At 70.2% G+C, this 55,425-nt stretch carries 54 protein-coding genes and 1 riboswitch (2 of these 55 cut by a window edge); of the genes, 35 read left to right on the top strand and 19 right to left on the bottom strand.

Translation table 11 applies throughout. From position 1 onward, the window contains the following. From fliF to TSO352_RS10210, 7 genes are all read left to right on the top strand, one after another. Positions 1-1,543: the 3' portion of a flagellar basal-body MS-ring/collar protein FliF gene (fliF, locus tag TSO352_RS10240; protein WP_109107219.1), read on the top strand. It extends 176 nt beyond the left edge of the window; the window shows 1,543 of its 1,719 coding nt (coding positions 177-1,719); the start codon falls outside the window, past its left edge; it ends in the stop codon at positions 1,541-1,543. Then, on the top strand, positions 1,543-2,223 hold the full coding sequence (locus TSO352_RS10235) for a flagellar assembly protein FliH (RefSeq protein ID WP_109107218.1): 681 nt from the start codon (positions 1,543-1,545) through the stop codon (positions 2,221-2,223). Before fliF ends, TSO352_RS10235 begins: the two co-directional genes overlap by 1 nt. Positions 2,224-2,284: 61 nt before the next feature. Then, the gene (fliN, locus tag TSO352_RS10230) at positions 2,285-2,611 is read left to right on the top strand and encodes a flagellar motor switch protein FliN (RefSeq protein WP_109107217.1); all 327 of its coding nucleotides are present in this window, start codon (positions 2,285-2,287) and stop codon (positions 2,609-2,611) included. Positions 2,612-2,751: 140 nt separating this feature from the next. Next, positions 2,752-3,507, top strand: coding sequence for a flagellar type III secretion system pore protein FliP (fliP, locus tag TSO352_RS10225; protein WP_109107394.1), 756 nt, complete (start codon positions 2,752-2,754; stop codon positions 3,505-3,507). A gap of 3 nt (positions 3,508-3,510) precedes the next feature. Continuing rightward, a complete protein-coding gene (locus TSO352_RS10220; RefSeq protein WP_109107216.1) occupies positions 3,511-3,780 on the top strand; it encodes a hypothetical protein in 270 nt (89 codons plus the stop codon). 8 nt (positions 3,781-3,788) lie between these two features. Next, the gene (locus TSO352_RS10215; RefSeq protein ID WP_109107215.1) at positions 3,789-4,817 is read left to right on the top strand and encodes a flagellar motor switch protein FliG; all 1,029 of its coding nucleotides are present in this window, start codon (positions 3,789-3,791) and stop codon (positions 4,815-4,817) included. Then, positions 4,817-5,548, top strand: a complete 732-nt coding sequence (locus TSO352_RS10210; RefSeq protein WP_109107214.1) for a hypothetical protein — start codon at positions 4,817-4,819, stop codon at positions 5,546-5,548. Before TSO352_RS10215 ends, TSO352_RS10210 begins: the two co-directional genes overlap by 1 nt. Before the next feature lie 58 nt (positions 5,549-5,606). On the opposite strand, the gene TSO352_RS10205 is transcribed toward TSO352_RS10210, so the two are convergent. Further along, the gene (locus tag TSO352_RS10205) at positions 5,607-6,107 is read right to left on the bottom strand and encodes a hypothetical protein (RefSeq protein ID WP_146210735.1); all 501 of its coding nucleotides are present in this window, start codon (positions 6,105-6,107) and stop codon (positions 5,607-5,609) included. A gap of 386 nt (positions 6,108-6,493) precedes the next feature. Between TSO352_RS10205 and TSO352_RS10200 the strand changes: the two genes are divergently transcribed. The 7 genes from TSO352_RS10200 (at position 6,494) to TSO352_RS10170 (ending at position 12,137) form a co-directional block, all read left to right on the top strand. Then, positions 6,494-7,306, top strand: a complete 813-nt coding sequence (locus TSO352_RS10200; protein WP_109107212.1) for a response regulator transcription factor — start codon at positions 6,494-6,496, stop codon at positions 7,304-7,306. 203 nt (positions 7,307-7,509) lie between these two features. Next, on the top strand, positions 7,510-8,754 hold the full coding sequence (locus tag TSO352_RS34240) for a flagellin (protein ID WP_109107211.1): 1,245 nt from the start codon (positions 7,510-7,512) through the stop codon (positions 8,752-8,754). Positions 8,755-8,955: 201 nt separating this feature from the next. Then, on the top strand, positions 8,956-9,348 hold the full coding sequence (gene flaF / locus TSO352_RS10190) for a flagellar biosynthesis regulator FlaF (protein ID WP_109107210.1): 393 nt from the start codon (positions 8,956-8,958) through the stop codon (positions 9,346-9,348). Then, complete coding sequence (locus tag TSO352_RS10185; RefSeq protein ID WP_109107209.1) at positions 9,338-9,793, top strand: flagellar biosynthesis repressor FlbT; 456 nt, start codon at positions 9,338-9,340, stop codon at positions 9,791-9,793. Before flaF ends, TSO352_RS10185 begins: the two co-directional genes overlap by 11 nt. A gap of 4 nt (positions 9,794-9,797) precedes the next feature. After that, positions 9,798-10,211, top strand: a complete 414-nt coding sequence (locus TSO352_RS10180) for a flagellar protein FlaG (RefSeq protein ID WP_247872013.1) — start codon at positions 9,798-9,800, stop codon at positions 10,209-10,211. Then, positions 10,208-10,999: a DUF1217 domain-containing protein gene (locus TSO352_RS10175; RefSeq protein ID WP_109107208.1), complete on the top strand. Its 792-nt coding sequence runs from the start codon at positions 10,208-10,210 to the stop codon at positions 10,997-10,999. Before TSO352_RS10180 ends, TSO352_RS10175 begins: the two co-directional genes overlap by 4 nt. Before the next feature lie 37 nt (positions 11,000-11,036). After that, the gene (locus TSO352_RS10170; RefSeq protein WP_109107207.1) at positions 11,037-12,137 is read left to right on the top strand and encodes a hypothetical protein; all 1,101 of its coding nucleotides are present in this window, start codon (positions 11,037-11,039) and stop codon (positions 12,135-12,137) included. Positions 12,138-12,141: 4 nt separating this feature from the next. On the opposite strand, the gene TSO352_RS10165 is transcribed toward TSO352_RS10170, so the two are convergent. Continuing rightward, positions 12,142-12,795 (bottom strand): hypothetical protein, encoded by a 654-nt coding sequence (locus tag TSO352_RS10165; RefSeq protein ID WP_109107206.1) that lies wholly within the window; start codon positions 12,793-12,795, stop codon positions 12,142-12,144. Beyond that, positions 12,792-14,147, bottom strand: coding sequence for a flagellar protein export ATPase FliI (gene fliI, locus TSO352_RS10160; protein WP_109107205.1), 1,356 nt, complete (start codon positions 14,145-14,147; stop codon positions 12,792-12,794). The genes TSO352_RS10165 and fliI overlap by 4 nt, the downstream gene beginning before the upstream one ends. A gap of 136 nt (positions 14,148-14,283) precedes the next feature. Between fliI and TSO352_RS10155 the strand changes: the two genes are divergently transcribed. From TSO352_RS10155 to TSO352_RS10055, 21 genes are all read left to right on the top strand, one after another. Next, complete coding sequence (locus tag TSO352_RS10155; RefSeq protein WP_109107204.1) at positions 14,284-14,676, top strand: flagellar biosynthesis protein FlgG; 393 nt, start codon at positions 14,284-14,286, stop codon at positions 14,674-14,676. 39 nt (positions 14,677-14,715) lie between these two features. Then, positions 14,716-15,135, top strand: a complete 420-nt coding sequence (flgC, locus tag TSO352_RS10150; protein WP_109107203.1) for a flagellar basal body rod protein FlgC — start codon at positions 14,716-14,718, stop codon at positions 15,133-15,135. Between the two features lie 11 nt (positions 15,136-15,146). Beyond that, entirely contained in the window at positions 15,147-15,536 is a 390-nt protein-coding gene (locus tag TSO352_RS10145; protein ID WP_109107202.1) for a flagellar hook-basal body complex protein FliE, read from the top strand. Between the two features lie 21 nt (positions 15,537-15,557). Then, entirely contained in the window at positions 15,558-15,824 is a 267-nt protein-coding gene (fliQ, locus tag TSO352_RS10140) for a flagellar biosynthesis protein FliQ (RefSeq protein ID WP_109107201.1), read from the top strand. 4 nt (positions 15,825-15,828) lie between these two features. After that, positions 15,829-16,605, top strand: coding sequence for a lytic transglycosylase domain-containing protein (locus TSO352_RS10135; protein ID WP_247872012.1), 777 nt, complete (start codon positions 15,829-15,831; stop codon positions 16,603-16,605). Positions 16,606-16,686: 81 nt separating this feature from the next. Continuing rightward, a complete protein-coding gene (flhA, locus tag TSO352_RS10130) occupies positions 16,687-18,780 on the top strand; it encodes a flagellar biosynthesis protein FlhA (protein WP_109107200.1) in 2,094 nt (697 codons plus the stop codon). 13 nt (positions 18,781-18,793) lie between these two features. Further along, positions 18,794-19,552 (top strand): flagellar biosynthetic protein FliR, encoded by a 759-nt coding sequence (locus tag TSO352_RS10125; RefSeq protein ID WP_109107199.1) that lies wholly within the window; start codon positions 18,794-18,796, stop codon positions 19,550-19,552. Between the two features lie 4 nt (positions 19,553-19,556). Further along, on the top strand, positions 19,557-20,639 hold the full coding sequence (flhB, locus tag TSO352_RS10120; RefSeq protein ID WP_109107198.1) for a flagellar biosynthesis protein FlhB: 1,083 nt from the start codon (positions 19,557-19,559) through the stop codon (positions 20,637-20,639). Between the two features lie 149 nt (positions 20,640-20,788). Continuing rightward, a riboswitch (guanidine-I (ykkC/yxkD leader) is annotated at positions 20,789-20,909 on the top strand. A gap of 158 nt (positions 20,910-21,067) precedes the next feature. Continuing rightward, positions 21,068-21,790, top strand: coding sequence for an urea amidolyase associated protein UAAP1 (locus tag TSO352_RS10115; protein WP_109107197.1), 723 nt, complete (start codon positions 21,068-21,070; stop codon positions 21,788-21,790). 13 nt (positions 21,791-21,803) lie between these two features. Further along, positions 21,804-22,448: an urea amidolyase associated protein UAAP2 gene (locus TSO352_RS10110; protein ID WP_109107196.1), complete on the top strand. Its 645-nt coding sequence runs from the start codon at positions 21,804-21,806 to the stop codon at positions 22,446-22,448. A gap of 11 nt (positions 22,449-22,459) precedes the next feature. Continuing rightward, a complete protein-coding gene (locus tag TSO352_RS10105; RefSeq protein WP_109107195.1) occupies positions 22,460-26,173 on the top strand; it encodes a 5-oxoprolinase/urea amidolyase family protein in 3,714 nt (1,237 codons plus the stop codon). An 11-nt stretch (positions 26,174-26,184) separates the two neighbouring features. After that, on the top strand, positions 26,185-28,014 hold the full coding sequence (gene atzF / locus TSO352_RS10100) for an allophanate hydrolase (RefSeq protein WP_109107194.1): 1,830 nt from the start codon (positions 26,185-26,187) through the stop codon (positions 28,012-28,014). Between the two features lie 29 nt (positions 28,015-28,043). Continuing rightward, positions 28,044-29,135 (top strand): putative urea ABC transporter substrate-binding protein, encoded by a 1,092-nt coding sequence (locus TSO352_RS10095; RefSeq protein WP_109107193.1) that lies wholly within the window; start codon positions 28,044-28,046, stop codon positions 29,133-29,135. A 3-nt stretch (positions 29,136-29,138) separates the two neighbouring features. After that, complete coding sequence (locus tag TSO352_RS10090; RefSeq protein WP_109107192.1) at positions 29,139-29,963, top strand: ABC transporter permease subunit; 825 nt, start codon at positions 29,139-29,141, stop codon at positions 29,961-29,963. After that, positions 29,960-30,715, top strand: a complete 756-nt coding sequence (locus tag TSO352_RS10085) for an ATP-binding cassette domain-containing protein (protein WP_109107191.1) — start codon at positions 29,960-29,962, stop codon at positions 30,713-30,715. Before TSO352_RS10090 ends, TSO352_RS10085 begins: the two co-directional genes overlap by 4 nt. 172 nt (positions 30,716-30,887) lie before the next feature. After that, the gene (locus TSO352_RS10080) at positions 30,888-31,355 is read left to right on the top strand and encodes a hypothetical protein (RefSeq protein ID WP_109107190.1); all 468 of its coding nucleotides are present in this window, start codon (positions 30,888-30,890) and stop codon (positions 31,353-31,355) included. Between the two features lie 142 nt (positions 31,356-31,497). Continuing rightward, a complete protein-coding gene (locus TSO352_RS10075) occupies positions 31,498-31,962 on the top strand; it encodes a hypothetical protein (RefSeq protein ID WP_109107189.1) in 465 nt (154 codons plus the stop codon). A gap of 96 nt (positions 31,963-32,058) precedes the next feature. Next, positions 32,059-32,409 carry a hypothetical protein gene (locus tag TSO352_RS10070; RefSeq protein ID WP_109107188.1) on the top strand — a complete coding sequence of 117 codons (351 nt, stop codon included), beginning with the start codon at positions 32,059-32,061 and terminating at the stop codon, positions 32,407-32,409. Positions 32,410-32,560: 151 nt separating this feature from the next. Then, the gene (locus TSO352_RS10065; RefSeq protein WP_109107187.1) at positions 32,561-33,274 is read left to right on the top strand and encodes a Crp/Fnr family transcriptional regulator; all 714 of its coding nucleotides are present in this window, start codon (positions 32,561-32,563) and stop codon (positions 33,272-33,274) included. 123 nt (positions 33,275-33,397) lie between these two features. Beyond that, positions 33,398-33,622 (top strand): hypothetical protein, encoded by a 225-nt coding sequence (locus tag TSO352_RS10060; RefSeq protein WP_109107186.1) that lies wholly within the window; start codon positions 33,398-33,400, stop codon positions 33,620-33,622. 37 nt (positions 33,623-33,659) lie between these two features. Beyond that, positions 33,660-34,487, top strand: a complete 828-nt coding sequence (locus tag TSO352_RS10055) for a hypothetical protein (RefSeq protein ID WP_109107185.1) — start codon at positions 33,660-33,662, stop codon at positions 34,485-34,487. A gap of 58 nt (positions 34,488-34,545) precedes the next feature. Here the strand turns inward: TSO352_RS10055 and TSO352_RS10050 are convergent, their stop codons facing one another. The 16 genes from TSO352_RS10050 to TSO352_RS09975 form a co-directional block, all read right to left on the bottom strand. Then, positions 34,546-37,035 carry an SUMF1/EgtB/PvdO family nonheme iron enzyme gene (locus TSO352_RS10050; protein ID WP_158284563.1) on the bottom strand — a complete coding sequence of 830 codons (2,490 nt, stop codon included), beginning with the start codon at positions 37,033-37,035 and terminating at the stop codon, positions 34,546-34,548. Between the two features lie 212 nt (positions 37,036-37,247). Further along, positions 37,248-39,128 carry an adenylate/guanylate cyclase domain-containing protein gene (locus TSO352_RS10045; protein ID WP_109107183.1) on the bottom strand — a complete coding sequence of 627 codons (1,881 nt, stop codon included), beginning with the start codon at positions 39,126-39,128 and terminating at the stop codon, positions 37,248-37,250. A gap of 1 nt (position 39,129) precedes the next feature. After that, positions 39,130-40,302 (bottom strand): DUF4384 domain-containing protein, encoded by a 1,173-nt coding sequence (locus TSO352_RS10040; RefSeq protein WP_109107182.1) that lies wholly within the window; start codon positions 40,300-40,302, stop codon positions 39,130-39,132. Positions 40,303-40,331: 29 nt separating this feature from the next. After that, on the bottom strand, positions 40,332-40,655 hold the full coding sequence (locus tag TSO352_RS10035) for a hypothetical protein (RefSeq protein ID WP_146210734.1): 324 nt from the start codon (positions 40,653-40,655) through the stop codon (positions 40,332-40,334). Positions 40,656-40,687: 32 nt separating this feature from the next. After that, positions 40,688-41,452, bottom strand: coding sequence for an OmpA family protein (locus TSO352_RS33475; protein ID WP_109107180.1), 765 nt, complete (start codon positions 41,450-41,452; stop codon positions 40,688-40,690). A 118-nt stretch (positions 41,453-41,570) separates the two neighbouring features. Further along, positions 41,571-43,142: a DUF4384 domain-containing protein gene (locus tag TSO352_RS10025; protein WP_247872011.1), complete on the bottom strand. Its 1,572-nt coding sequence runs from the start codon at positions 43,140-43,142 to the stop codon at positions 41,571-41,573. 68 nt (positions 43,143-43,210) lie between these two features. Continuing rightward, on the bottom strand, positions 43,211-43,726 hold the full coding sequence (locus TSO352_RS10020) for a DUF4399 domain-containing protein (protein ID WP_247872010.1): 516 nt from the start codon (positions 43,724-43,726) through the stop codon (positions 43,211-43,213). Between the two features lie 71 nt (positions 43,727-43,797). Continuing rightward, positions 43,798-44,181, bottom strand: a complete 384-nt coding sequence (locus TSO352_RS10015) for a DUF4399 domain-containing protein (RefSeq protein WP_247872009.1) — start codon at positions 44,179-44,181, stop codon at positions 43,798-43,800. Positions 44,182-44,447: 266 nt separating this feature from the next. Further along, positions 44,448-47,522 carry a multidrug efflux RND transporter permease subunit gene (locus tag TSO352_RS10010; protein WP_109107176.1) on the bottom strand — a complete coding sequence of 1,025 codons (3,075 nt, stop codon included), beginning with the start codon at positions 47,520-47,522 and terminating at the stop codon, positions 44,448-44,450. A gap of 10 nt (positions 47,523-47,532) precedes the next feature. Next, complete coding sequence (locus TSO352_RS10005; RefSeq protein ID WP_247872008.1) at positions 47,533-48,783, bottom strand: efflux RND transporter periplasmic adaptor subunit; 1,251 nt, start codon at positions 48,781-48,783, stop codon at positions 47,533-47,535. A gap of 6 nt (positions 48,784-48,789) precedes the next feature. After that, positions 48,790-49,500, bottom strand: coding sequence for a TetR/AcrR family transcriptional regulator (locus TSO352_RS10000; RefSeq protein WP_109107175.1), 711 nt, complete (start codon positions 49,498-49,500; stop codon positions 48,790-48,792). Positions 49,501-49,607: 107 nt separating this feature from the next. Continuing rightward, on the bottom strand, positions 49,608-49,964 hold the full coding sequence (locus TSO352_RS09995; protein ID WP_109107174.1) for a hypothetical protein: 357 nt from the start codon (positions 49,962-49,964) through the stop codon (positions 49,608-49,610). A gap of 145 nt (positions 49,965-50,109) precedes the next feature. Then, a complete protein-coding gene (locus TSO352_RS09990; protein ID WP_109107173.1) occupies positions 50,110-50,577 on the bottom strand; it encodes a hypothetical protein in 468 nt (155 codons plus the stop codon). 161 nt (positions 50,578-50,738) lie between these two features. Beyond that, a complete protein-coding gene (locus TSO352_RS09985) occupies positions 50,739-52,271 on the bottom strand; it encodes an FAD/NAD(P)-binding protein (protein WP_109107172.1) in 1,533 nt (510 codons plus the stop codon). 304 nt (positions 52,272-52,575) lie between these two features. Next, positions 52,576-54,318: an SLC13 family permease gene (locus TSO352_RS09980; protein ID WP_109107171.1), complete on the bottom strand. Its 1,743-nt coding sequence runs from the start codon at positions 54,316-54,318 to the stop codon at positions 52,576-52,578. 89 nt (positions 54,319-54,407) lie between these two features. Next, positions 54,408-55,425: the 3' portion of a sulfate ABC transporter ATP-binding protein gene (locus tag TSO352_RS09975; RefSeq protein WP_109107170.1), read on the bottom strand. The gene runs 119 nt beyond the window's last position; only the last 1,018 of its 1,137 coding nucleotides appear in the window; the start codon falls outside the window, past its right edge; its stop codon occupies positions 54,408-54,410.

The following is a 55,425-nucleotide window of genomic DNA, read 5'->3' as shown; positions in this document are numbered from 1 at the left end:
GGCGATCGAGGAGATGGGGGTGCCGGTCAGCGCCGCCTTCGACGGCACGACGATCAACGTGCCGCAGTCGGAGGTGTCGCGGCTGCGCATGGCGCTGGCCGAAAAGGGCCTGCCGTCGCACGGCGGCGTCGGCTACGAGCTGTTCGACACCGACAAGCCGCTTGGCATCACCAGCTTCATGCAGCGCATCAACCGGTTGCGCGCCATGGAAGGCGAGCTGGGCCGCACCATCGAGACGCTGGCCGGCATCGAGGCGGCGCGCGTCCACATCGTGCTGCCCGACCGCGAGGAATTCTCGCGCAGCGCCCCCAAGCCGACGGCGTCGGTGGTGGTGCGCATGCGCGGCCGCGCCAGCCTGGACCGCAAGCAGGCGCTGTCGATCCGCCACCTCGTCTCCGCCGCGGTGCCCAACCTGAAGCCCGGCGCCGTGACGGTGATGGATTCCTCCGGCGAGCAACTGTTGACCGAGGATGACGGGCCCGGCCTCGCGTCGGCCCGCACCGACGGGCTGCGGGTGGCGGCGGAAACCCGGGTGGCGCGGGCGATCGAGCAGATGCTGGTGGCGCGGCTCGGCGCCGGCAACGTCCGCGTCCAGGTCGCCGCCGACGTCGAGACCAAGCGCGAGGTGGTGCGCAGCCAGACCTTCGACCCCAACAGCCAGGTCGTCCGCTCCACCCAGACGGTGCAGGAGCAGGAACGCAGCGTCGACAACAACGGCGAACCGCCGGTCACCGCCGAGCAGAACCTGCCGCAACGCGACGTCCGTGCCCAGTCGCAGGGTCCGCAATCGTCCAACGACAACAAGCGGCAGGAAGAGACCGTCAACTACGAGATCTCCAACGTCGCCCGCGAAACGGTGATCGAGCCGGGCGACGTGCGCCGGCTCAGCGTTGCGGTGCTGGTCAACGGCACCTGGAAGACTGCCCCCGACGGCACCCGCCAGTACGAGGCGCGCGCGCCGGAGGAGTTGCAGCGGCTGTCCGAACTGGTGCGCTCCGCCATGGGCTTCGACCAGGCGCGCGGCGACCGGGTGACGGTGGACAACCTGGAATTCGTCGAGCTGGCCCCCGATCTGGCGCCGCGCCCGCTGGGTGACGAGATCGCCGAGACGCTGAGCCGCAACGTCATGACGCTGATCCAGTGGGTGATCCTGCTGGTGCTGTCGGCGCTGCTGATCCTGGTCGGCCTGCGCCCGCTGATCCGCCGCGTCTTCCCGGCCCCGGAACCGGTGGAAGCCCCCCCGGCGCAACCGGCGCTGGCGGCGCCGGCCGGGGCGGCGATGCCGCAACTGACCGGACCGGCCGCCGCCGGGGATGCCGGCGCGACGGCGGCGGCGGGTGGCGAGGGCGAGGCGATGGCCGCGCTCAACGCCGCCGCCCCGCCGCTCGGCATCGAGGAGACGATGGACCAGCTGATCGAGCTGCGCACGGTGGAGGGCCGCGTCCGCGCCTCCTCGATCCGCCGGCTGGGCGAGCTGGTCGACCAGTATCCCGACGAGGCGATCGATATCCTGCGCTCCTGGCTCTATGAGGAGGTGGCGTGATGCCGGGCTACCCGCGCTACCGCTTCGACCAGAGCTTCGGCGGGGCCGCCCTGGCGGTCGAGCCGGAGCTGGTCGAGGAGCCCGATCCGCTCGACCTGCCGCGCCATTCCGAACGCGACCATCAGGCGGCCCTGGCGATGGCTCGCGACGACGGGCTCGCCGCCGGACTGGCGCAGGGGCGGCGCGAGGGCGAAACACAGGCCTATCGGCGGATCGAGGCCGACCTCGTCGCCGCGCTCGACGGGCTGGCCGGGCAGCTTGCCGTCCTGGAGTCGAGCCACACCGCCCTGATGGAGCGGCTGGAGGCGCAGGGTGCCTGCGTGCTGGTGGCGCTGGTGCGCCGCATTGCGCCGCGCCTGCTCGACAGCGTCGCCCGCGCCGAGATCGAGCGGCTGGCGTCGGATGCGCTCCGCGCCGCCGGACAGGCTCCGGTGCTGCGCCTGCGCGTCCACCCGTCGCTGCGCGGACCGCTGGAGCGGCGGCTGGCCGGTCAGGCGGACTTCGCCGGCCGGCTTGAGATCCTCGACGATCCGGCGCTGGACACCGGGGCGCTGGAGGCGAGCTGGGGTGCCGGCAGCGTCGGCCGCGACCCGGCCGCGCTGGAGGCCACGCTCACCGAACTGACCGAACGCACATTGGCTGCGCTTCAGCCGGCGGCCGGGTCGGCCGCACCGTCCTGACCGCGCCATCCCCGTCCCCCACTTCCCCATCCCTTCGACCCGATCACAGCGAGACCGCAACATGCCCCCTCTGAACCTCGACATGCTGGACGACGATCCGAAGCCGATGGAGAAGCCGTCCGAGAAGCCGTATGACGGCCCGATGGGCGCGATCTACAACGTGCCGGTCGACGTCCAGGTCGTGCTGGGCCGCACCAGCATGCTGGTGGCGCAGTTGCTCAAGCTCGGCCGCGGCGCCGTGCTGGAGCTGGAACGCAAGGTCGACGAGCCGGTCGAGGTGCTGGTGAACCACCGGCTGGTCGCCCGCGGCGAGGTGGTGATCGTCGAGGACCAGCGCCTGGGCGTCACCCTGACGGAGATCGTCCGCACGGATCTGGACCTCGATTGAGCCCCCGGCCCGCCGCGCCCGGCCGCCCTGACGTCACCGGAGAACCGGTCATGATCCGCCCCACCGCCGCGCCGTCCCGGCCGAGGTCCCTGCTGCCGCTGCTGGTGCCGGCGGCGGCGCTGTCGGTCCTGCTCGCCACCATGCTGGCTGCGGTTCCGGCCGCCGCGGCGCCGCTCGACCTCAATCTCGGGTCGCTGGGGGCGCTGGCCGACGGCGGCAGCCTGTCCGGGCGCATCGTCCAGGGCATCGTCCTGCTGACGGTGCTCAGCGTCGCGCCGGGGTTGCTGATCATGGTGACCTGCTTCACCCGGATCATCGTCGTGCTGTCGCTGCTGCGCTCCGCGCTGGGGCTGCAGCAGTCGCCGCCCAACATGGTGCTGATCAGCCTCGCCATGTTCCTCACCTTCCACATCATGGGGCCGGTGATCGACAGCGCCTGGCAGGACGGGCTGCGCCCGCTGCTGAACGAACAGGTGACCCAGGAGCAGGGGCTGGAGCGGATGATCGAGCCGTTCCGCGGCTTCATGGCCTCCCATGTGCGCGAGCGTGACCTGGCCGCCTTCGCCGCCTTCTCCAAGCCGGCGAAGGCGGCGCAGGACGGTGCGGCGGAGGGCGCGAAGGACAGCCGGCCGCCGACGGCGGAGAACGTCGATCTGCGCCTGCTGATGCCGGCCTTCCTGCTGTCGGAGCTGCGCCGCGCCTTCGAGATCGGCTTCCTGCTGTTCCTGCCCTTCCTGGTCATCGACATGGTGGTGGCGGCGATCCTGATGGCGATGGGCATGATGATGCTGCCGCCGGTGATGATCGCGCTGCCGTTCAAGATCATCTTCTTCGTGCTGACCGACGGCTGGTTCCTGATCGCCGGCAGCCTGATCCGCTCGTACGGGGGAGGGTGAGGCATGACCGCGCCCGGATCGCCCGAAAGCCCACCGGCCAGTCTGGCCGACAGCCTGCTGGCGCTGGCCCGCCGCCGCGGCGTGGCCGTGCCGGAGGACGGGTCGATCGCCGGGCTTCTGGCCGCCATCGACCCCAACCCGATGATCCCGCATCCGCTGCTGCTGGTGGCGGGGGCGGTGATGGCGGTGGCCTTCCGCCACGACCGTGCGCTGGCCTTGCCGCCGGCCGACGACGCGCCCGACACCGCCCCTTCCGCCGACTGTTCCTTTTGAGGTCCGCCATGGCAACGCCGATCAAGATCCGTGAGAACTACAAGAGCCTGAACGGCGTCGAGAAAAGCGCCATCATCTTCCTCGCCCTGGGGGAGGAGCGCGGGTCGCGGCTGATGGAGCGGCTGGACGAGGACGAGATCCGCATCGTCAGCCGGGCGATGGCGACGCTGGGCAACGTCACCTCCAACCTGGTCGAGGCGCTGCTGCGCATCTTCACCGAACGCTTCGCCAACACCGGGTCGGTGGTCGGTTCCTACGACAGCACCGAGCGGATGCTGAACCGCTTCCTGACCCGCGACCGCGTCACCGAGATCATGGGGGAAATCCGTGGTCCGGCCGGCCGGACGATGTGGGAGAAGATGTCGAACGTGAACGAGGGGGTGCTCGCCAGCTATCTGGCCGGCGAATACCCGCAGACCGCCGCGGTCATCCTGTCCAAGATGCGGTCCGACCACGCCGCCAAGGTCCTGGTGCTGCTGCCGCCGGCGATCCGCACCGAGGTGATCGAGCGCATGATCCAGATCGAATCGGTGCAGCGCGAGGTGCTGCTCGACATCGAATCGATCCTGCACAACGAGTTCATGGCGAATTACGCCCGCACCCACGGCAACGATTCGCTGGAGCGGATGGCCGACATCTTCAACCGCATCGACCGCGAGACGCTGACCGACATCTTCGCCGACCTGGAACCGGTGATGCCGGACAACACCCAGCGCATCAAGCAGCTGATGTTCACCTTCGAGGATCTGATGCGGCTGGACCGCGTGTCGCTGCAGACGGTGATCCGCCGCTGCGACACCGGCCAGCTCGCCATCGCGCTGAAGGGCGCGCCGGCACCCCAGCGCGACCATTTCCTGTCGGTGCTGTCGGAACGCGCCCGCCTGATCCTGCAGGATGAGATCGAGAACATGGGGCCGCTCCGCATGCGCGACGTCAACGACGCCCAGGCCGAGATCGTCCGCATGGCCAAGTCGCTGGCCGACGACGGGTCGATCATCATCCCGCAGTCCGACGACACCGACACGGTGGTCTACTGATGACCGCGCGCGACCTCGCCCCCCAACTGGCGCCGGGGGTGCTGGCCGCGCGCTTTGGGGCGGTGCCGGCGCGGACGCCGGGGCCGGACGACGGGGCCGGGTTCGGTCCCGGCGGCTCCGATGTGCCGGACCCGGGTGGGCCGATCCGGCGCCTGCTCGACCTGCTCGACACGCTGGTTCCGGCGGGGGCCGTGCTGGCGCGGGGCGGCATGCCGCGTTGCGATTCGACCTTCGGGGCCGGGCTGGCGCTGTTCCTGGCGGCCACGGCCGAGGGGTGCCGCGGCTGGCTGGGCGCCGACGTGGCGGCGCGGCTGGCGGCGCTGGACGACGGGCTGCTGATCGACGAGTGCGACGACGCGCTGACGCCGCGTTTCCAATGGGTGGACGGTCGCCAATGGCGGGTGTCGCGGGTGCCGCTGCTCGACAGCGCCACCAGCCTGTTGTGTGCCATCCGCGTCGAGGATGGGCTGGCCGACCGCGTCACGCTGGTGCTGCAGGCCGCGCCGCCGCGGCTGGGGCCGGTGCAGCTGATGGCGACGGCGACGGCGCATCATGTCGATGCGACCCTGCGTCTGGCGACCGGCCTGCCGTCGGCGGCGCTGGCCGACCTGCATGAGAGTTTTCTGGCCGTGCTGGCCGATTGCCGGCTCGAAGGCGCCCTGACGGTCGGCCCGCTGGCCGATTCGTGGCTCGGGCTCGACGCCCCGTTGGCGTCCGACCTCGCCCTCTAGACGGCGTCCGACCGCCGCCGCATCCCCGGATCGGGAGCGATGCGGCGGCCGGTTGCGTTCAAATCGCGGACGATGACGGGCGGATGAGCGTCGGCAGCACCGGCGACTCCGCGGCGCTGCCGGTCGGCCGTGGCCCGGCTGAGGCGGCGGGCGGCGCGCTGGCCACCGATGGTGGCAGCGTCTGGAGCGCCGCCCGCGCATTCTCGCGCAATGCGGCAAAATCATCCTGTGGAAAGCGCTGGAGCACCGTCCGGTAAGACGCCCGCGCGACCGCCGGGCAGCCGATGGTCTGGAATTGCTGGCCCTGGCGCATCAGCGACTCCGCTTCGTCGGCCATGCGATGGCCGGCGATGGAGGACGCGATCGCATACCAGCGGCCATAGGCGGACCACATTCGGTCGATCGCGGTTCCGTCGCACCGTCCGGTGACTAAAGCATTTTCAAGGGCTTGACGATAATCGCTGTCGGGGGCCTGCGACACTTGCGCACAGCCCGCGACCGCCAGCGCCAGCGCAACGGCGAACGATGACGGAATGACGGAAGACACCGCTCCGGACATGGAACCTCCCAGATCTGATCCAGCCCGACAATAACTTGGTAAGGTTAAACCCGCGTTCATACTGGTGTATGGCCATTTTCGGCGCGGCAACGCCCGTTAACCATAAACTCATTGTAAAGTCGTGACAGTTTCGGGGCGATGACTTCTGTGTAATCTGAGTCACGCAAGTAAAACCGCCGATAGATAAAAATTTATATGGAATTACGCCAGAGCAGATCATTAAAACGACGTAAAACCCTCCTTAGCCCTATGTCAATCTGGGTACTCATTCTGTTGACATCGACGCTTTGGATCAGTTCTTTTGGGGCTGTGATAAGTGCGTGACACAGACAGAATTGTGTAAAAGGCGATGATTCGCCCATGCTTGCTCAAATATGGAGAATCCAATGCAGGCGTTGCTGATTGAACCCGGCAACCTGATCGCTGAAGCGATCGGGAAGCAACTCGATCTGAGCAAGATTAACCATGACCGCGTCGATCTGGTCGGGCTGCGGGAACTGGTGAACGGGCATGGGCCGGCCGACATCACCCATGACGCCATCATCGTCGGCGACGTGGGCGACACCGAAGCGTGCGTGGCGATGCTGCGCGCCCGCCAGGTGACGGCGGCGATCGTCTGCCTGATCGAGCGCCGTTGCGCCAACACGACCGCCGGCATCCTGCGGGCGGGGGCCGACGACGTGCTGGTCAAGCCGGTCATCAGCACCGAAATCCGTGCCCGCCTGGAGGCGATCCGGCGGCGGTCCTTCGGCCTGACCAGCAACGCCGTGTCGGTCGGTCGCCTGACCGTCTTCCTCGACGGCCGCGATCCCGAGGTCGACGGCGAGCGTCTTCGCCTCAGCCAGCGGGAGCACGCGATCCTGTCGGTGCTCGCCCTCAACCACCGCCGGGTGGTGTCGAAGGAGCACATCTACGAGGAGGTCTACGGCCTGTCGGGGTCGGACCCGCTCGACAAGGTCATCGACGTCTACATCTGCAAACTGCGCAAGAAGATCGACACCGCGACCGGCGGCGGGCGCTACATCGAGACGGTCTACGGCCGCGGCTACAAGTTCGAGGCGCCGCCCGATCACCTCGTCCCCGACCGTTCCGGGCTGCTGATGGAGCGGCTGTCGAACGCCGGCGCCCTTTCCGCCGGTTCCGTCCCCTTCATTCCGCCGGTGGTCCGGCGGGCCCCGGCGCGCGCCATCAACCGCTGACGGGCCCCGACACCGTTCCTCCGTCCCTTCGTTGCGATCCCTGTTTCCCAGCCGCCAAACAGGGGCGAATTTTTTACCCCGGCTTAAACCGGGTCGGTCATGCTGATCCTGCTGCTCGCGCCCCCGCATCATGACCGGGACGGCCTGCGCGAACTGGCCCCGGCGTCAGAAAGGCGCCATGCATCTCACGAATGGAGATACCCATGGCCTCGATTCTGACCAACGCCTCGGCGATGACCGCGCTGCAGACCCTGCGTCACGTCACCGGCGATCTGGCGACCACGCAGGACCGCATCTCGACCGGCCTGAAGGTCAACAACGCCAAGGACAACGCCGCCTACTGGTCGATCGCCACCACCATGAAGGCCGACGTCGCCGGCTTCAAGGCGGTCAAGGAGTCGCTGGAACTCGGTTCGGGCACCACCAACACCGCGTCGGTGGCCGCCAAGAACATCGTCGAGAACCTGCAGACGCTGAAGGCCCGTGTTATCGCCGGTCAGACCAACGGCGTCGACAAGTCGCTGATCCAGAACGACGTCGACCAGCTGGTGAAGCTGGTCAAGGGCGCCGCCGCCGACGCGTCGTTCAACGGCGACAACCTGCTGCGCGTCACCTATTCCAACGACGGCACCGCCAAGGACCGGAACGTCGCCATCCTGGCGTCGCTCAGCCGCAGCGACGGGACCGTCGATCCCAGCTACATCGATTTCCAGCGCCAGGACATGCGCGTGGAGTCGATCGTCGGCAAGGCCACCATCGAACAGCAGGTCGATTCGACGAACGCCAAGAAGGCGTCGATCGACATCAAGTTCGGCGCCCCCGGCGACAGCTTCATCGCCGGCCAGAATCTCGGCCTCGGCGCCCTGACCCTGACCGTCACCAAGGAGAACGGCACCAAGACCGACGTGACGGTCGACCTGTCGTCGCAGATTTACGACACCAACCTCGCCACCACCCAGGGCAACATCGCCACGGCGGTCAACACCGCCCTGACCGCCGCCGGTGGCGACTTCCAGGTTGCCTTCACCGGTGACAACCTGGCCTTCACCGACCAGGACAAGAACACCGACGGCAACTTCACCGCCCAGGTGTCCGGCCTGTGGGTCGGCTCGAAGGAGAGCGACGCCTTCGGTGGCCTCGCCGATCTGACCCAGGTCGACGTCGTCAACAACTCGAAGAAGTCGCTGGAGGTCATCAACAAGCTGCTCGACAGCGCCATCGGCAAGGCGTCGGTCATCGGCTCCATCGAGAACCGCGTGTCGGTGCAGAACGACTTCGTGTCCAAGCTGACGGACTCGATGAACAAGGGCATCGGTGCGCTGGTCGACGCCGACATGAACGAGGAATCGAGCCGTCTGCAGGCCCTTCAGGTCCAGCAGCAGCTCGCCACCCAGGCTCTGTCGATCGCCAACCAGGGTCCGCAGAACATCCTGTCGCTGTTCCGCTAAGCCCTACCGGGCGGCGCCGTCCTCCGAAGAATCCCCCGGAGGGCGGCGCCGTTCCGCTCAACATGCCCGGCGTCATGCCCCGTCTGGTCGACGGGTGGCCGAAGCGTCGCCTATCGGCGCCGGCGGCCAACCCCACGCCGATCATTGCCATAGCCGATCGGGCTCCATGCCCAACAGGATTTTAACGCCAGGGGTGCGCCCATGAGCATCGCCGCCTACCACCAGACCATCGCCGAGTGCGACGATCCCCGGACGATCGAGTACCGCGTGTTCCTGCGCATCACCCTGTCGCTGGAGCGCCACCGCGCCGACGACTGGCGGTCGTCCGACCTGAAGGACGCGCTGTGGCGGAACATGGAGCTGTGGAACACCCTGCGCGCCGACCTGCTGGAGGACGACAACGCCCTGCCGGAACAGTTGCGTGCCGGTCTTGTCTCCCTGTCCTTCACGGTGGATCGCTACACCCAGCGGGTGCTGCGCGGCGAAGCCGGTCCCGATCTGCTGATCGACATCAACCGCGCGGTGATGCAGGGCCTGCAAGGTGTCCAGCACGCCAGTGCGCCGCCCGTCAAGGAACTGGCCCATGGCGCTTAAGCTCCGCCTGAAACCCTGCGAGCGGGTGGTCATCAACGGCTGCGTCGTGCAGAACGAGAACCGGCGCTACACGCTGACGGTCTCCAACTTCGCCCAGATCATCCGCGGCAGCGACATCCTGCAGGAGGAGGAGGCGGTGACCCCGGTCCGCCGTTCCTATTTCCTGATCCAGAGCATGCTGCTCGACCCGACGGTCGCGGCCAACGGATCGGGCGCCGTCGCGGAGATGATGGCGCAGCTCTACACCGCCTTTTCCCGCGCCGACATCCAGGACTGCATCGCCCGCGCCATGGGCCATGTCGGCGAGCGCGACTATTACAAGGCGCTCGCAGCGCTGCGCCCGGTGATGGACTACGAGGGCACGCTGCTCGGTTCCATGGGGCGCACCGGCGCCGATGCCGTTCTTCCCAACGGGAGCCAGCCTGTCCACCACGCAGGAGGATGATGCCATGCCGACCCCGATCAACGGCGTGACCGGCCCGACATCCGAACGCGCGCCCGCCAGCGCGGACCTCATCGCCGAGGCGCGCCAGCGCCAGGCCGACCGCCTGCGCGCCGCCCAGGCCGAAACCACCAAGCCGGCCGAGGTCGTCGAGCGGACCGCCAAGAGCGACGCCGCCGAGAATGACGGCAAGAACGACCGCAAGGTCGCCGTCCAGCCCTACCGCGTCAACCTGGATCCCGACACCCGGCGGCTCTACACCGAGGTGCTCGACACCGCGACCGGCGACGTGATCATGCGCATTCCCGCCGGCTACGTCGATCCGAAGAGCGACCCCGGAACGGCCGAAGCCGCCGCGGACGGCGAAACGCCGGACGTGGAGCCGTCGTCCACGCCGCCCGCCAGTGAGGTGACGGCATGACGACCATCCTCGACCTGCGGCAGGTCACCCGGAACCACGACCGCTATGAACAGATGATCCGGCAGCGTCCGGCGGTTCAGCGCGCGATCGCCTATTTCCAGGACAACATCGGCAAGGTGTCCAGCACCGAAGAGTTCATGAAGGACGACAAGCTCTACCGCTTCGTCCTCGACGCCTTCGATCTCGGCAGCCAGGCCAAGGCGCGCGGCCTGATCCGCAAGGTGCTGGAGGAAGGCGTCAGCGACTCGTCCTCCACCGCGAACCGGATGAGCGACGCCAAGTTCAAGGAGATGGCGACCGTTCTGGGCTTCGCCGAGAACAGCGGCAAGAACCTGAAGCAGCCGGCCATCGTCCAGGCGATCATCGACCGCTACGTCAACGTGACGCTGGAGATCGATTCGGAGGACCAGAATCCGGCGGTTCGGCTCGGCCTCTATTTCAAGCGGCGCTCGTCCAACATCTCCAACTGGTATCAGGTGATGGCCGACAGCGCGCTGCGGAAGGTGGTCTACACCACGCTGGGCCTGCCCGACCAGACCGCGCTGCTCGACATCGACAAGCAGAAGGTGCTGCTGGAAAAGCGGATGGACATCGCCGACTTCAAGAAGCCGGAGAAGGTGGCGAAGCTGCTCGACCGCTTCGCCGCGATGTACGACCTCCAGAACGGCTCGTCCACCGCCACCGCCGCCACGCCGTCGATCGGCCCGATTTCGGCCAGCGGCCGCGCGTCGATCATCTCCATCGATCCATCCATCACCATGTCGCTGTTGAGATTCCCGCGCTTCTGATCCGGCCGGGAAGCTTTCCCGCGGGGGAGGTCCGGCCGTGACGGCGAACGACAAGAGGGGCCGCGACCGCATCCGCCCCCCGGCCACCACCGGCGGCGGGTCGGTGACGCTGGCGCACGGCACCGCCGGCGACCGGGACGACGAGGGGCGCGACGCGCTGCACATCCTGCCGCTGTCGCTCCTGCCGCTGGAAACGCCGGGGCTGCGCCGGGCGCGGCTGATCAAGAACGTGCGGCTGGAAACCGTCGCCGAACTGTTCAACGACACGCAGACCGGCAGCGGCCAGATCCGGATCGACCAGCTTGCGAAATGCTTCGCCCCGGACGACCCGGCGATGCGGCGCGATCTGCACAAGATCGTCCGCATCGCCGACGCCGCGAGCTTCGACGTCTACAGCCTGCGGCTGGAGATGCGCCGTCTCAACATCAACGTCGACGAGGCCAACGCCCTGCGGCTGTCGGACGCCAAGCGGGCCGAGCTGACCAGCTACATGCGGGTGTTCACCCGGCCGCTGATCGAGCATGTCTATGGCGAGCGCGTCGACCATGTCGGCAGCATGGACGACCTGATCCGCCTGTTCGCCGAACCGGACGTCGAGGAGGTCCGCCGCCGGCTGCAGTCGACCGCCGACCGGCTCGACATTCCCCTGCACGAGATCCCGGTCTTCCTGGAAGAGTACGCCGACATCTTCCTGTCGCTTGCCTATTTCAAGCGCTGCCTGGACGACATCGTGCCCGACGTCCAGGGCTTCCTGGTCTGGATGACCGAACTGCGGCAGGCGAACGAGGTCAGGCGCGACATCCGCCAGAGCCGGATGCTCGACGAGATCGGGCGCGACCTGACCGACATCGCCACCTCGATCACCGGGCGGTTCGAAAGCTTCGACAACCGCTCCCGCGACTTCTGGCGTCACATGAACGCCGACAGCTTCCGCAGCATCCGCGACCTGATCGTCACCCATCACCTGACCATCGGCGGCGTGCTGTGCGGGCTGGCGGTGAAGATGAATCTGTGGAAGCTGCGCTTTTCCCGCGGCGGCGGGCCGAACCGGCGGCTGGAGTTCATCCGCTCCGAGATCCTGCCCGGTCTCGCCCACATCCGCGCGATCGAGCAGGCATCCCGCAACAATCTGTGCTGACCGCTCAGAGCCGGCTTCTGGTTTCGCCGGGGCTGCCGGCTTTCGTGGTCGCCTCCATCGAATAGAGCTTCGCCAGCAACTGCGGCGCCGGGCGTTCGGTCGTCGGCGCGGTGGCCATCGATGCATCGGGCGCCGTCGCGGCGGTGGCCGCGGTCCCGCGCCGCAGCGCTTCGGCCAGCGAGGGGACGGAGGGGAGCGACGGCTCGGCGTCGGCGCCGTCGGCCTTCAGCCAGGGCAGGGGGGCCGTCGGGGTTCCGGTCGCCGCCTGCGCCACCGCGGTGCCGCCCTCGGTGCCGGCATCGTCCAGCAGGCTGGCGAGATGGCCCAGTACGCTGTCGCCGGTGATCTCCTCGAACGCCACCATCGCGGCGCTGCCGATCAATCCCGCCGGTCCGCCGAACAGGAAGCCACCGGCCAGCCGGGCCGGGATGGAAATGCTCTCGCCGGTCGCCTCGCGGTAGATCGACGACACCACCGGCAATTGCTGCAACGGATTCACCACGTCGATCAGATCCTCGAACCCGACGCTCATCCGGTCGGCGAAGGTCTCGGCCTCCTCGTCTGGCGTGCCGGGGCGGGGTGTGGCCTTGGCCGGCGAAACCGCCTGGGCTGTGGGCGGTGAGACCGCCTGGGCGGCCAGTCGGGTGTTGACGCTCATGGGTGGTCTCCAAGGGTGGCGAGCAGCGCGTCGAGATGCGCGAAACTGGCGGCGGAGGGGGTGGGGGCTTCCTTGCCCTGGCGCAGGAACTCCTCCAGCCGCGGGTGCAGGTCGATGGCGGCGTCGACCTCCGGATCGGTGCCGCGCTTGTAGGCGCCGAGCCGGATCATCTCCCGCATGCCGTCGTAGGTGGCGGCCAGCGCGCGGGCGCGGCCGACGATGCGGTTCTCCGCCGGGCTGTGGCAGCCGGGCAGGGTGCGCGACACGCTGCGCAGCAGGTTGACCGCCGGATAGCGGCCCTGCTCGGCGATCTTGCGGTCAAGCACCAGATGGCCGTCGAGGATGCCGCGCACCGCGTCGGCGATCGGCTCGTCATGGTCGTCGCCGTCGACCAGCACGGTGAAGATGGCGGTGATGTCGCCGCTGTTTTCCGCGGGGCCGGTGCCCTCGGGGCCGGGGCCGGCGCGTTCCAGCAGGCGGGGCAACTCGGCGAAGACGCTGGGGGGGTAGCTTTTCGCGGTGGGCGGTTCGCCGGCGGCCAGGCCGATCTCGCGCTGGGCCATGGCGAAGCGGGTGACGCTGTCCATCAGGCACAGCACATGGAGGCCCTGGTCGCGCAGTTCCTCCGCCACCGCCATCGACAGCAGCGCCGCCTGCCGGCGCATCAGCGGCGGCTCGTCGGAGGTCGCGACCACCACCACCGAGCGGGCCAGCCCTTCGGGCCCCAGATCGTCCTGGATGAACTCGCGCACCTCGCGGCCACGCTCGCCGACCAGACCGATCACGATGGCGTCGGCCTCGGCGTGGCGGGCGACCATCGCCAGCAGCGTCGATTTGCCGACACCCGATCCGGCGAAGACCCCGAGCCGCTGGCCATGGCACAGCGGCACGAAGCTGTCGATCACCCGGATGCCGCTGTCCAGCCGCGCGCCGACGCGGCGGCGGGCGCAGGCCGGCGGCGGCGCCTGGCGCAGGTTGCGCGGGTGTTCGCCGTTGCGCAGGGGACCCTTGCCGTCGATCGGCTGGCCCAGCGCGTCGACCACCCGGCCGAGCCAGCCGCGCCCCGGCTGCAGGGTGAAGGCGGTGTCGTCGGTGACGACGCTGCATCCCTCCGCCACGCCGTCCAGGCTGTCGAAGGCCATCAGCAGCGAACGGCCGTTGCGGAACCCGATGGTCTCGCACAGCACACGGCCGCCGCGTACCGTTTCGGCGTGGCACTTGTCGCCGACCGACAGCACGCGCTGCAGGCCGTCGACCTCCAGCGTCATGCCGGCCGCCGCGCGGATCTCGCCGCGCCAGCGCCGTGTCGGCACCCGTTCGATCTCCGCCGCGAGGGTGGCGAGGGCGCGCATCGGCGGTGTCTCCTGTCCGGGTCATGGCTCATCGTTGCCGGCGTCAGCATAGGGCAGGGAATTTAAATCCGGTTTTAAACGGGCGGGTTCACCGTCCGGTCTTGTGTTCCTGAAGATGTGGTGGAACGAGGCCGTAATGGATTTGGCTAAAATTGGTTTCTTCGAGCTGGCCGGGGCGCGCATGGACTATCTGGCGCAGCGTCAGAAGCTGATCGCCGAGAATGTCGTGAACGCCAACACGCCCGACTATCTGTCGCGTGACTTGAAGGCCTTCGACAAGGCGATGGACGGCATCCGCCCGGTGGAGACCGCGCAGACCTCGGCGCTGCATCTGGCCAGCACCCGTCCGGCGACGCCCTTCCGCGAGGCCGGCCAGGCCGGCCTGTGGGAATCGACGCCGTCCGGCAACGCGGTGTCGCTGGAGCAGGAGATGATCAAGGGCAGCGAAACCCGCGACGCCTTCGCGCTGACCACCAGCCTGTTCCAGCGCAACGTGCAGATGCTGCGCATGGCGTGGCGCAACGGCTGACGCGGCTTGAAGCTCGCAGCTCTGAGTTTGGAGACGACCATGATGAACGACACGCTCGGCGCCACGCTGAAGATCGCCGGTGCCGGCCTCCAGGCCCAATCGACCCGGCTGCGCGTGGTTGCCGAGAACCTGGCCAACGCCGACAGCACCGCCACCACCAAGGGCGGCGACCCCTACCGCCGCAAGACGGTGTCCTTCGACAGCCTGATGGACCGCGCGTCGGGGGCCGAGCTGGTGAGGGTCAAGCAGATCGGCCGCGACCGCAGCGATTTCCAGCTCGCCTACGACCCCTCCCACCCGGCGGCGGACGACAAGGGCTACGTCAAGCGTCCGAACGTCCAGCCGATGATCGAGATGATGGACATGCGCGAGGCCGGTCGCGCCTTCGAGGCGAGCATGAACGTCATCGAGCAGTCGCGCGCCATGATGAACCGCGTCGTCGACCTGCTGCGCAGCTGAGGAATCCCTTCATGATCGAGATGTCCGTCGGCCGCGTCGCCGCCGCCTACGCCGCCAACCGCAGCCCGGCCCCCAGCGGCCTCGCCCCCACCAGCCTCGCCCCCACCAGCCTCGCGGAGACGCAATCGACGCTCGGCGCCGCGCCATCGGCGCTGGGCGGCAACGCCGTCGGCGCCAGCGCGGACACCGACTTCGGCAACTTCCTCGACCAGTCGATCACCCAGGCGGTCGGCACGCTGAAGGAGAGCGAGCGGGTGTCGATGGCCGCCGTCGCCGGCAAGGCCAGCGCGCAGGACGTCGTCCGCTCGGTGCTGGCCGCCGAGATGACGGTGCAGAGCGTCGTCGCCATCCGCGACAAGATGGTCCAGGCCTATCAGGAAATCATGCGGATCGCCGTGTAACGCCGATCGGAAGGACGCGCCATGAACCAGGCCGACGTGCTTGAGGTGCTGCGCAGCGGCATCTGGACGACCCTGCTGGTCGCAGCGCCGCCGCTGATCGTCGCGGTGGTGGTTGGCGTCGCCATTTCGCTGGTCCAGGCCCTGACCCAGGTGCAGGAGATGACGCTGACCTTCGTGCCGAAGATCGTGGCGATCCTGACCGTGACGGTGCTGGCGCTGCCCTTCATGTACGGCACGCTCGCCGGCTACGCCGAGCGGCTGAGCGACCTGATCGTCGCCATCGAGTAGCGGGATGCGCAAACGCCCCTCCCTCTGGCTGCCGGTGGCGCTGTCCCTGCTGACGCCGGCTCTTCTGGGGGCGCCGGCCGGGGCGGCGACCTCGCAGATCGGCGTGTGGAGCACCGCGCTCTACGCCGCACCGACGCCGCCTCCCGCGGCACGGTCGCGTGGAAACCTGCCGGCGGAGGCGCAGTGCATCGCCGCCATCCTGGACGCGGAAAAGACGGCCGGCATCACCGACCATCTGCTGCTGGCGATGGGCTTCACCGAATCCGGACGGCGGACGGAAGACCGCCTGTTCACCGCCTGGCCCTGGACGGTCAACACCGAAGGCCAGTCGCATTACTTCGCCACGCGCGACGACGCCATCGCCTTCGTGCGGGCGACGCAGGCGCGCGGGGTGTCGTCGATCGACGTCGGCTGCCTGCAGGTCAATCTGCGCTGGCACCCCGACGCCTTCCCCGACCTCGCCACCGCCTTCGATCCGGTCGCCAACGCGCGCTACGCGGCCGGCTTCCTGTCGGCGCTGCGGCGCGACCACGGCTCGCTCGACACCGCCATCGCGCGCTACCATTCCGCCCAGTCCGAACGCGGCGAGGCCTACCGCCAGCGGGTGACCGGCAACCTGCGCTGGGTCGCCGGCGCGCTCGGCTATCTGGAAACGCTGGCCGCCGGCCCGATTGGGGCGACGCCGGTCTGGACCAAGGCGGAGCGCGGCCGGCTGTCCTTCCTGTCCGGCCTGTTCGCCGACGGGCCTTCGCGCCCGCTGTTGCCGGACACCCACCGCTAGGGCTTTAAATCCCGGTTTTACCGCGGCGCCTTATGGTGGCGTCCGACGCCCGGTTTCCCACTCGAACCCCTTCGGAACATCATGACCTTCACGGATCACGTCCGCAGCCGGTTCGGCCTGATCGGCGACATCGGCCTGGCGAACCGCGACGTGCTGTTTGCGGTCGGCATCGTGCTGGTGCTGGCGGTGCTGTTCCTGCCGGTGCCCTCCTGGTTCCTCGATCTCGGGCTGGCGCTGTCCTTCTCGGTCGCGGTGCTGGTCCTGATGGTGTCGCTGTGGATTCCGCGGCCGCTGGACTTCTCGTCCTTCCCGACGGTGCTGCTGGTCGTCACCATGCTGCGGCTGGCGCTGAACATCGCCTCGACCCGGCTGATCCTGAGCGAGGGGCACAGCGGCAGCGCCGCCGCCGGCCATGTGATCCAGGGCTTCAGCCAATTCGTGATGGGCGGCAACTTCGTCATCGGGGTGGTGATCTTCTGCATCCTGGTGGTCATCAACTTCGTCGTCATCACCAAGGGCGCCACCCGCATCGCCGAGGTCGGCGCCCGCTTCACCCTCGACGCCATCCCCGGTAAGCAGATGGCGATCGACGCCGACCTGTCCGCCGGCATGATCGACGAGATGGAGGCCCGGCGCCGGCGCAAGGAGCTGGAGGACGAGAGCACCTTCTACGGCGCGATGGACGGCGCGTCGAAGTTCGTGCGCGGCGACGCGGTGGCCGGCCTGATCATCACGGCGATCAACGTGCTGGGCGGCATGGCGATCGGCATCGCCCAGAAGGGCATGAGCTTCGACCGCGCCGCCGCCAACTACACCATCCTGACGGTGGGCGACGGGCTGGCGACCCAGATCCCGGCGCTGGTGGTGTCGCTGGCCGCCGGCCTGCTGGTCACCAAGGGCGGCAACGTCGGGTCGGCGGAAAAGGCGGTCATCGACCAGCTCGGCGCCTATCCCAAGGCGCTGATGGTGGCCTCCGGCCTGCTCGGCGCGCTGGCGCTGACGCCCGGCCTGCCGCTGGCGCCCTTCCTCGCCATCGGCATCGGCTTCGCCGTGCTGGGCTGGTACGCGCCGCGCCGCAAGGCCCGCGCCGCGGCGCTCGCCAAGCTGGAGGAAAGCCGCAAGCCCCCTGCCGCCGCCCCGGACGAGGCGGTGGAGGACATGCTGAAGGTCGACGACGTGAAGGTCGAGGTCGGCAACCATCTGGTGCCGCTGATCCTGAACAAGAACGGCCCGCTGACCACCAAGGTGAAGACGCTGCGCAAGCGCTTCGCCACCGAATTCGGCTTCATCCTGCCGTCGGTGCGCATCAAGGATTCCAGCTTCCTGCCGCCCAAGAGCTACGTCATCAGCATCATGGGGGTGGAGGCGGCGAAGGGCGAGGTGCGGCCGAAGCATCTGCTCGCCATCGACCCGACCGGCGGCGCCGTGCCGGAGATCGCCGGCGACCCGACGCGCGAGCCGACCTTCGGCCTCCAGGCCAAATGGATCGACCCGGCCCGCCACGAGGAGGCGGTGGCCAAGGGCTACACCGTCGTCGACCCGGAGAGCGTCATCACCACCCATCTGACCGAGGTGATCAAGGACCATCTGCCGGTCCTGCTGACCTTCGCCGCCCTGCAGAAGCTGCTGGACGGGGTGGGGCGCGAGTACCAGAAGCTGATCAACGACATGGTGCCGAGCCAGATCTCGCTGGTCGTGCTGCAGCGGGTGCTGCAGTCGCTGCTGGCCGAACGGGTGTCGATCCGCAACCTGCCCGCCATCGTCGAGGCGGTGGCCGAGGCGGTCGGCTGGACCCGCCACATCACCCTGATCACCGAGCATGTGCGGATGCGGCTGGGGCAGCAGATCTGCCAGGGGCTGACCGGGCCGGACGGCTTCGTGCCGGTCATCGCGCTGACGCCGCAGTGGGAACAGGCGCTGATCGAGAGCATCGTCACCGAGGGCGACGACCGCCGCTTCGCCATGCCGCCCAGCCAGGTGCAGGAGTTCCTGACCGCGGTGCGGCTGAAGATCCAGAAGCACGCCACCCCGCACACCTGGCCCGCCCTGCTGGTCGGGGCGGAGGTGCGGCCCTTCGTGCGGTCGCTGCTGGAGCGGGTCAGCCCGATGACCCCGGTGCTGAGCCACGCCGAACTGCACCGCAAGGCGTCGCTCAAGACCGTGGATCAGGTGTGAGCGGAGCCGCGCCATGGACCCGCTGAGCCAGATGCTGTCGGTCGAGATCTACCGGGCCTTCGTCGTGCTGGCGCGGGTCGCCGCGGCGATCGGGCTGCTGCCGGGGTTCGGCGAGAACGCGGTGCCGATGCGGGTGCGGGCGGCGCTGGCGCTGGTCGTCACGCTGATCCTGCTGCCGAGCGTCGACGGCCTGCCGGACCGCCTGCCGGACGATCCGCTGGAGATGCTGCGGGTTTTCGCCGGCGAGGCGCTGATCGGCGCCTATCTCGGCGCCGGGGCGAAGCTGTTCATGGCGGCGTTGCAGACCACCGGGGCGCTGGCGGCGCAGGTGATCGGGCTCAGCAACCCCTTCTCGCTCAACGCCGCCGGCTTCGAGGGCGGGTCGGTGCTGTCCGGCATCCTCTTGATCGGCGGGCTGGCGATGCTGTTCGCAACGGACGTGCATTACCTGATGATCGGCGCCATCGCCCGCTCCTACGGCTCCTGGCCGGTGACCGAGTTTCCCGAGATCGGGGTGATCGCCGGACGCTTCTCGCAACTGGCGGCCGACACCTTCCGGCTGGCGGTCGGGCTGGCGGCGCCCTTCATCGTCTATGGGCTGGTGGTCAACCTGGCTTTGGGGCTGATCAACCGCGTCATGCCGGCGATGCCGGTCTATTTCGTCGGCACGCCGGGCGTCCTGATGGTCGGGCTGGCGCTGTTCATGGTGACCGCCGGCGCGATCCTGACCGGCTTCGCCGCCGCGCTGGGCGGCTGGCTGTCGGGGTCGTAAGGGCATGGCCGAACAGGACGACGAGCAGAAGACCGAGGAACCGACCGAAAAACGCCTGCGCGAGGCGATGGAGAAGGGCGACGTCCCGCGCGCCCGCGACGTCGGCCTGCTGGCGGCGATGCTGGCGGCCTGGGTGATCGTGCTGATGGCCGCGCCGGGGACGGCGGCGCGGCTGTCGGCCCTGCTGTTGCCGCTGATCGAGAATCCCGACGATCTGCGGATCGACGGCAGCCCGATCGACGTGATCCACAGCCTCTACTGGCTGATCGGCGGCACCGCGCTGGCGCTGCTGCCGGTGCTGGGCATCCTGCTGGCCGGGGTGGTGGTGTCGGCGCTGGGGCAGGGGCCGTTCGTCGTCGCCAGCGACCGCATCCAGCCCAAGCTGTCGCACCTGTCGCCGGCCGCGGGCTGGAAGCGGATCGCCGGCCGGCCGGCGCTGGTCGAGTTCCTGAAGAGTCTGGTCAAGCTCGTCATCATCAGCGCGGCGGCGTGGCACGCACTGGCGCCCTACATCGCATGGACGGAGGATACTGTGGGCATGGACGTCGCCGGATTGCCCAACCTGCTGCGGGACGTGACCCTGCGGCTTCTGCTGGCCGTCGTGCTGGCGACCGTCCTGATGGCCGTGGTCGACGTGCTGTGGAACCGGCTGGAATGGCGCAAGCGCCTGCGCATGAGCCACCAGGAGATCAAGGACGAGTACAAGCAGATCGAAGGCGACCCCAACGCCAAGGCCCGGCTGAAGGAGATCCGCCGCTCGCGGTCGAAGAAGCGGATGATGGCGAACGTGCCGCGGGCGACGGTGGTCGTCACCAACCCGACCCACTTCGCCGTCGCGCTGGAGTATGAGCGCGGCCGGATGGCGGCGCCGGTCTGCCTGGCCAAGGGCGCCGACCTGATCGCCCTGCGCATCCGGGCGGTTGCCGAGGAAAACGGCATTCCCATCGTCGAGAACCCGCCGCTCGCCCGCGCGCTGCACGCGTCGGCGGAGGTCGACGCGGTCATCCCGCTCCAGCATTACCAGGCGGTGGCGGAGGTCATCACCTATGTGCTGAAGCTGAAGGGCGGCTTGGCGCGGCGCGTCTGAGTCGGTGGTGTTGCCCAGCGTTTGGGCGGCGCTGATCAAACCTTGTGCGCCCAACCCCGCCGAACGGTCGGCGCACGCCGGCCATCGGTGCCGGAATCGCCGGAATCCTTGGGGCTGCCGGCTTTGGCATCACCGTTGCAAAGCACACTGTGAAATGCCGCTAGGGTTCCGGCCGGGATGCATCGCATGCGCCCCGGTGGCTGGTCCGAGAGCGGCGACCCGTCCGGTGAACAGCGGACGGGCACACGGCGGGACAAAAGCCCGGGAGGTTCCGAACACGGAGGCGTGCAGCCCCGGTGGGACTTCCCCGCTACGCCTGCATTCCTCCTTCGACCGATGCTCCGGCCGGGACGACCCGGCCCGTGGTCCCGATCGGGCCGCGCCTGGAGCCTTTGCCGGGACGGCCCGGCACGGGAAGGAGCAAGTCCGTGGACAGCCAAGACGTCCTTTATGAAGACGAGATCCCCGGCGGGAAGCATTGGTCGCTCACCGTCCGGCGCGGCACCGTCCTGCGCCTGATCGACCGCGAGGGCGGCGCCAATGTCGGCATGCTGTTCTACAACCCGCAGAACCCGCTGGAGCGCTACAACGCGCCCGACACGCTGAAGTGCCAGCACACCTTCAAGCTGACGGCCGGCCACTGCCTCTATTCCGACATGGGCCGCATCTTCTGCTCCATCGTCGAGGACACGTCGGGCTGGCACGACACCGTGTGCGGCAATTCCACCAAGGCGCTGGTGGCCGAGCGCTGGGGCCACAAGGGCTACCAGGAGCACCGCAACGACTGGACGCTGAACGGCCATGACAGCTTCCTGGTGGAAGCCGCCAAGCACGGGCTGGGCCGCCGCGACCTCGCCGCCAACGTCAACTGGTTCAGCAAGGTCGGCACGGAGGAGGGCGGCACGCTGGTCTTCGACCCCGCCCACGCCAAGGCCGGCGCCCATGTCGACCTGCGGTTCGAGATGGATACGCTGGTGCTGCTCCACACTTGCCCGCACCCCCTCGATCCCGCCGCCGACTACCCGCGCAAGCCGGTCGTCTACCAGCTCCGCAAGGCCGATCCGGTGGCCGACGACGACCGCTGCAAACGCTCGCGTCCGGAGAACGAACGCGGCTTCGCCAACACCCACCTCTATCACCTCTGCGGCTGAGGGAGCGGCACCGATGATCACCGAGAGCACCCTCGCGCCCGCCGCCGCCGTTTACCGCAAGACCGTTCCGGCCGGCGATTACTGGATGGAGGTGGTCCGCCGCGGCCAGACCCTCCGCATCGTCGACCTGGAGGGCAACCAGGCCGCCGACACGCTGTTCTACAGCGCCGCCGACCCGGCGGAGCGCTACAGCGCCGTCGACACCATCCGCGAGCAGCGCAACGTCTACCTGTCGGTCGGCACCACGCTGATGTCGAGCCTGGGCAACCCGATGCTGCAGATCGTCGCCGACACGGTCGGCCGCCACGACACGCTGGGCGGCGCCTGCGCCACCGAAAGCAACACGGTGCGCTACGCCTTGGAAAAGAAGTGCATGCACGCCTGCCGCGACAGCTGGATGCTGGCGGTGGCGGAGAACGAGCACTTCGGCCTGACCAAGCGCGACATCACCCACAACATCAACTTCTTCATGAACGTGCCGGTCACGCCCGACGGCGGCCTGACCTTCGCCGACGGCGTCAGCGGCCCCGGCAAATACGTCGAGATGCGGGCGGCGATGGACGTGATCGTCCTGATCTCCAACTGCCCGCAGCTGAACAACCCCTGCAACGATTACAACCCGACGCCCATCGAGGTGTTGGTCTGGGATCAGGCCTGAGGGAACCAACCATGTTCAGCAAAGTCCTGATCGCCAACCGCGGCGAGATCGCCTGTCGCGTCATCCGCACGCTCGACCGTATGGGCATCGCCTCGGTCGCTGTGCATTCGGAGGCCGACGCCCAGTCCCTGCATGTGGCGCTGGCCGGGGAGGCCGTCTGCATCGGCCCCGCCGCGGTGTCGGAGAGCTACCTGAACGCCGACCGCATCCTGGAGGCGGCGCGCGCCAGCGGCGCCGAGGCGATCCACCCCGGCTATGGCTTCCTGTCGGAGAATCCCGGCTTCGCCGAAGCCTGCGCCGCGGCCGGCATCGTCTTCATCGGCCCGACGCCGGAGCAGATGCGCGCCTTCGGCCTGAAGCACACCGCCCGCGCCCTGGCGGAGAACAGCGGCGTGCCGCTGTCGCCCGGCAGCGGCCTGCTGCGCGACGCCGGTCACGCCAGGGCGGAGGCCGAGCGCATCGGCTTTCCGGTGATGATCAAGAGCACGGCCGGCGGCGGCGGCATCGGCATGCAGCTCTGCCGCGATCCCGCCACGTTGGAGGCGATGTTCGAGGCGGTCAGCCGGCTGTCGCGCAACAACTTCAAGGATGGCGGCGTCTATCTGGAAAAGTTCGTCGAGCGCGCCCGCCACATCGAGGTGCAGATCTTCGGCGACGGCCGTGGCCGCGTGGTGGCGCTGGGCGAGCGCGACTGCTCCGCCCAGCGGCGCAACCAGAAGGTCATCGAGGAGACGCCGGCCCCCGGCATCTCCGAGGCGCTGCGCCGCCACCTGTTCGACGCGGCGGAGCGGCTGGGCCGCGCCGTCGGCTACCAGTCCGCCGGCACGGTGGAGTTCGTCCATGACGACGCGGCCGGCGAGGCGTATTTCCTGGAGGTCAACACCCGGCTTCAGGTCGAGCATGGCGTGACCGAGGAGGTCACCGGCATCGATCTGGTGGAATGGATGATCCGGCAGGCCGCTGGGGAGGCGTTGCCGCTGGCCGAGCACGCCGGCACGGCGCAGGGTGCCGCGATCCAGGTGCGCGTCTACGCCGAGGATCCGGGTCGCAACTTCCGCCCCTGCTCCGGCATCCTGACCGAGGCGGAGTTTCCCGCCGACGCCCGGGTCGAAACCTGGGTGGAGCGCGGCAGCGAGGTGACGCCCTTCTACGATCCGCTGGTCGCCAAGCTGATCGTGCATGGCGCCGACCGGGCCGACGCGCTGGCCAAGCTGCGCGACGCGCTGGCGCGCTGCCGGCTGTCGGGGATCGAGACCAACCTCGGCTATCTGCGGAAGGTGGCGGCCGATCCGGTCTTCGCCGCCGGCGGCATCACCACCCGCTATCTGGAAACCGTCGCCTACGCCGCGCGCAGCCTGGAGGTCGTCACCCCCGGCACGCTGACCACGGTGCAGGACCATCCCGGCCGCGTCGGCTATTGGGAGGTCGGGGTTCCGCCCTCCGGCCCGATGGACCCGCTGGCCTTCCGGCTCGGCAACCGGGCGCTGGGCAACCCGGTCGGGGCGGCGGGGCTGGAGATCACGGTGTCCGGTCCGACGCTGCGATTCAACACGGAGGCGGTGGTGTGCCTGACCGGCGCGGCGATGCCGGCGGACATCGACGGCGTGCCGGTGCCGTTCTGGCGGCCGGTCACCGTGCCGGCGGGCGCCAGCTTGCGCATCGGCACCGTCAGCGGCGCCGGTTGCCGCGCCTATCTGCTGGTGCGGGGCGGGCTGGACGTGCCGGATTACCTTGGCAGCAAGTCGACCTTCACGCTGGGCAAGTTCGGCGGCCATGGCGGCCGGGCGCTGCTGCCGGGCGATATCCTGCATCTGGGCGGCTCCGTGGCGGGCGCGGTGGAGCCGCTGCCGGCCGACGTTCTGCCGGATGAGGTGCTGCCGGTCCATGGCCACGCCTGGGAGATCGGCGTGCTCTATGGCCCGCACGGCGCGCCGGACTTCTTCACCGACGCGGACATCGCCACCTTCTTCGCTGCGGACTGGGAGGTGCACTACAACTCCAGCCGCACCGGCGTCCGCCTGATCGGGCCGAAGCCGGCCTGGGCGCGCAAGGACGGCGGCGAGGCCGGTTTGCACCCGTCCAACATCCACGACAACGCCTACGCCATCGGCACCGTCGACTTCACCGGCGACATGCCGGTGATCCTGGGACCGGACGGCCCCAGCCTGGGCGGCTTCGTCTGCCCGGCAACCATCGTCAGCGCCGAGCTGTGGAAGATCGGCCAGTTGCGGCCGGGGGACAGGGTGCGCTTCAAGCGGCTGACGACGGACGAGGCCGCGGCGCTGGAAGACGCGCAGGAGGGGCTGTTTTCCCCCTCTCCCGCCCCGGGAGAGGGAGGGGCCCACGCGCAAGCGTGGGAGGGTGAGGGGGTATCCAAGAATCACGCGCCTGACCCTTGCACACCCCTCACCCGGCGCTTCGCGCCACCCTCTCCCGGGGCGGGAGAGGGACAGAACGACACCCCCATCCTCCACAGCATTCCCGCGACCGCCACCCGTCCCGCGGTGGTCTACCGCCGGGCCGGCGACAAATACCTGCTGGTCGAGTACGGCCCGCTTGTGCTGGACCTGACCTTGCGGTTCCGCGTCCACGCACTCCAGCGCTGGCTGCGGGCGCAGGAACTGCCGGGGGTGCTGGACCTCACCCCAGGCATCCGCTCGCTCCAGATCCATTACGACAGCCGTGTCCTACCGCTCGGGGCGCTGCTCGACCGGCTGGTCGGGGCGGAGGGCGAACTGGCGGCCATCGACGATCTGGCGGTGCCGACCCGTGTCATCCACCTGCCGCTGTCCTGGGACGACGAGGCCACCCGGCTCGCCATCGCCAAATACATGCAGTCGGTGCGGGCCGACGCCCCCTGGTGCCCGAGCAACATCGAGTTCATCCGCCGCATCAACGGGCTGGACGATGTCGAGGCGGTGAAGCGCATCGTCTTCGACGCCAGCTATCTCGTGCTCGGCCTCGGCGACGTCTATCTCGGCGCGCCGGTGGCGACGCCGGTCGACCCGCGCCACCGCCTCGTCACCACCAAATACAATCCGGCCCGCACCTGGACGCCGGAGAACGCGGTGGGCATCGGCGGCGCCTATATGTGCGTCTATGGCATGGAGGGGCCGGGCGGCTACCAGTTCGTCGGCCGCACCTGCCAGATGTGGAACACCCACAAGGCCACCGACGCCTTCGAGCCGGGCAAGCCCTGGCTGCTGCGCCATTTCGACCAGATCCGCTTCCACCCGGTCAGCCACGACGAGCTGATGGCGTTCCGCGCCGACTTCCCGCTCGGCCGCGCCAGCCTGCGCATCGAGGAGGAGACCTTCCGCCTCGCCGACTACCGCCGCTTCCTCGACGACAACCGCGACGGCATCGCCGCCTTCAAGGAGCGCCAACAGGCCGCCTTCGAGGCGGAGCGCGCGCGGTGGGAGGCGGCCGGCCAGAACGTCACCGCGGCGGAACCGCCCGACATCGGCGCGGCCGACACCGACGCCGGCCTGCCCCCCGGTGGCGCGGCGGTGCCCAGCCCGGTGCCCGGCAGCGTCTGGAAGATCGCCGCCGAAGCCGGGCGGGTGGTGAAGGCCGGCGACCCGCTGTTGATCGTCGAATCGATGAAGATGGAAATCGCGGTGACCGCGCCGACGGACGGCACCGTCGCGGAAATCCGCTGCGCCGAGGGGCAGGCGGTGACGCTGGGCCAGACCCTGGCCGTCCTGCTGCCCGAAGCCGCGTGAGGGAGAGTTCTATGACGATGACCCTGGAAATCGCCGCCCTGTCGGCCGGCTACGCCGCCGGCGCCCTGACGCCGGAGACGGTGCTGGACAGCGTCTACGCCCGCATCGCCGCGCGCGGCGAGCGGCCGGTGTGGATCCATCTGGTGCCGCGGGCGGAGGCCGGCCGCCAGCTCGCCGCCGCCCGTGCCCGGCAGGCGGCGGGGGCGGAGCTGCCGCTGTTCGGCATCCCCTTCGCGGTGAAGGACAACATCGACGTCGCCGGCCTGCCGACCACCGCCGGTTGCCCCGACTTCGCCTTCGTGCCGGAGCGGTCGGCGACCGTCGTGCAGCGGCTGGTCGACGCCGGCGCCATCCTGGTCGGCAAGACCAACCTGGACCAGTTCGCCACCGGGCTGGTCGGCACCCGCTCCCCCTACGGCGCCTGCGCCTCGGTGTTCGACGAGCGCTACGTGTCGGGCGGGTCCAGCGCCGGGTCGGGCGTCGCGGTGGGGGCGGGGCTGGTCAGCTTCGCGCTGGGCACCGACACCGCCGGGTCGGGCCGGGTGCCGGCCGCCTTCAACAACGTCGTCGGGCTGAAGCCGACCAAGGGGCTGGTCAGCACCAGCGGCGTGCTGCCCGCCTGCCGGACGCAGGACGTCGTGTCGATCTTCGCCGGCACCGCGGGCGACGCCCTGGCGGTGCTGCGGGTGGCGGGGGTTTATGACGACACCGACGCCTACTCCCGCAAGGCCCCGCCCTCGGCGGTCCAGCCGGCGCCGTGGCCGCCGGGTTTCCGCTTCGGCGTGCCGCGCGACGGGCTGGAGTTCTTCGGCGACCAAGCCGCCGCCGCCCTGTTCACCGCCGCCGCCGCCCGGCTGGAGGCGCTGGGCGGCAGCCGGGTCGAGGTGGATTTCACCCCCTTCCGCGACGCCGCCCAACTGCTCTATTCCGGCCCCTGGGTGGCGGAGCGGCTGGCCGCCATCCGCGATTTCGCGGAAACCAAGCCGGACAGCATCCACCCGGTGGTGCGCGGCATCATCCTGGGCGCCGCCGGCATCAGCGCCGCCGATGCCTTCACCGGCTTTTACAAGCTGGCCGAACTGACCCGCCGGGCCGAGGCGGAGTGGGCCAGGATGGACGTGCTGCTGCTGCCGACCACCGGCACGACCTACCGCATCGAAGACCTGCTGGCCGACCCGGTCCGGCTGAACAGCAACCTCGGCTATTACACCAACTTCGTGAACCTGATGGATTTGTCGGCCATCGCCGTGCCGGCCGGCTTCCGGCCCGACGGGGTGGAGAAGGGCGGTCTGCCCTTCGGCGTGACGCTGATCGGCCGGGCCTTCGCCGACGGCGCGCTGGCGGCGCTGGCCGACCGGCTGCACCGCGCCCAGGCTCTGCCGATCGGCGCCACCGGCTGCCTGCCGGAAGGGCCGACGCTCGACACCATCGCAACCGATACCACCGACCGGGCGCCGGGCATGGTCCGGCTGGCCGTCGTCGGCGCGCATCTGAGCGGGCAGCCGCTGAACCACCAGCTCACCGGCCGCAACGCCCGGCTGGTCCGTGCCGCGCGGACGGCGGCGGGCTACCGGCTCTACGCGCTGGCCGGCACCGCGCCGGCCAAGCCGGGGCTGGTGCGCGACCCGGCCGGGGCCGGCGGGATCGAGATCGAGGTCTGGGAGCTGGACGAGGCCGCCTTCGGCAGCTTCGTTGCCGAGGTCCCGGCGCCGATGACGATCGGCACGGTGACGCTGGAGGATGGCGGCACCGTCAAGGGCTTCCTGTGCGAACCCATCGCGCTGAACGGCGCGGAGGACATCACCGGCTTCGGCGGCTGGCGCCGCTGGTTGGCGAAATAATGGCAATCCAGGCAAAGGGGAATGTGAACATGCGGACCTTGCTCAAGCGCGCGCTGTTCGGCGTGGCCTTCACCGCCACGGTGGCCGCCACGGCGTTTGCCGTTTCGTCGCCGGCCGCGGCGGCCGGGAAGAAGGACTTCCGCGTCGCGTGGTCGATCTACGCCGGCTGGATGCCCTGGGGGTACGCCGCCGACAGCGGCATCATGAAGAAGTGGGCCGACAAGTACGGCATCAAGGTCGAGATCGTACAGATCAACGACTATGTCGAATCGATCAACCAGTACACCGCCGGCGCCTTCGACGGCTGCGTCATGACCAACATGGACGCGCTGACCATCCCGGCGGCGGGCGGCGTCGACAGCACGGCGTTGATTTCCGGCGACTATTCCAACGGCAACGACGGCATCGTCCTGAAGACGGGCAAGACGCTGAAGGACATCAAGGGCCAGAAGGTCAATCTGGTCGAGCTGTCGGTGTCCCATTACCTGCTGGCCCGCGGGCTGGACAGCGTCGGCCTGCGCGAGAAGGACGTGAAGGTGGTCAACACCGCCGACGCCGACATCGTGTCGGCCTTCACCTCCTCCCCCGACGTCACCGCCACCGTGACCTGGAACCCGCAGTTGAGCGAGGTGGCCAAGGCCCAGGGCGCCACCATGGTGTTCGACAGCTCCAAGGTGCCGGGCGAGATCATCGACCTGATGGTCGTCAACTCCGCCACGATGAAGGACAACCCGGCCCTGGCCAAGGCGCTGGTCGGCGCCTGGTACGAGGTCATGGGGCTGATGACCAGGCCCGACACCCCCGAGGGCAAGGCGGCGCTGGAGGCGATGGCGAAGGCGTCCGGCACCGACCTCGCCGGCTACAAGCAGCAGCTCGTCACCACGAAGATGTTCTACACCCCGACCGAGGCGGCGGCCTTCGCCAGCGGCGGCGACCTGATCAAGACGATGGATCTGGTGCGGACCTTCTCCTTCGACCACGGCCTGCTGGGCGAGGGCGCGCGCAGCCGCGACGCCGTCGGCATCGTCTTCCCCGGCGGCACCGTGCTGGGCGACGCCAAGAACGTGAAGCTGCGCTTCGACGCCGCGGTGATGAAGCAAGCCGCCGACGGGACGCTCTGAGCGATGCGCCGGATCATCAACCGGCGGCCCGGCCGTGGGGGCATCCTGTTCTGGGGCGCCCTCCCGTTCCTGGCGGTGGCGATGGGCTACGCCGCGGCGTCCGCCCTGCGGCTGGCCGACAACCCCAACGACAAGCTGCTGCCACCGTTGTCGGCGATGATCGCGGCGGTCCAGCGGGTGGCCTTCACCCCCGACGCCCGCACCGGCGATTACCTGATGTGGGTCGACACGGCGGCCAGCCTGCACCGGCTGGGCTTGGGGCTGGGCGTGGCGACGGCGCTGGCGCTGGTGATCGGCATCGGCATGGGGCTGGTTCCCTATGTGCGGGCGGGGCTGTCGCCCTTCGTCGCCATCCTGTCGATGGTGCCGCCGATGGCGGTGCTGCCGGTGCTGTTCATCGTCTTCGGCCTGGACGAGCTGTCCAAGGTGGTGCTGGTCGTGGTCGGGGTGACGCCCTTCCTGATCCGCGACCTGGCGATGCGCACCGCCGAGATGCCGCGCGAGCAGCTGATCAAGGCGCAGACCCTGGGCGCCAGCACCTGGCAGATCGTGCTGCGCGTGGTGCTGCCGCAGATGCTGCCCCGGCTGGTCGACGCGCTGCGGCTGTCGCTGGGGCCGGCGTGGCTGTTCCTGATCTCGGCGGAGGCGATCGCCGCGACCGAGGGGCTGGGCTACCGCATCTTCCTGGTGCGGCGCTACATGGCGATGGACGTCATCCTGCCCTATGTCGCGTGGATCACCCTGCTGGCCTTCGTGTCGGACTATCTGCTGCGGCTGTTCAACGCCCGCTGTTTTCCCTGGCTGAGGGCCGGAAAGGGTTCGTCATGAGCAACGTCTCGGTCCGCGGCCTGTGGATGGAATACCCGAACCAGGTGGTGCTGGAGCGCGTCGACCTGGAGATCCCGTCGGGCGAGTTCTGCGCGCTGGTCGGGCCGTCGGGTTGCGGCAAGACCACCTTCCTGCGCCTGCTGCTGGGCGAGGAGCGGCCGACGCGCGGCGGCATCTTCCTCGACGACCAGCCGCTGGTCGCCGAGCCCGGACCGGACCGCGGCGTCGTGTTCCAGCGCTATTCCGTCTTCCCGCACCTGACGGCGCTGGAGAACGTCATCCTCGGCCGCGAGTTCGAGGGCTCCCGCTTTCTCGGCCGCCTGTTCGGCGCCCGCCGCCGCGCCGCGCTGGCCGAGGCGGCGGCGGTGCTGGAGGCGGTCGGCCTCGGCGCCCACACCCACAAATACCCGGCCGAGATGTCCGGCGGGATGCAGCAGCGCCTCGCCATCGCCCAGGCGCTGATCCGCAAGCCCAAGCTGCTGCTGCTCGACGAACCGTTCGGCGCGCTCGACGCCGGCACCAAAGTTCAGATGTACGAACTGCTGCTCCGGCTGTGGGCGGAGGAGCGGATGACGGTCTTCATGGTCACCCACGACCTGAAGGAGGGCTTCACGCTGGGCACCCGCGTGCTGGCCTTCGACAAGGTGCGGGTCGATCCGACCGATCCCGGCGCCTACGGCGCGACGATCACCTACAATCTGCCGCTGACCGAGAAGAAAGCGGTGCGGGAGCGGCTGGTGGCGGCGGACTGATTTCGGCGGTTTTCCGGAAAGCGGGCGAGTTTGTGGCGCGGCTCACAGCCGTGGAATCGGCGCGGGGATAGGGTCTGGTCATCGGGACGGCAGACAGGGGACGGGCAGACGGCTCCCCCGGCGGTCCCGAACCGAACCCCCTCCCTCTCCCCTCGCTGAAGGAACCCACGCCATGATCCGCACCGCCCTGCTCTCCGGCTTCGCCACCGTCGCCCTGCTGTCGGCCCCGGCCTTCGCCGGCAACGTCAGCTCGATCAACAACACCGCCGCCGGCATCGGCAACGTCGCCGTTCAGTCGGCGATGACCCGGCAGATGGGCGGCCCCGGCCTGTTCGGCACCAACAACAGCGCCTCGGTCGACAACACCGCGGCGGGCATCGGCAACCTCGCCAAGCAGCGCGCCACCACGGTGCAGGGCGGCGGCTTCGGCGGTGGCTTCGGGGTGCCGCTGGGCGGCGGCTCCAACAGCGCGGTGGTCGGCAACACGGCGGCCGGCATCGGCAACCTGGCGGCGCAGAACAGCATGGTGCGCCAGCACAGCGCCACGCCGTTCGGCGGCGGCAACTTCGGCAACGTGCAGAACCTGTCCGCCGGCATCGGCAACTTCGCCGGCCAGCAGAGCCGGCTCATCCAACGCTGAGATCGGCAACGCTGAAATCGGCAACGCTGAGGCACAGCGACAGCCCCGCACGTCCCCGACACCTCCGGCCCGGCCCCACAGGGCCGGAGGTGCCGCCCCTCGCCTCCGACACCGGAGGCCCTGCCGAGGAGACACCCGCCCCATGCTCCGCCCCCTCCTGCTCTGCGGCCTCGCCGCCGCACTCCTGTCCGCGCCGGCCATGGCGGACACCATGGTCCGCCGACCATCGCCCCAACTGGGTGCCGGTTTCGCGGCCGGTGCCTTCGGCCTGACCTCCACCAACGTCGGCACCGCGACCAACACCGCGGCCGGCATCGGCAACACCGCCCGCCAGCGCGTGGTCGGCGTCCAGTCCGGATCGCCCGGTGGGCCGGGCATGCCCTTCGGGCCGCTGGTCAGCACCAACGTCGGCGTCGCCACCAACACGGCGGCGGGCATCGGCAACAGCGCCAACCAGCGCGTGCTGGGCATGCAGGGCAACGGCGTCCAGGTCGGGCTGAACATGACCGGGCGCGGACCGCTGGTCAGCACCGACGTCGATCTGGCGACGAACGTCGCCGCCGGGCTCGGCAACAGCGCCCGGCAGAAGGCCATCGGCGTTCGGTGACCTCAAAGCCCCTTCCTCACGCCCCCTGCGGGCGGGCCGGCATCGCGGCTGCGGCGTCGGCCCGCCCGTTTCCGCATCCTCCATCGGGAGGCGACCATGGCGAGTTTGACGCGCGTTCTTCTGGCCGGGGCGCTGGCTTGCGCCCTGCCGCTTGCGGCGCAGGCCGCCTCGACCCAATGCGTCACGATCAACGGCCACTCCATCTGTTCGCAAAGCGGCGAGGCGACGACCTGCCAGACCATCAACGGCCGGACCCACTGCCTGACCGGGCCGGGGACCATGCGTTGCGAGACGGTCAACGGACAGACGACCTGCTCGGCGACGCCGGGCCCGTCGCTGCGCAGCCTTCCCGCCCTGCCGGACGATGGGCTGAACGATCCCGACCTGTGGTCCGACGACGATGACGAACCGGCCGTCCGGGGCCACCGCGGGCCACGCACCGACTGAGTGGTGCAGACCGCCGGCCAGCGCCCCGAAAGGAGAGGCGCCGGAACGGCGAAGTACCGCCTTTGGCGGTTCCGGCGGCGGACCGCCGGCGGTGTAGGATGCCGGGGTTCGAGACCTCGCCGCCAACGCCCCCATCCCAGGGAGTCCGGTCATGACCGCGAGCCGGATCGCCTTCGACAAGGAGCTCGTTCTCGCCGGGCATTTCCTGCTGAAGCATCTGCAGCGCGACGACCTGCGCCGGCTCGCCAACGGCGCCCGGCTGGCCTACCACCCGAAGAACGCGCTGATCTTCCAGAAGGGCGACCCCGGCAGCAGCATGATGGCGGTGGTGCGGGGGCGGGTGAAGATCTGCTCCCACTCGCTTGACGGCAAGGAGCTGGTGCTGAGCATCGTCAACCGCGGCGGCCTGTTCGGCGAGATCGCGCTGCTGGACGGTGAACCGCGCACCGCCGACGCGGTGGCGCTCGAGGAAACCGACCTGCTGGTGCTCGACCGCAGCCAATTGCTGCCGTTCCTGACCGCCCAGCCGGAGGTGGCCTTGCGCCTGCTGGTCGTTCTGTGCAAGCGCCTGCGCCAGACCAGCGAGCATCTGGAGGACACGCTGTTCCTGGAGGCGTCCTCGCGCTTCGCCCGCGCGCTGCAGCGGCTGGCCGACGCCTTCGGCCGGCCGGCGGCCGACGGAAGCGTGCTGCTCGACATCAAGCTGTCGCAGCAGCAGTTGGGCTGTCTGGTCGGCGTGTCGCGGGAGAGCGTCAACAAGCTGCTGAACGAGTGGCAGCGCAACGGCATCATCGCCCTGTCCGGCGGCCGCATCACCATCCTCGACGGCGAGGCGCTGGTGGCGTTGGGCGACAGTTGCGCCTGAACCGGACCACCCGAGCCCGGACTCCCGAATCGCCGAAAAATGTGTCCCATGTCACAGCGTCCGCCGGACGGCGGGCCTAGGCTTCCCTCCATCACGGCGCATCGCCGAACGGGAGACAAGCCGATGTCCAAGTCCGAAAGCCCTCAGCCCCGCTGGACCGCCTGCGACCGCTTCTTCGCCGAGTTCGGCCTGTATGACAGCGCCTATGTGAAGCCCGTCCTGCTGGACGGCCGGCGGATGGTCGCGGTGCACGCGGCGGACGGCCGGCTGCTCGACCATTTCGACAGCGTCGAGCTCGCCAGCGCCGCCGTCCGGCAGGAGGATCTGGAAGCGCTGCGCGTCCATTGACGCCAGCCTGACCCCATAAAAACCGAAGGAGCGTCCCATGCCACGCACCCGCCTGCTGCACGGCGTCGCGGCTCTGCTGCTGTCGGCCGCCCCGGCGATCGCCCCGACCGCCGCCCCGGCGCAGGAGATCGGCGGCATCGGCTTCGGGCCGGAGGGCGTCAGCGCCGCCAACCTCGCCCAGGCCTTCGCCCAGCCGGCGCGCCAGCCGGTGTTCGCCAGCGCCACCCGGCGCGGCGCGCCTCCCGGCGCCATGGTGACCAACCCGGGCAAGAGCCGGACCGAGTTCCATCAGCAGATGATCGCCAAGACCCGCGGCGACGCCGGCTACCTCGCCGGCTTCCACCAGGGCACGCCGCTGGCCGCCAGCCGCAACCCGCCGCCCGACCTGTCGCCGAGCCTGACCTTCATCGACGCCCCCTTCATCGTGAACAACATCAACAGCGCCCTGAACATCGCCATCGGCGAGGGCAATTCGACCGACCAGGGCGTGCTGACCGGCAACGGCGACCCGCAGCCCGCGCCGCAAGCCACCCCCCAGCCCATGCCCCAGCCCGAACCGGCCACGGCGACGGCCGACACCACCTCCGCCACCCCCGCGGCCCGGCACGAGCGCCGGCGCTCCAGGACCCCCGCCGCACCGCAGATGCCGGCCGCGCCGCAGGTGCCAGCCACACCGCAAGTGCCGAGCATGCCGAACCCGATCGACCAGCCCGGCGCGCTGGCGACGACGCTGGGGCCGCTGCCCTATCTGGGGTTCGCGATGAAGAATGGCGGGGTTCAGTTCAACAACGCCAACAGCGCCGTCAACATCGCCGCCGGTGCCGGCAACGTCGCCGCTCAGCGGGTCAAGACCATCCAGCGCTGAGCGTCCGGTTTCCTCCCAGCCTCGGTCGGCGGACGGGTTCCGCCGGCCATTTTTCTGTTCAGTTCAGTTCGCGGGCGACGCGGAAACCGTTGTTCAGGTAGCGGACGTCCTGGTCGTAGAAGTTGCGGGCGGTGTCGGTGATGTCCGCCAAGCCGCTGCGCCACGACCCGCCGCGCAGCACCCGTTTGCGGCAGTTGCCGCGCTGCCAGGCGCTGCCGTCGGTCGGGGCGCCGCTGTAGTTCTTGTTCCAGCAATCGGCGACCCATTCCGCCACGCCGCCGTTCATGTCGTGCAGCCCGAACGGGTTCGGCTTGTAGCCGCCGGCCACCGCCGGGGTCAGCGGTTCGTGCGGGCCGCCGCAATTCTGGCAATCGGCGACGATCCCGGCGTCGCCGCCCCACCAGTAGGGGCCGGCGGTGCCGGCGCGGGCGGCGTATTCCCACTCCGCCTCGCTCGGCAGGCGATAGCGCTGGCCGGTCTTCTGGCTCAACCACTTCACATAGGCCTGGGCGTCCTCCCAACTGATGTTGTGGACCGCGGTGCCGTCGCCGGGGTTGGTCATCCGCGGCATGTCGGTGCAGCCGCCGCCCTGCACGCAGGCACGCCATTCGCCGACCAGCACCTCGTAGACGCCGATGGCGACCGGCTTCGACAGGGTGACGCCGTGCAGCGGCCGTTCGGACGGATCGCCCTTCTCGCTGCCCATCTGGAACGAGCCGGGCGGCAGCCGGACCATCACCGGACAGGTCTCGCAATCGCGGAAGCTGTTGCCGTTGCCATGGTTGCGCACCCCGCCATTGCCCTGCGCCGGTGTCGGGTCGGACGGCGTGGGCGGGGGCGCCGGAGCGGTGGACGGGATCGGGTTCGCTGCCACGTTCTGAGGTGGCGCGGCGGCGCTGCCGGACGGCGTCACCGCGGCCACCGGCGTTCCGGCGCGCAGCCGTTCCAGATGCTCGCGCGCCGCCGCGGCGTAGCCGCCGGTGCCGAACAGGCGGAGGAACGCCTCGGCGTCGGCCGGATCGGGGCTGGCCCGCACCCGCTGCCACACCGTCTCCTCGGCGTCGGCGGCGGGCGGCGGCGTGCCGGCCTCGCCGATCTCCACCGTCACCGTCGCGCTGGACACCCCGCCACGACCGTCGTCGACGCTGTAGGCGAAGGTGCCGGCGGGACCCGGCGCGGCGCGGTCGGGCTCGAACAGCAGGTTGGTCAGCGTCTCGACCGACAGGCTGTCGCCGGAGCGGACCGGACGGCCGCCGTTCACCACCTGGCCACGCTCCGGCACCGCAGTGACGGTGATGGTCAGCGGGTCGCCATCGGGGTCGCTCGGCGCCTCGATCCGCAGCGGGTTGGGCAGGACGGTCAGGCGGCGGGCCGACACCAGGGTCGGCGGGCGGTTGCTCGGCCGGATGGTGATCGGCACGAAGCCGCGCACGGTGCCGCCATGGCCGTCCATCACCGTGAACTCGAAGCCGCCGGCGTCGCCGCGCAGGCTGGCGTCGGGCTTGAAGCTGGTGGCGGCGAGCTGCTCGACCGTCAGGTAGTCGCCGATCAGCACGCTGCGCTCGCCGATGCGCACATTGCCGCCGCGCGGCAAGCCGGTGACGCGGGCGAAGAGCTGGTCGTCGTCGGGATCGGTCGGCGGGGCAATGCGCAACGGCTCCGGCCCGGCGCGGTCGGACACGGTGATCGGCTGGACGTCCTGCAACTGCGGCGGCCGGTTGGGCGGGCGCGGGTTGAAGTAGAAGGGGGTGGCGCCGAGCGAGCCGTAGATGAAGGGGTCCTGGCGGCCGTCGGTCGCCTGCTTGACGGTGTCGCGGACGTTGCGGAAGAACAGGCTCAACTCCAGCCCCGGCGTCGCCAGATGCTGGAGCAGCGCCGCGGTGTAGGGGCTGTGCTCGCCGGTGCCGTCCTCCGCCAGCTGGTCGGCGCGGGTGGCCATGGCGACCAGCGTGTCGCTGGGGGTGTCGTCGACCCGGCCCAGACCGGGATGCGCCTGCAGCCGGTTGGTGCCGGTGCGGGTCAGCCGGTCGACGAAGGGGTTGTTGCGGCAGGCGTCGAGGATCAGGATCCCCAGCTTGCGCGCCTGCGACAGCTCGCCCAGCGGCAGGTTCAGCGGCACCGCCTCGTAGACGAGGTCGCGCTCGCGCTCCAGCTGGGCGTCGGCGGGGATCAGGTAGTTGGTGCCGGCGACCTGAATGCCGTGGCCGGCGTAGAACAGCACGGCGACGTCGGCCTGGGCCGCGCGGATGCCGAAACCGCGCAACGCCGTGCCGAAGCCGCGATTGTCGAGATCGTATTGCTCCTCGACGGTGAAGCCCAGCGAGCGCAAAGCCTCGGCGATGGCGCGGGCGTCGTTGCGCGGGTTCACCAGTTCGGGCGCGTGCTGGTAGTTGTTGACCCCGATCACCAGGGCGATGCGCTTTTCCGTCGCCGACGATGACGGCGTGGAGGATGGCGGCCCGGCGGCCTGCGCCACCGTGACGGTCAGAACCAGCGCCCCGGCGACGGCGACCATGATGGACAGCATGGCGGCGATCTGCGCGGCCATGGCAGACCGGCACCGGCTCCACCATTCAGCCATCCCGTCGCCTCCCTCGTCGTGGAGGAATCCATCACCCAGGAATTTCAAGGATCTTCCAGTCGATAAAGCTTAGCGGCGGGGAAAAGGGCTGCCAAGCCACGCAATCAGCCTAATCCGCAAATTCGCGGTCCTGCACCTGCCGGCGCGGCACCCCCTTCGGCGCCGGTCGATACTCCCTGTCACATTCCCTGGCTGTCGGCGACGGGATCAGGGGCAGGATCGGCGGCCGGTTCCGCCGGGGCGCCGGCCGCGTCGTCGACGACCAGCCAGATGCGGACCGGGACCGACTTGCCCTTCAGCGCGACCTCGCCGACCGGCAGCACGCGGACGCTGCCGCGCACCGCCTGGCAGGTCGGGTCGCCGATCACGATCCGGCTGTGCGGGGACGAGCGGGCGCCGACGGTCTTGGCGTGGGCCTCCAGCCGGGCGGCGGTGTTGGCGGTGTCGCCCAGCAGCGAATATTCCATGTGCCGCAGCCCGCCCATGCTGCCGGCGACCAGCGGGCCAGTGTGGATGCCGATGCGCACGCCGACCGGCGGCAACCCCTCCTCCCGCCAGCGCCGGTTCAGCGTGGCCAGCTCGCGGCCCATCTCCACGGCGCACGCCACCGCGTGCGCGGCGTCGGCGTCGATCTGCTCCTGGCTGCTGCGGGCGACCGGCACGCCGAACACCGCCAGGATGGCGTCACCGATGAAGCGCAGCACGATGCCGTCATGGGCGGCGACGATGCGGACCATGGCGTCGAGATAGCCCTCCAGCCAGCGGATCAGCGGTTCCGGCTCCAGCCTTTCGCAGACGGTGGTGAAGCCCTCGATGTCGGAGAACAGCACGGTGGCGGTCAGTTGCTGCGGGCGCGGGCGGCTGCCGGTCATGAAGGTGGCGCGTTCCCGCCAGATCTCGTCGGCGACCGGCTGCGAGACGTGGTTGGCGAACAGCCGCATCAGGACGCGGCGGTCGGCGCGCTCCCGCAGCGACAGATGCGCGGCCATCGCCGCGATGCCGCCCGCCCAGGCCAGCGACGGCGCCAGCAGCGGCACCAGCGGCCCCCCTTCGGCGAACAGCAGCGCGCCGCCCACCCAGACGCCCACCAGCAACAGCAGGCTCGCCGCCGCCAGCAGCGCCAGCGGCAGGCCGGCCAGCGCCAGCGCGACCCCGGCGGCGCTCGTCACCGCCACCAGCGCCGCCTCCAGCGCAAGCGGCAGGCGCGGGCTGTGCCGTCCGTCGAGCAACTGCGCCAGGACCTGCGCCCCGATCGCCACGCCGGGCGTCGCCCCGCCGGCCAGCGCCAGCGGCGTGCGGTGGCGGTCGACGTCGTTCAGCGCGGTGCCGATCAGCACGATCCGCCCGGCCAGCCACGACGCCGGCAGCAGCGCCACCAGCTCCGCCGGGTAGGTGGGAAAGGCCGGGACACCGGGGCTCGGGCCGGGACGCCAATCGATGCGGAACGGTGCCTCCGGCACGGCGGCCCCGGCCAGTTCGGCCAGACGGGCGGGCATGCTGGGCGTTCCGTCCGGCCCGCGCGGCACGTGCCAGCGCACCGTCCCGTCCAGCGGATCCTTGGCGAGGTTGGCGTGACCATGGTCCATGCCGTCGAGGAACCGGCCGAGGAAGCGCCGCTGCGCCTCGGTCAGCGGCGTTCCGGCCAGGGCGGTGATCGCCACCACCGGGATCCGCGCGTCGAGGATGCGGCGGCGCAGCCGCTCGTCCAAGGTCGGCAGCGTCGGCTGGTCGAACAGGACGTCGATGCCGATGGCGCGCACCCCGGCCGCTTCCAGTTGTCCGATCAGATCGGCGAGGAAGCCGCGGTCGATCGGCGAGCGGCAGACCAGCGTCGCGAAGCTGTCCTCCCCCAGCGTGACCAGCGCCACGCCGGGATGCTGCGGCTGGGGCGGCGACAGGTAGGCGGTCAGCAGATCGCCGAAGGTCTCGTCGGCCGAGCGCAGCGGCGGCACCAGATGCGTCAACCCCAGCGCCAGCAGGGCGGCGCCCGCGACGATCAGCAGCGCCCGGCCGGCGAGGGCGGCGGGCGTCCTCCCGGCTGCGGCCGGGGCGGCGGGCATGTCAGCGGACCCGCAGGATGACCTGGGCCACCACCGCGTCGGTGTCGTGCAGGGCGTTCAGCGCGCGGTCGAGCTGCGCCACCGTCTCGGCGTCCATCGGCCGGAAGGCGTCGGCCCGACCCGGCAGGGCGTCGCCGAGGTCGCGGTCGGCGGCGACGCACCGCACCTCCATGTCGCCGCCGCTCTCGCCCGCCACCAGGGGCAGCGGCATGCGGTCGCCCGGCAAGGTCAGCGCGGTGTCGGCGGCGACCCGGGCGCTGGTGCCGGTGCCGAGCGGGAACAGCGGCAGCAGTTGGCCACGCCCGTTGCGCAGGTAGCAGTAGACATGGGCGTCGCGGTTCGCCTGCAGCACCAGCCGGATGCGGTCGCCCGGCCGGTAGCCGGCGGCCGGCGGCTGTTCGGCCGCGAGATAGAGGTCGAGCGGCACCAGCGCGTCGCGCAGCGGCCGGAGCAGCGCTGCCGTCTGGCGTCCGCAGCCGGCGGCGGCCAGACGCAGCGCCAGCGCCGCCCCCGGCGCGGCATCCTTCGCCGGCGCCGGATCCAGCAGGCGGAGGTGGAGGCTGTGGCGCGGAGTGTCGTCGGGGCCGCTCACCCGCACCTCCAGCCCGTCGCGCAGCGGCAGCGCCTCCGGCCAGGGCTGCTGCCCCTCGGTGCCGCTCCAGGTAACGGTTGCCGTGCTGCCGTCGCCGGACAGGGTCAGGCCGGACAGGCCGCCATCCTGCGGGCGGATCAGCGTCGGGCGGGTGCCGACGGGCAGGCAATAGGTGCCGGGAACGCCGGGATCGATGGCGAAGGCGCGCTCCGCCGCCCGGTTCAGGGGAGCGCCGAACGCCCGCGCCGCGCCGACGTCGGCCTGGGCAAAGCGTTCGCCGCCAAGGAGACCACCAAGCGACGGCCGGGCCGGCGCGTTCGGGTCGCCGCCGTCCGCACCGGCCGCCAGGCGGTCGGACGGGCCGGCAAACGGCCCCTTGATCCGCAAGGTGCGGCCGTTGGCGAACAGCAGCATGATGCCGGCGCCTTCCGGCACCGTCACCGCCGCGCCGTCGGCGACGACCTGCCCCAACGCGTAGCCCGGCGCGGTCGAGGCGACGACCACCGCTTCCGCCGCCTGCACGGCGGGGGCGAGCGCCAGAAGGGTGCCGGCGCACAGCAGCAGGGCGGACGGATGCGTCATGGCGGCCTCCAGGCGATGGGGGGAAGGGTCTACTCGTGCCGGCCCAACAGACAGGCGGTGCGGGACTGGGTCATCACCGACAGCGAGCCGTCCGGGTCGCCGCCGCGGCGGAAGCGCAGGCCGTTCAACTGGCTGGCGATGCTGAGCGAGACGATGGCGAGGTCGGCCTCGTCGATGATCTTGCGGCCGTCCTGCCAGCACTGGATGCGGACCTTGCCGGTGGGAACGCCGACATCGACGCCGCCCGGTGCGGCCCCGACGCGGGTGCCGTCGCCCTTCTTCACCAGGGTGGCGCCGGCCTCGCCGGCCAGCAGAAGGGCGATCGGCAGAAGGCTCAGGACCATGCGTCTCATCACAACCTCCGGGGCAACCGTCTGGGCGCGGGTCAGCGCGCGGGCTTGAACTCGACGCGGCGGTTGCGGCCGTCGTAGGGGTCGGGCATCACCGGCTCGGTCGGCCCCTTGCCGGCGACGGCGATGCGCTGCGGGTCGATGTGGTGGACGCGGACCAGATACTCGCCGACCGCCAGGGCGCGGCGCTGCGACAGCACCTGGTTGTAGGCCGGGCTGCCGACGGCGTCGGTGTGCCCCTCCACCACCAGGGACAGCGAGCCGTCCTGCTCCATCAGCCCGCCGACCGCGTCGATGTAGGGCTGGAAGTCGCGGGGGATGTCGGCGGAATTGAAGGCGAAGTTGATGCGGAAGCCGAAGGCGTCAGGCGCGGCCGGTTCCGGTTCCCGGGCGGGAAGCGCCGCCTGCTGGGCCGGTTCGGCCGGCGCCGCCTGACGTTCCGCCGGCTGGGCCGCCGCCGGGATTGCCACCGCTTTCGCCGCGTGGCGCGCCGGCGCCTTGGGGGCGGGGGTTTCGGTGGCCTGCTCGGCCGGGGAGGCGGGCGGGTAGCTCACGCTCTCGGTCGGGCGCCGGTGCTGGGCGGCGCTGCTGGCCATGGCGCCACCGATCTCGATGCTGCGGGTGCGCGGCCTGGGCGCCACCACCTCGCGCAGTTCGTCGACGGTGGGCGGCCGGTCGAACATCAGGACATTGCCGCCACCGCTGCTTTCCACCGACTGCGCCATGGCCGGCACGGCACCGACGACCAGCAGCGCGGGAAGCACAAGGCGGGTGAGACAGTTGCGACGGTGCGTCGGCATGACACTCTCCAAGCGGTGAGGGGGTTGGGCGGTCCCGCAACCGGTGTCCGCCCTGTTGCCTCCGTTCTATCAGCGCCGCCGCCCGCCTTCTGTGAGCCGGGCCACAGTTGGCCCCACATCATCCCCCGGATGCGACCGCCCCCGGCGTCACCTGGATCGCCATGCGTTTCGACCGTGCCGTTCCGCCCGACGCCGCGGCGAACGCCTCCATCACGCTGGCGAGCGAGGCGCCGGGGATCGGCTGGAGATCCTCCCTCTTGAAGCGGTCGGGCAGGCGCACGCCCATCTCGTCGCGCGTCACCACGCAGGCGATCGCCTCCTGGTCGCCGGCCCGGTCCATGCGCAGGTTGAACGGCTTCTGCGTCCCCGGCGGGATTTCGACCTGCCGGTTCGCCTCGACGAAGGCGTCGGGCTGGAAGCGGTTGGGATAGATGCGGGCGACGGCTCCGGCGGTGTCCTGGTAATAGCAGTAGACGAAACCGTCGGCGGTCGGCGACACCCGCACCACCAGCGGGTCGCCGACGCGGTAGCGGGGTTTCGGCCCACGGTCGGACGACAGGATCAGGTCGGGCGCGGCGCCGGCCGGAAGCGGGGCGGCGCGCGGCAACCCCTCGCCGCCGGCGTTGCTGACCGCCTGGATCCGCTCCGGCGCGATCTGCTGGCGGCCAGACGGCTGGCCCAGCATGCGCTGGTACAGGTCGAAGTCGATCCGCCCGGTGGCGATCAGGTCATGGTCGGCCTGATAGCGCGACACCGCGCTGCGGGTCTGCTCGTTCAACTCGCCGGTCACGGTGCCGTCGTAATAGCCGTCGGCCGCCAGCGTCCGCTGGACGAAGGTCACCCGCTGCTCCGGCGGCATGGCGTCGAACCAGTCGCGCGCCTGCCCCATGAAGGCCGGGTTGGTCTGGTCGATGCCCAGGCACTGCCAATAGGGCGTGCGCGTCAGCTTGCCCAGCACCTCGATGGTGCTGAGCTCGACCAGCGTGCGGACCGCCTGGTGCAGCCCCTCCGACTTGTTGAAGGAGACGTTGAAGGTCAGGCCGGCCTTGCCGATCAGCGCCCCGGCGTCGGCGCCCTTGCCCGAGCTGAGCACGGCGAGCGAGTTGCTGGCCGACATGCCCGGGATGATCTGGCGCGTCACCAGCTCGCCGACATTCAGGTCGACGGAGATCATCGACGCCACCTGATCGGCCGACACGCCGAGGTCGAGCGACGGCAGCGACAGCCCGGCCCCCGCCGCCTCGCTGACGACGTTGTCGTCCAGCTGGGTGATGGCGCCGCGGATGTAATAGGACGGCGCGCGGAAGCCGGGCTGCACCCCGACCATCCAGTAGAGCGCGTTGACGTCGTCCAGCGCCGGTTCGAAATCGACGAAGCGGAAGGCGTTGGAGCGTTCCGACATGCGGCTGACGGCGGTGATCAGCATGTCCTTGGTGCCGCCGGCCACGCGGCCGGTCGCGTCGGGGATGCCGTTGCTGGTGATGTAGATGTCGTGCTTGCCGTGGGCGGCGAGCAGGGTGTCCATGCAGCGCAGCGCCTCGCTGAAGCTGCTGATGGTGCGGGCCGCCGGTGTCTTGGGTTGCTGCACCAGCGCGACCTTTTCGCCCGAGGTGAAGCAACCGGCAAGAAGCAGCACCGACAGCAACGCCGGTGCGGCGGCGGCCCGATGGAACGGCAGGGCGAACAGCATGCCAGTGGCCTCCATCGCGGTGGGTGTGCGCCGGCCGCCGCGGGCCAGCCGGCTCGAAAACGGCCGGCTCAGCGTGTCGAAACCTCCGCCCCGCGGCGGGCCTGGACGGTGATGGTGACGATCTTCGACAGGATGGGCGGGTCGTGCGGGACGTGGTCGGCGTCGGCCAGCACCAGCTGCAGCGTGTGGCGTCCGGGCGGCAGCTCCAGCATGGTTTCGGTCTGGCCGCCGCCGAAATGCAGGTGCTGCTTGTCGTTCGGGATCGGTTCGTCGAAACGGGTCAGCCTGGTGTCGATCAGCAGATGGTGGTGCCCGGTGTGGTCCTTCGCCACGCCGGCCGGGGCCACCCCGAAATTGCGCAGGCCGAACCAGACCTTGAACCGGGTGCCGACGACGGCGCCGTTGGTGGGCCAGCCGATGTAGAGGACCGCGTCCTTGCTGCCGGCCGACCGCGCCGTGGCGCCCGCATCGGCCGCCTTCGCGGCACCGGCCGGCTTGTCGTCCGCCGCGGCGATGCCGGAGGTGAGGATCAGGCCGCTCGCCAGACCGGCGGCGACCAACAGGCTGTGCATCCGTAGCGTCATGGGATCCTCCCGTGGAGGGCGGTGGGGCCAGCCGCACCGTGCCCAACGTACCCGTGCCTACTTCACCGTGCCTACTTCACCGTGATGGTGATCTTGTCGGACGTCACCGGCGGGTCGAAGGGGACATGGTCGGCGTCGCCCATCACCATCATCAGCGTGTGCTTGCCCGGCGGCAGTTCCAGCCGCGCCTCGGTCTGGCCGGCGCCGAAATGCAGGTGCTGCTTGTCGTTCGGGATCGGCTCGTTGGGATTGGTCAGGTCGGAATCGATCAGCAGGTGATGGTGACCGGTGTGCTCCCGCCGCACCCCGGCCGGCGCCACCCCCATGTTCTGCAGGCCCATGCGAACCCAGAATTTGCCGCCGGTGACCACGGTCCCGTCGCGGGGCCACAGGATGTAGGCGCGGGCCCCCTCGGGTGCCGGTTCACGGTCGGCCGCCGCGGGAAGCGACGTCAACAGCAGGGCACCGAGCAAGAAAGGCAATGGTCGCGGCATGCAAGCCTCCCATTGATTTCGTTTGTCGTCGGTGCATGTCATCTTAGGCCTGCAAGCGGGTGGAAGCCGCCGCGTCATTCACGGTAATACCGCCAAGCCGCACTGCCCCCTTTCCCGGCGCCGACCCCTGTCTTTCGATAGTGGGAACCCGGAAGAACCGCCCCTCTTTGTGGGAAGGGGCCGATTCTTCCATGTGTCCCCTGGCCAAGTGTCCCCCGGCCCTCCGCTCAGGTCAGCGTGGCGATCTCCGCCGCACGCCTGGAGCGCGACGCCGCGTAATGGTCCTTGGCCAGCACGGTGTAGACCGCCGGCAGCACGAACAGCGTGAACAGCGTGCCAATCAGCATGCCCGAGACGATGACCAGACCGATGGAGAAGCGGCTGGCCGCACCGGCCCCCGCGGCGGTCAGCAGCGGCAGCAGGCCGACCACCATTGCCGCGGTGGTCATCAGGATCGGGCGCAGGCGGACGCGGGCGGCGTGTTCGATCGCGGTGCGGCGGTCGACGCCCTCGTTGATCTGCATCTCGCGGGCGAACTCCACCAGCAGGATGCCGTGCTTGGAGATCAGGCCGATCAGCGTCACCAGGCCGACCTGGGTGTAGATGTTCATGGTCGAGGCGCCGAAGAACAGCGGCAACAGCGCGCCGCAGATCGACATCGGCACCGACACCAGGATCACCAGCGGGTCGCGCAGCGATTCGAACTGCGCCGCGAGCACCAGATAGATCACGATCAGCGCGAAGGCGAAGGTGATCATCAACTGGCTGCCTTCGGTCACGAACTGCCGCGATTCCGACAGGTAGGCGTGGTTGAAGCCGGCCGGCAGCTGGGCCCGCGCCTGGTCTTCCAGGAAGGCGACCGCCTGCCCCATCGACACGCCCGGCATCGGCACCGCCGAGAAGGTCGCCGAAGGCAGCTGGTTGTACTTGTTCAGCGCGTTCGGCTCCACCGCAGTCTCCACCGACACCACGGTGGACAGCGGAATCTGGGCGCCGGTGCCCGAGGTGACGTAATAGTTGGTCAGCGACTCCGGCGTCAGCCGGTCGGCGCGCGGCACCTGCGGGATCACCTCGTAGGAGCGGCCGTTCAGGTTGAAGCGGTTGACGTAGTTGCCGCCGACCAGCACCGCCAGGGTGTCGGCGACTGACTTCATCGACAGGCCGAGGTCGGCCGCCTTGGCGCGATCGATCTTCAGCCGGACGACCGGGCTGTCATACTGCAGGTCGCTGTCGGTGACGATGAACATGCCGCTCTTGGTCGCCGCGTCCTTGATCCGCTCGATGGCGTCGAAGATGGTGCGGTAGTCGCCCGGGCTGGAGATCACCATCTGCACCGGCAGGCCGCCGGTGGACCCCGGCAGCGCCGGCGGCGACACCAGGAACACGTTGACGCCGGTCACCTTGCCCAGCTCGGCCTGGGCCAGCGGCTGCAACTGCTTGGCCGACCGTTCGCGCTCGCCCCACGGCTTCAGGATCATGCCGGCGAAGCCCTGGTTCAGGGTGGGCATGCCGGTCAGGATGAAGCGGGTGTCGGTTTCCGGGAACTTGGCGAAGGTGTCGTCGATCTGCTTGCCGAAGCTGTCGATGTAGTCGAGGTTGGCGTATTGCGGCGCCTTGGAAATGCCGAACAGGATGCCCTGGTCCTCTTCCGGCGCCAGCTCCGACATGGTGTTGGCGAACAGGTAGCCGACCGACAGCAGGATGCCGACCGCGAACAGCAGCGTCGCCGCGCGGTAGTCCAGCATGCCGTCCAGCCGCCGCTCGTACCAGCCGGCCAGCCGCTCGAACTGGCGGTCGAGGAAGGCGGCGAAGCGGCCCGGGGTTCCCTCCTTCAGGATGACCGAGCACATCATCGGCGACAGCGTCAGCGCGACGATGCCCGACACGATCACCGACGCGGCCAGGGTGAAGGCGAACTCGCGGAACAGCGCGCCGGTCAGGCCGCCCAAGAGGCCGATCGGCGCGTAGACCGCCGCCAGCGTGATGGTCATCGAGATGACCGGCCCGACGATCTCCCGCGCGCCGAGCAGCGAGGCGGCAACCGCCGATTTGCCGTGTTCGATGTGGCGGTGGATGTTCTCCACCACGACGATGGCGTCGTCGACCACCAGACCGATGGCCAGCACCATCGCCAGCAGCGTCAGCAGGTTCAACGAGAAGCCCAGCGCCAGCATGAAGGTGGCGGCGCCGACGATCGACAGCGGGATGGTCACCACCGGGATCAGCACCGACCGCAGGCTGCCCAGGAACAGGAAGATGACGACGATGACGATGGCCACCGCCTCGAGCAGCGTCTTCACCACCTCGTCGATCGAGGCCTGGATGAAGCGGGTGCTGTCGTAGACGATCTCCATCTGCATGCCGGGCGGCAGGTTGCGCCGCAGATCCTGCTCCATCTTGCGGATGTCGGCGACGATGTTCAGCGGGTTGCCGGTGGGGGTGCTGTCGACGCCGATGAAGATCGCCTGCTGCCCGTTCATCGCCACGCTGGCGTTGAAGCTCTGGGCGCCCAGCTCCACCGTGGCGATGTCGCGCATGCGCACCAGCGCCCCGTCCTTGGCCTTCACCACCATGTTGCGGAACTGGTCGACGTCGGTCAGGCCGGTGTTGGCGGTGACGTTGGAGATGACGAACACGCCCTTGGTCTGGCCGGGGGCCGACTGGTAGTTGTTCGCCGTGATCGCCGCCGACACGTCGCTGGCCGAGATGCCGCGCGCCGCCATCTTCACCGGGTCGAGCCACAGCCGCATGGCGAAGGTCTGGCCACCCAGGATCTTGGCCTGCGCGACGCCGTCCACCGTCGACAGCACCGGCTGCACCACGCGCGTCAGATAGTCGGAGATCGCCGCGCCCGACAGGTCGGGGCTGGAGAAGCCCATGTAGAGGATCGAGGTCGTCTCGCCGGTCGATTTCAGGATGACCGGGTCGTTGGCCTCGCGCGGGAGCTGGTATTTGACCTGCTGCACCTTCGCCATCACGTCGGTCATCGCGACGTTGGGGTCGAAGTTCAGCCGGACATAGGCGGTGACGACGCTCTGCCCCTGGGTGGAGGAGGAGGTCAGGTAGTCCAGCCCCTCGGCCGTCGCCACCGCCTGTTCGATCGGCGTGGCGATGAAGCCCTGCATCAGCTCCGGCGAGGCGCCGGCGTAGGTGGTGGTGACGGTGATGACCGTGTTCTGCAACTGCGGATACTGCCGGATCGGCAGCTCCAGCATCGCGCGCAGCCCGACCAGCAGGATCAGCAGGCTGACCACGACGGCCAGGACGGGACGGCGGATGAAGATGTCGGTGAAGCTCGTCATGATGCCGGCCTCAGTTCTGCGGCAGGGACTGCGGCGGGGTCAGCGGGTTGGCCTCCGCCGGGACGACGGCCGCGCCGTTGGCCAGCTTCAACTGGCCCGACACCACGACGCGGTCGCCGGGGTTGATGCCGCTGCGGATCTCCACCCGGTCGGCCAGACGGTCGCCGACCTTCACCGGCTTGCGGTTGACCACCATCTGCTCCTTGCCGTCCGGCGTCTTGCCGTTGGACGCCACGAACACCGAATCGCCGTAGACCGTGTAGTCCACCGCGGTTTCCGGCACGGTCAGCGTGTTCGGCTGCGGCGGCAGCACGACGCGGACGTTGGCGAACATGCCCGGCCGCAGCTGCCGTTCGCGGTTGTCCAGCGTCGCCTGCACCTTGATGGCGCGGGTGTCGGCGCTGACCTGCGGTTCGATGGTGGTGATCTTCGCCTCGAAATCGCGGCCGGGCAGCGCGTCGACGTTGACCAGCACCCCCTGGCCGACCGACAGCTTGGGCAGTGTCTGTTCCGGCAGGGTGAAGTTGACGTAGAGCTGCGACAGGTCGGTCAGCGTGACGATGGTGGCGCCGGGATTGACGTAGTCGCCGACATTCACCTGCCGGATGCCGAGGTCGCCGTCGAACGGCGCCTTGATCAGCTTCTGGCCGATCAGCGCGCTGGTGCGCTTCATGTTGGCGTTGATCTCGTCGAGCTGGGCCTGATACTGGTCGACGTTGCTCTGCGGCGTCGCTTGGCTGCGGCGCAGGTCGCGGTAGCGCTCCAGGTTCAGCTCGGCCAGCCGCGCCTGGGCGCGCTGGGCCAGCAGGTCGGCCTGCTCGGTGGCGTCGTTCAACTGCACCAGCGGATCGCCGGCCTTGACGCGGGTGCCCGATTCGAACGGGATGCGGTCGACGCGGCCGGCGACCTCGGGGGCCACCGTCACCTGACGGGCCGCCTGCAGCGTGCCGATGGCCGACAGGTATTTCGGGATGGTCTGCACCGTCGCCTCGGCCAGCGCGACCGGGGTGGGCGGCGGCTTGTTGTTGGCGAAGAAGTCGGAGATCGCCTTGGCGCGGAAGGTGTTGAAGCCGTACAGCGCCGCCCCCAGCAGCGCCAGCACCACCAGCGTGATGACGATGCGCAGCGTCAGCCGCCCGCGGGTGACCGGCTTGCGCGGCGGGGTGTGAGGCGGTGGCGGTGGCGGCGGTGCCGCGTGGCCCGGTTCGGCCGCCGGGTGGCCGAACGACGTCTCGGTCTTTGGCGAATGGTCCAAGGTCACGATCGGCTACTCCGGATGGTCTTGGTTCTGAGTTTGCGGGTCGAAGGGAACGGACGGAAAGCGCGCGCTTCCTTCCTGGGCGGCGATGGCCTCGTCGCGCAGGCCGAGCCCCCGAAGGATGAACCAGATGGTCTGGCGCGCAAGATCGGGGCGGCCGCAGGGATAGCTGACGATCGCCCCGCCGGACAGGCAGACGGTCGCCATCATCTGGCACAGATGCTCGGCCAGCCAGAGCCCGTTCTCCGCATCGATGGGACCCGGCACCAGGTCGCCGCTGGCGACGGCGGCCTCGATCGATGCGGCGAAGCAGGGCAGGAAGCGGCTGCGGATGCCGTCGTAAACCTGCCGCATGAACTCCCCGTCCTCCAGCAGGCTGATGATCGACAGGCGCTGTCGGGCGCGTTCGTCCGGATTGGCCGGCACCTCGATCACGAAATAGTTCACCAGCCCCTGGATCATCTGCACCAGCGTCGCGGTGGCCGGCGGAAGGGCGACCAGCCGCTCATACTCCGGGTCGCCGTCGATGCAGTTGAGGAAGATCGCCTCGTACAGCGAGGCTTTCGTCGGAAAATGCTTGAAGATCAACGCTTCCGAGACACCGGCCGCCTGGGCGATCTCCTTGGTCGTCGTCGCGGCGAAGCCCTTCTGCGCGAACAGCGGCAGGGCCGCGTCGAGAATGGTCAGCCGGCGGGCCGCACTGTCGAGGCGTGGTGCCATGAAGGTTCCGTCTGGGACTGTCAGTTGATGTCAGGAGTGAGGGCTTACTCACCTCGCTGGGCGTTGTATAATCCCGTTGCGACAATCTGTCCAACGTCTTCGAGGGTTCAATGTCGCTTCCGTTGGACCGGGCCGGCATTCCCCAGCTCGCGTTCCGGCAACGCGGGGGAGCGCGGCTCGCCGAGCATGAAGCGCATCATCCGCTCGTCGGCCGACAGGGCGCCGGGTGAGACCGGCCCGAAACCCATGGGGTTCACCCTGGTGGCCGGCCCGCGATCCGGCGGCAGGCGGTCGGGGCGCGCCGCGTCACGGCCCGCGGTCAGCCGCTCCTCCAGCAGCGCGGTGCTCCGTGCCGACAGGGGCAGGCCGCCGGTCTGAACCTCGAACGCGACGGCGGTGGCGGCGACGGCCGGCGCGGTCGTCAACGCCGCGGCCAGCACGAGGGTCCGAAGGGAGCGGTGCATCGGGGTGCGCCTTTCGCGAACGGAACCGGTCCGCCGGCCGCACGGGGGCTGCGGCTTGGGCGGACCGGCGTCCGGCGTCATGGTGGAGGTGTGTGGCGGCTCAGCGCCGCCGACCTCGGGGCTGCCGAACTCAGCGTTGCCGATCTCAGCGCTGGATCAGCCGGCTCTGCTGGCCGGCGACGTTGCCGATGCCGGCGGACAGGTTCTGCACGTTGCCGAAGTTGCCGCCGCCGAACGGCGTGCCGCTGTGCTGGCGCACCATGCTGTTCTGCGCCGCCAGGTTGCCGATGCCGGCCGCCGTGTTGCCGACCACCGCGCTGTTGGAGCCGCCGCCCAGCGGCACCCCGAAGCCACCGCCGAAGCCGCCGCCCTGCACCGTGGTGGCGCGCTGCTTGGCGAGGTTGCCGATGCCCGCCGCGGTGTTGTCGACCGAGGCGCTGTTGTTGGTGCCGAACAGGCCGGGGCCGCCCATCTGCCGGGTCATCGCCGACTGAACGGCGACGTTGCCGATGCCGGCGGCGGTGTTGTTGATCGAGCTGACGTTGCCGGCGAAGGCCGGGGCCGACAGCAGGGCGACGGTGGCGAAGCCGGAGAGCAGGGCGGTGCGGATCATGGCGTGGGTTCCTTCAGCGAGGGGAGAGGGAGGGGGTTCGGTTCGGGACCGCCGGGGGAGCCGTCTGCCCGTCCCCTGTCTGCCGTCCCGATGACCAGACCCTATCCCCGCGCCAAAACCACGGCTGTGAGCCGCGCCACAAACTCAGCCGCTTTCCGGCGTCATGCCGACAATCCGTCGTCCAGACGGGTCATGGAGGATGGCCGCAGGCCGTTCGCCACCGCCCCCGGCCCGGCCTCCAGCCCGGCCAGAAGGCGCTCGGCCGCTTCGGCGCATTGGCTGCGCAGTTCCGGCACGGCGGTCATTTCCCAGAAGGGCGCCTTGGCGACCGGGCCCAGCGCGAAGAGGCGGGGCGCCGGGGTGCCGTCGGCGCGGATCACCGCCCCGGTCTCCGTCACGTCCAGCCCCAGGCGCAGCGCGTCCGGCCGTGCCAGCCCGCGATCCAGCAGCGCGCGCACCAGTGGATGCCGGATGCGGGTGTAGTCGCAGTTGGTGCCGGTCGCGTTGATCAGCGCCGCCGTGTGCAGCACCCGCGTCCGTGCGCCGCCGCGCTCGTTGATGCGCAGCTCCAGGCCGTCGGCGGTGAGCGCCGCGTCGGCCAGCCGGCCGGGCAGGATGGTCAGTTGGCCGCCGGCGCGGGCGGCGTCGATGCGGTCGGCCACCTCCGGCGCCATGCGGTGGCGGTGGACCTCCCAGAAGGGACGGGCGTGGCGCAGGAAGCGGCGGCGCTCCTCCATCGGCAGATGGGCCCAGATGCGGTGGTGGTGCGGCCGCAGCGCGTCGAAGGCCGACCGCCAGTCGAAGCCGGCCGCCACCGCGTGGCGGGCGTCGGCCTTCAGCGCGATCAGCACGTCCAGCACGGTGCGCGGCATCACGTCGGGGTGGAGGAACGAGCTGTAGGGCCGGGCCTCCTGGTGCCGCAGCGGCAGCAGTCCGCGGCGCGACACCGCGGTGATCGGCCCGCGATGCCCCTGGTCGAGCAGCGACACCACCGTGTCCACCATGGTCAGGCCGGTGCCGAGGATGACCACCGGCGCCTCGCGCCCGATGCGGCCGATGGCCGTCAGGTCCCAGGGGTCGCCGATGAAGTGCCGCGACGCGAACGCCTCGGCCGCGGTGGAGCTGTCCAGACAGGGCGGACAGGGCGGGAAGTTGCCGATGCACAGCGCCGCGGCGTCGGCCGCCACGCTGCGGCCGTCGCCCAGCCGAACGTGCAGGGAGCGGCCCTGCGGCTGCGCCGGGTCGGTGTGGACGTCCACCGCCTCGCCGCGGATCAGGTCGAGCCGCGCGTGGTCGGGTGCGTCGGCCTGCGCGTCGGCCAGCACGTCCTGGACATAGGCGCCGTAGAGGGCGCGGGACACGAAGGCGTGTCCGCTCGGCGGCACCTGGCCGTCGGCGTCGCGGCTCCACAGCCAGCGCAGGAAATGGCGCGGGTCGTCGGGATAGGCGCTCATGTTGTAGGCGCGCACGTTCAGCAGATGCGCGCCGTTGGGGGTCGAATAGGCGACGCCGGCGCCCGGCCGGTGACCGCATTCGATCAGGTGGACCGTCAGCGGCGTCCGGGCGCCGCGCAGCAGATGGGCGGCCAGCAGGCTGCCGGTGAAGCCGGCGCCGACGATGGCGATGTGCCGGCCCGGAGAGGAGAGGGTGGGCGCCGTGGAGGCGGGCGAAGGGAGATGTGGCGTTGCAGGCATCGGTGTCCGTCCTTCCGCGATGGGTCGGGAAAAGGTCGGCCGTTGGCGGTCGGTTCCCGGCGGCCGTGCCCCCGACGCTGGGGGAGCCGAACCGGGGCGGTGTGCGTCGGCCGTGTGTCTGCTCGATCCGCTTCGTGGAATCCTGCTTATCATAGGGAAACCAGGCACGCCATCGGCCGAAGGGAAAACACTATTGCTAAAGTAGGAATTCCGGAGCTTTTCACACTGGAAAGCGGCTGTTGCCGAGTCGCGACCACGACAAAAAGGGGGAGCAGGTGGGCGGCCCCGCTTCGGGCGGCCCCGCTCAGAAACGCCACACCAGCGGAATCAGGAGGGGGGCGACGATGATGACCATCAGCTCCAGCCCGATGCCGAGCCGGGCGAAGTCGGTGAAGCGGTAGCCGCCCGGCCCCATCACCAGGGCGTTGTTGTGATGCCCGAACGGCGTCAGGAAATCGCAGGACGCGCCGATCGCCACCGCGACGAGGAACGGGTCCGCCGACAGGCCGAGCCGGCCGGCGAGGCTGAGGGCGACCGGCGACATCACGATCACCGTGGCCGGGTTGTTCAGGACCGGCGTCAACAGCATGGTGACCGCGAGCACCAGCGTCAGCATCGCCTGCGGACCGACCCCGCCGGCCTCCGCCAGCAGGGCGCCGGCCACCAGCCCGGCGGTGCCGCTGCTCTGCAGCGCGTCGCCCAGCGGGATCATCGCGGCCAGCAGCACGATCACCGGCCAGTCGATGGCGTCGTAGACCTCCGACGGCCGCAGGCAGCGCGCCACGACCAGGACCAGCACGCCGACGCTGAACACGATGGCCGGCGGACCGATGTCCAGCGCCGCCAGCAGCACGGCGACGGTGAAGACGGCGCCGGCGACGGCGGTGCGCCGCGGTTGCGGGTCGATCCGGCGGTCGGCCAGCGGCAGGCAGCCGAGCTCGTCGATCGCCGTCCGGATGGCGGCGGGTTCGCCATGCAGCAGCAGGACGTCGCCGACCGACAGCGAGGCGTCGGCCAGTCGGCCCTCGGTCCGCCGCTGCTGGCGCATCGCCGCGACCAGGGTGACGCCCCAGCGGCCTTCCAGGTCGAGCGAGGCGGCGCAACTGCCTTGCAGGACGGCGTTGGGCGCAACCACCGCTTCGGCGAAGGTGCCGTCGCCCTGCGCCGGGACCGGCGGAACCAGACCGCCGGAGGCCGCCAGGGTGTGCAGCGCCGCAACGTCCACCCGGATCAGCAGCAGGTCGCCGGCCCGAAGCGCCTCCTCCGCCAGCCGGGCGAAGACGCGGCGGCCGTCGCGGACGATGCCGGTGACGCGCGCGTGCCGCTCCCGCTCCAGTTCGGCGACGAGCCGGCCGCGGTAGGGCGAGGCCGGCGTCACCGTCAGTTCGGTGTCGTAGAGGGGAAGGTCGTCGGGGGCGTCGTCCGGCTCCAGGCCGGCGTTGGTGCGCGCCTGCCGCCAGCCGACCAGCGCCAGATAGCCGATGCCCAGCACCGCCAGCGGGACGGCGACGGCCGAGAAGGCGAACATGCCGAACGGCTCCCCGGCGGCGGCGGCGCGGAAGCGGGACACCAGCAGGTTCGCCGGCGTTCCGATCAGCGTCGTCATGCCGCCCAGCAGCGTGGCGTAGGACAGCGGCATCAGGTAGAGCGCCGGCGAGCGCCCGTGCCGCTTGGCCGCCCACAGCGCGACCGGCATGAACAGGGCCAGCGCGCCGATGTTGTTCATGACGGCGGACGCCGCCGCGGCCAGCCCGCACAGCACGGCCAACTGGCCGGGCAGGCCGGAGACGCCGGCCAGCAGCCGTTCCGCCACGGCGTCGAACCGGCCGGAGCGGGTGAGGGTGCGCGACAGCACCAGCACCCCGGCCACGGTGATCACCGCCGGGTTGGCGAAGCCGGCGAAGGCCGCATCGGCCGGCACGAGCCCCATGGCGACGGCCGCCATCAGCCCGGCCATGGCGACGACGTCGTAGCGCCAGCGGCCGGCGGCGAAGGCCGCCAGCATGCCGCCCAGGATGGCGGTCAGCGCCGCCTGTTCGAACCCCATCGCCCGTTCCCGTGCCGCCGCCCCGTCCCGCCATCCTGCACGGGTCGGCGCGCGGTGCCAAGCCGGCGGCCTGGCCGGTGGGGAGGCCGTCAGCCACGCAGGGCACCCGACCCATGCGCGGCCGCGCCACGGCCGAGGTTCCGGAACGGGACCAGCGCCATCGCCTCCTGCCCGCCGGTGCGCTCGGTGGGGAAGACGAGGCCGCGGCGGATCGCGACGCGGACGGGGTCGCCGGCGCGCAAGCGGGTCGGCTCGCCGGCGGGGATGGCGACGTCGAGCCGGGTCCCGGCGTAATCGACCTCGGCACGGATCAGCGCCCCGACCTCGTAGAGGCGGCGGACGATCCCGGTTGCGGGTCCGGCATCGCCATCGGCCGGGGCCAGGTCGATGTCGTGCGGCCGGACATAGACGATCGCCTGCCCGGCCTGCCCGCCGACCCCGCCGAGCGGCAGCCCCAGCCTGGCCAGACGGACCAGCCCGCCGTCGATGGTGCACTCGATGCGGTTCACGTCGCCCAGGAACTCGTAGACGAAGGGGGTGGCCGGATCGCGGTAGACGGTGGTCGGCGTGCCGATCTGCTCGATCCGGCCCTGGTTCATCACCACCACGCGGTCGGCCAGCTCCAGCGCCTCTTCCTGGTCGTGGGTCACGAAGACGCTGGTGATGCCCATGGCGTCGTGCAGGTGGCGCAGCCAGCGGCGCAACTCCTTGCGGACCTTGGCGTCGAGCGCGCCGAACGGCTCGTCGAGCAGCAGCACCCGCGGCTCGATCGCCAGCGCGCGCGCCAGCGCCACCCGCTGGCGCTGGCCGCCGGAGAGCTGCGAGGGGTAGCGGTCGGCCAGCGGGTCGAGCTGGACCAGCCGCAGCAGCTCCTGCACCCGCTCCGCGATCGCCGCCTTCGACGGGCGCTGGCTCCGCGGCCGGACCTGAAGCCCGAAGGCGACGTTGTCGAACACCGTCATGTGGCGGAACAGGGCGTAGTGCTGGAACACGAAGCCGACCTGCCGGTCGCGCGGGTGGCGTTGCAGCGCGTTCTCGCCGCCGAACAGCACGCTGCCGGCGTCGGCGGTCTCCAGCCCGGCGATGATCCGCAGCAGCGTGGTCTTG

The sequence above is a fragment of the Azospirillum sp. TSO35-2 genome (genome assembly GCF_003116095.1).
GTDB lineage: Bacteria > Pseudomonadota > Alphaproteobacteria > Azospirillales > Azospirillaceae > Azospirillum.
This window is presented reverse-complemented; position numbering and strand designations above follow the sequence as displayed.

What these genes read in the sequence shown, in the direction of transcription:
- TSO352_RS10205 (WP_146210735.1), bottom strand. Translation starts at nt 6,107, where the DNA reads ATGTCCGGAGCGGTGTCTTCCGTCATTCCGTCATCGTTCGCCGTTGCG.
- TSO352_RS10075 (WP_109107189.1), top strand. Translation starts at nt 31,498, where the DNA reads ATGCTCCGCCCCCTCCTGCTCTGCGGCCTCGCCGCCGCACTCCTGTCC.
- TSO352_RS09995 (WP_109107174.1), bottom strand. Translation starts at nt 49,964, where the DNA reads ATGCACCGCTCCCTTCGGACCCTCGTGCTGGCCGCGGCGTTGACGACC.
- TSO352_RS33475 (WP_109107180.1), bottom strand. Translation starts at nt 41,452, where the DNA reads ATGCCGACGCACCGTCGCAACTGTCTCACCCGCCTTGTGCTTCCCGCG.
- TSO352_RS10040 (WP_109107182.1), bottom strand. Translation starts at nt 40,302, where the DNA reads ATGACGCATCCGTCCGCCCTGCTGCTGTGCGCCGGCACCCTTCTGGCG.
- fliN (WP_109107217.1), top strand. Translation starts at nt 2,285, where the DNA reads ATGCCCCCTCTGAACCTCGACATGCTGGACGACGATCCGAAGCCGATG.
- TSO352_RS10110 (WP_109107196.1), top strand. Translation starts at nt 21,804, where the DNA reads ATGATCACCGAGAGCACCCTCGCGCCCGCCGCCGCCGTTTACCGCAAG.
- TSO352_RS10235 (WP_109107218.1), top strand. Translation starts at nt 1,543, where the DNA reads ATGCCGGGCTACCCGCGCTACCGCTTCGACCAGAGCTTCGGCGGGGCC.
- TSO352_RS10000 (WP_109107175.1), bottom strand. Translation starts at nt 49,500, where the DNA reads ATGGCACCACGCCTCGACAGTGCGGCCCGCCGGCTGACCATTCTCGAC.
- TSO352_RS10095 (WP_109107193.1), top strand. Translation starts at nt 28,044, where the DNA reads ATGCGGACCTTGCTCAAGCGCGCGCTGTTCGGCGTGGCCTTCACCGCC.
- TSO352_RS10175 (WP_109107208.1), top strand. Translation starts at nt 10,208, where the DNA reads ATGACGACCATCCTCGACCTGCGGCAGGTCACCCGGAACCACGACCGC.
- fliI (WP_109107205.1), bottom strand. Translation starts at nt 14,147, where the DNA reads ATGCGCGCCCTCGCCACCCTCGCGGCGGAGATCGAACGGGTGCCGACA.
- TSO352_RS10020 (WP_247872010.1), bottom strand. Translation starts at nt 43,726, where the DNA reads ATGACGCTACGGATGCACAGCCTGTTGGTCGCCGCCGGTCTGGCGAGC.
- TSO352_RS10215 (WP_109107215.1), top strand. Translation starts at nt 3,789, where the DNA reads ATGGCAACGCCGATCAAGATCCGTGAGAACTACAAGAGCCTGAACGGC.
- TSO352_RS10010 (WP_109107176.1), bottom strand. Translation starts at nt 47,522, where the DNA reads ATGACGAGCTTCACCGACATCTTCATCCGCCGTCCCGTCCTGGCCGTC.
- flaF (WP_109107210.1), top strand. Translation starts at nt 8,956, where the DNA reads ATGAGCATCGCCGCCTACCACCAGACCATCGCCGAGTGCGACGATCCC.
- atzF (WP_109107194.1), top strand. Translation starts at nt 26,185, where the DNA reads ATGACGATGACCCTGGAAATCGCCGCCCTGTCGGCCGGCTACGCCGCC.
- TSO352_RS10220 (WP_109107216.1), top strand. Translation starts at nt 3,511, where the DNA reads ATGACCGCGCCCGGATCGCCCGAAAGCCCACCGGCCAGTCTGGCCGAC.
- TSO352_RS10145 (WP_109107202.1), top strand. Translation starts at nt 15,147, where the DNA reads ATGATCGAGATGTCCGTCGGCCGCGTCGCCGCCGCCTACGCCGCCAAC.
- TSO352_RS10035 (WP_146210734.1), bottom strand. Translation starts at nt 40,655, where the DNA reads ATGAGACGCATGGTCCTGAGCCTTCTGCCGATCGCCCTTCTGCTGGCC.
- TSO352_RS10055 (WP_109107185.1), top strand. Translation starts at nt 33,660, where the DNA reads ATGCCACGCACCCGCCTGCTGCACGGCGTCGCGGCTCTGCTGCTGTCG.
- flhA (WP_109107200.1), top strand. Translation starts at nt 16,687, where the DNA reads ATGACCTTCACGGATCACGTCCGCAGCCGGTTCGGCCTGATCGGCGAC.
- TSO352_RS10105 (WP_109107195.1), top strand. Translation starts at nt 22,460, where the DNA reads ATGTTCAGCAAAGTCCTGATCGCCAACCGCGGCGAGATCGCCTGTCGC.
- TSO352_RS10090 (WP_109107192.1), top strand. Translation starts at nt 29,139, where the DNA reads ATGCGCCGGATCATCAACCGGCGGCCCGGCCGTGGGGGCATCCTGTTC.
- TSO352_RS09985 (WP_109107172.1), bottom strand. Translation starts at nt 52,271, where the DNA reads ATGCCTGCAACGCCACATCTCCCTTCGCCCGCCTCCACGGCGCCCACC.
- TSO352_RS10070 (WP_109107188.1), top strand. Translation starts at nt 32,059, where the DNA reads ATGGCGAGTTTGACGCGCGTTCTTCTGGCCGGGGCGCTGGCTTGCGCC.
- fliP (WP_109107394.1), top strand. Translation starts at nt 2,752, where the DNA reads ATGCTGGCTGCGGTTCCGGCCGCCGCGGCGCCGCTCGACCTCAATCTC.
- TSO352_RS10155 (WP_109107204.1), top strand. Translation starts at nt 14,284, where the DNA reads ATGGATTTGGCTAAAATTGGTTTCTTCGAGCTGGCCGGGGCGCGCATG.
- flhB (WP_109107198.1), top strand. Translation starts at nt 19,557, where the DNA reads ATGGCCGAACAGGACGACGAGCAGAAGACCGAGGAACCGACCGAAAAA.
- TSO352_RS10045 (WP_109107183.1), bottom strand. Translation starts at nt 39,128, where the DNA reads ATGCCCGCCGCCCCGGCCGCAGCCGGGAGGACGCCCGCCGCCCTCGCC.
- TSO352_RS10210 (WP_109107214.1), top strand. Translation starts at nt 4,817, where the DNA reads ATGACCGCGCGCGACCTCGCCCCCCAACTGGCGCCGGGGGTGCTGGCC.
- TSO352_RS10200 (WP_109107212.1), top strand. Translation starts at nt 6,494, where the DNA reads ATGCAGGCGTTGCTGATTGAACCCGGCAACCTGATCGCTGAAGCGATC.
- TSO352_RS09990 (WP_109107173.1), bottom strand. Translation starts at nt 50,577, where the DNA reads ATGATCCGCACCGCCCTGCTCTCCGGCTTCGCCACCGTCGCCCTGCTG.
- flgC (WP_109107203.1), top strand. Translation starts at nt 14,716, where the DNA reads ATGATGAACGACACGCTCGGCGCCACGCTGAAGATCGCCGGTGCCGGC.
- TSO352_RS09980 (WP_109107171.1), bottom strand. Translation starts at nt 54,318, where the DNA reads ATGGGGTTCGAACAGGCGGCGCTGACCGCCATCCTGGGCGGCATGCTG.
- TSO352_RS10125 (WP_109107199.1), top strand. Translation starts at nt 18,794, where the DNA reads ATGGACCCGCTGAGCCAGATGCTGTCGGTCGAGATCTACCGGGCCTTC.
- TSO352_RS10135 (WP_247872012.1), top strand. Translation starts at nt 15,829, where the DNA reads ATGCGCAAACGCCCCTCCCTCTGGCTGCCGGTGGCGCTGTCCCTGCTG.
- TSO352_RS10025 (WP_247872011.1), bottom strand. Translation starts at nt 43,142, where the DNA reads ATGCTGTTCGCCCTGCCGTTCCATCGGGCCGCCGCCGCACCGGCGTTG.
- TSO352_RS10050 (WP_158284563.1), bottom strand. Translation starts at nt 37,035, where the DNA reads ATGGCCGCGCAGATCGCCGCCATGCTGTCCATCATGGTCGCCGTCGCC.
- TSO352_RS10185 (WP_109107209.1), top strand. Translation starts at nt 9,338, where the DNA reads ATGGCGCTTAAGCTCCGCCTGAAACCCTGCGAGCGGGTGGTCATCAAC.
- TSO352_RS10060 (WP_109107186.1), top strand. Translation starts at nt 33,398, where the DNA reads ATGTCCAAGTCCGAAAGCCCTCAGCCCCGCTGGACCGCCTGCGACCGC.
- TSO352_RS10065 (WP_109107187.1), top strand. Translation starts at nt 32,561, where the DNA reads ATGACCGCGAGCCGGATCGCCTTCGACAAGGAGCTCGTTCTCGCCGGG.
- TSO352_RS10080 (WP_109107190.1), top strand. Translation starts at nt 30,888, where the DNA reads ATGATCCGCACCGCCCTGCTCTCCGGCTTCGCCACCGTCGCCCTGCTG.
- TSO352_RS10180 (WP_247872013.1), top strand. Translation starts at nt 9,798, where the DNA reads ATGCCGACCCCGATCAACGGCGTGACCGGCCCGACATCCGAACGCGCG.
- fliQ (WP_109107201.1), top strand. Translation starts at nt 15,558, where the DNA reads ATGAACCAGGCCGACGTGCTTGAGGTGCTGCGCAGCGGCATCTGGACG.
- TSO352_RS10085 (WP_109107191.1), top strand. Translation starts at nt 29,960, where the DNA reads ATGAGCAACGTCTCGGTCCGCGGCCTGTGGATGGAATACCCGAACCAG.
- TSO352_RS10165 (WP_109107206.1), bottom strand. Translation starts at nt 12,795, where the DNA reads ATGAGCGTCAACACCCGACTGGCCGCCCAGGCGGTCTCACCGCCCACA.
- TSO352_RS34240 (WP_109107211.1), top strand. Translation starts at nt 7,510, where the DNA reads ATGGCCTCGATTCTGACCAACGCCTCGGCGATGACCGCGCTGCAGACC.